The 57671-nt window shown below is 55.2% G+C and carries 49 protein-coding genes (2 of these 49 running past the window's edge); 27 read left to right on the plus strand and 22 right to left on the minus strand.

Going from position 1 to position 57671, the window contains the following annotated elements; all coding sequences use genetic code 11:
- A protein-coding gene (gene dapA, locus CLV58_RS11140) for a 4-hydroxy-tetrahydrodipicolinate synthase (protein ID WP_106137888.1) crosses the window boundary here: on the minus strand, nt 1–95 show its start. It extends 805 nt beyond the left edge of the window; only the first 95 of its 900 coding nucleotides appear in the window; it begins with the start codon at nt 93–95; its stop codon lies beyond the left edge, outside the window.
- A gap of 102 nt (nt 96–197) precedes the next feature.
- Entirely contained in the window at nt 198–2261 is a 2064-nt protein-coding gene (gene ligA, locus CLV58_RS11145; RefSeq protein WP_106137889.1) for an NAD-dependent DNA ligase LigA, read from the minus strand.
- 225 nt (nt 2262–2486) lie between these two features.
- Here ligA and rpe point away from each other — a divergent pair, with 225 nt between their 5' ends.
- The 7 genes from rpe (at nt 2487) to CLV58_RS11180 (ending at nt 14986) form a co-directional block, all read left to right on the plus strand.
- The gene (gene rpe / locus CLV58_RS11150; RefSeq protein WP_106137890.1) at nt 2487–3158 is read left to right on the plus strand and encodes a ribulose-phosphate 3-epimerase; all 672 of its coding nucleotides are present in this window, start codon (nt 2487–2489) and stop codon (nt 3156–3158) included.
- A gap of 34 nt (nt 3159–3192) precedes the next feature.
- The gene (locus tag CLV58_RS11155) at nt 3193–4605 is read left to right on the plus strand and encodes an alpha-amylase family glycosyl hydrolase (RefSeq protein WP_106137891.1); all 1413 of its coding nucleotides are present in this window, start codon (nt 3193–3195) and stop codon (nt 4603–4605) included.
- Nucleotides 4606–4780: 175 nt separating this feature from the next.
- Nucleotides 4781–6817, plus strand: a complete 2037-nt coding sequence (locus CLV58_RS11160) for an OmpA family protein (RefSeq protein WP_245882301.1) — start codon at nt 4781–4783, stop codon at nt 6815–6817.
- Nucleotides 6818–7119: 302 nt separating this feature from the next.
- The gene (locus tag CLV58_RS11165) at nt 7120–8856 is read left to right on the plus strand and encodes a hypothetical protein (RefSeq protein WP_245882302.1); all 1737 of its coding nucleotides are present in this window, start codon (nt 7120–7122) and stop codon (nt 8854–8856) included.
- Between the two features lie 14 nt (nt 8857–8870).
- On the plus strand, nt 8871–10007 hold the full coding sequence (locus CLV58_RS11170) for an acyltransferase family protein (protein ID WP_170108691.1): 1137 nt from the start codon (nt 8871–8873) through the stop codon (nt 10005–10007).
- A 174-nt stretch (nt 10008–10181) separates the two neighbouring features.
- Complete coding sequence (locus CLV58_RS11175; protein WP_106137894.1) at nt 10182–14384, plus strand: hybrid sensor histidine kinase/response regulator; 4203 nt, start codon at nt 10182–10184, stop codon at nt 14382–14384.
- 176 nt (nt 14385–14560) lie between these two features.
- Complete coding sequence (locus CLV58_RS11180; RefSeq protein WP_106137895.1) at nt 14561–14986, plus strand: hypothetical protein; 426 nt, start codon at nt 14561–14563, stop codon at nt 14984–14986.
- 27 nt (nt 14987–15013) lie between these two features.
- On the opposite strand, the gene uxuA is transcribed toward CLV58_RS11180, so the two are convergent.
- From uxuA to CLV58_RS11205, 5 genes are all read right to left on the minus strand, one after another.
- Nucleotides 15014–16219, minus strand: a complete 1206-nt coding sequence (gene uxuA, locus CLV58_RS11185) for a mannonate dehydratase (protein WP_245882303.1) — start codon at nt 16217–16219, stop codon at nt 15014–15016.
- Between the two features lie 57 nt (nt 16220–16276).
- Complete coding sequence (locus CLV58_RS11190) at nt 16277–17674, minus strand: MFS transporter (protein ID WP_281257902.1); 1398 nt, start codon at nt 17672–17674, stop codon at nt 16277–16279.
- 237 nt (nt 17675–17911) lie between these two features.
- The gene (locus tag CLV58_RS11195) at nt 17912–19012 is read right to left on the minus strand and encodes an alkene reductase (protein WP_106137898.1); all 1101 of its coding nucleotides are present in this window, start codon (nt 19010–19012) and stop codon (nt 17912–17914) included.
- Nucleotides 19013–19137: 125 nt separating this feature from the next.
- Nucleotides 19138–21693 carry a TonB-dependent receptor gene (locus CLV58_RS11200; protein WP_106137899.1) on the minus strand — a complete coding sequence of 852 codons (2556 nt, stop codon included), beginning with the start codon at nt 21691–21693 and terminating at the stop codon, nt 19138–19140.
- Between the two features lie 99 nt (nt 21694–21792).
- Nucleotides 21793–22122, minus strand: a complete 330-nt coding sequence (locus CLV58_RS11205) for a winged helix-turn-helix domain-containing protein (RefSeq protein WP_106137900.1) — start codon at nt 22120–22122, stop codon at nt 21793–21795.
- Between the two features lie 282 nt (nt 22123–22404).
- Here CLV58_RS11205 and CLV58_RS11210 point away from each other — a divergent pair, with 282 nt between their 5' ends.
- From CLV58_RS11210 to CLV58_RS11225, 4 genes are all read left to right on the plus strand, one after another.
- Complete coding sequence (locus tag CLV58_RS11210) at nt 22405–23166, plus strand: glycosyltransferase family 2 protein (RefSeq protein ID WP_106137901.1); 762 nt, start codon at nt 22405–22407, stop codon at nt 23164–23166.
- A 63-nt stretch (nt 23167–23229) separates the two neighbouring features.
- Nucleotides 23230–24621, plus strand: coding sequence for a protoporphyrinogen/coproporphyrinogen oxidase (locus CLV58_RS11215; protein WP_106137902.1), 1392 nt, complete (start codon nt 23230–23232; stop codon nt 24619–24621).
- A gap of 109 nt (nt 24622–24730) precedes the next feature.
- Entirely contained in the window at nt 24731–27463 is a 2733-nt protein-coding gene (locus tag CLV58_RS11220; protein WP_106137903.1) for a hypothetical protein, read from the plus strand.
- 100 nt (nt 27464–27563) lie between these two features.
- Complete coding sequence (locus tag CLV58_RS11225; RefSeq protein ID WP_106137904.1) at nt 27564–28556, plus strand: alginate O-acetyltransferase AlgX-related protein; 993 nt, start codon at nt 27564–27566, stop codon at nt 28554–28556.
- Nucleotides 28557–28579: 23 nt separating this feature from the next.
- Here CLV58_RS11225 and bshB1 read toward each other — a convergent pair whose 3' ends face one another.
- Entirely contained in the window at nt 28580–29299 is a 720-nt protein-coding gene (gene bshB1 / locus CLV58_RS11230) for a bacillithiol biosynthesis deacetylase BshB1 (protein ID WP_106137905.1), read from the minus strand.
- A gap of 256 nt (nt 29300–29555) precedes the next feature.
- On the opposite strand from bshB1, the gene CLV58_RS11235 reads away from it, so the two are divergent.
- Together CLV58_RS11235 and CLV58_RS11240 are read left to right on the plus strand one after the other, a co-directional pair.
- Complete coding sequence (locus CLV58_RS11235; protein WP_106137906.1) at nt 29556–29900, plus strand: hypothetical protein; 345 nt, start codon at nt 29556–29558, stop codon at nt 29898–29900.
- Between the two features lie 101 nt (nt 29901–30001).
- Complete coding sequence (locus tag CLV58_RS11240) at nt 30002–31003, plus strand: nitrilase-related carbon-nitrogen hydrolase (RefSeq protein ID WP_106137907.1); 1002 nt, start codon at nt 30002–30004, stop codon at nt 31001–31003.
- Nucleotides 31004–31127: 124 nt separating this feature from the next.
- On the opposite strand, the gene CLV58_RS11245 is transcribed toward CLV58_RS11240, so the two are convergent.
- The 4 genes from CLV58_RS11245 to CLV58_RS11260 form a co-directional block, all read right to left on the minus strand.
- Complete coding sequence (locus CLV58_RS11245) at nt 31128–31739, minus strand: inorganic pyrophosphatase (RefSeq protein WP_106137908.1); 612 nt, start codon at nt 31737–31739, stop codon at nt 31128–31130.
- Nucleotides 31740–31943: 204 nt separating this feature from the next.
- Nucleotides 31944–32936, minus strand: a complete 993-nt coding sequence (locus CLV58_RS11250; RefSeq protein WP_106137909.1) for a glycosyltransferase family 2 protein — start codon at nt 32934–32936, stop codon at nt 31944–31946.
- Nucleotides 32937–33020: 84 nt separating this feature from the next.
- Nucleotides 33021–33731, minus strand: a complete 711-nt coding sequence (locus CLV58_RS11255; protein WP_106137910.1) for a tRNA1(Val) (adenine(37)-N6)-methyltransferase — start codon at nt 33729–33731, stop codon at nt 33021–33023.
- Nucleotides 33731–34369 carry a ribonuclease H1 domain-containing protein gene (locus CLV58_RS11260; RefSeq protein WP_106137911.1) on the minus strand — a complete coding sequence of 213 codons (639 nt, stop codon included), beginning with the start codon at nt 34367–34369 and terminating at the stop codon, nt 33731–33733. Before CLV58_RS11260 ends, CLV58_RS11255 begins: the two co-directional genes overlap by 1 nt.
- A 181-nt stretch (nt 34370–34550) precedes the next feature.
- Between CLV58_RS11260 and CLV58_RS11265 the strand changes: the two genes are divergently transcribed.
- Nucleotides 34551–34796 (plus strand): hypothetical protein, encoded by a 246-nt coding sequence (locus CLV58_RS11265; protein ID WP_106137912.1) that lies wholly within the window; start codon nt 34551–34553, stop codon nt 34794–34796.
- Nucleotides 34797–34929: 133 nt separating this feature from the next.
- Here the strand turns inward: CLV58_RS11265 and CLV58_RS11270 are convergent, their stop codons facing one another.
- Together CLV58_RS11270 and CLV58_RS11275 are read right to left on the minus strand one after the other, a co-directional pair.
- Entirely contained in the window at nt 34930–35373 is a 444-nt protein-coding gene (locus tag CLV58_RS11270; RefSeq protein ID WP_106137913.1) for a DUF3995 domain-containing protein, read from the minus strand.
- Nucleotides 35374–35459: 86 nt separating this feature from the next.
- On the minus strand, nt 35460–36023 hold the full coding sequence (locus CLV58_RS11275; RefSeq protein WP_106137914.1) for a Crp/Fnr family transcriptional regulator: 564 nt from the start codon (nt 36021–36023) through the stop codon (nt 35460–35462).
- A gap of 239 nt (nt 36024–36262) precedes the next feature.
- Here CLV58_RS11275 and CLV58_RS11280 point away from each other — a divergent pair, with 239 nt between their 5' ends.
- Nucleotides 36263–37267 (plus strand): patatin-like phospholipase family protein, encoded by a 1005-nt coding sequence (locus tag CLV58_RS11280; protein WP_106137915.1) that lies wholly within the window; start codon nt 36263–36265, stop codon nt 37265–37267.
- Here the strand turns inward: CLV58_RS11280 and CLV58_RS11285 are convergent.
- Nucleotides 37264–38232 carry an MBL fold metallo-hydrolase gene (locus tag CLV58_RS11285; protein WP_106137916.1) on the minus strand — a complete coding sequence of 323 codons (969 nt, stop codon included), beginning with the start codon at nt 38230–38232 and terminating at the stop codon, nt 37264–37266. The two genes, CLV58_RS11280 and CLV58_RS11285, sit on opposite strands and share 4 nt — an antisense overlap.
- A 156-nt stretch (nt 38233–38388) precedes the next feature.
- Here CLV58_RS11285 and CLV58_RS11290 point away from each other — a divergent pair, with 156 nt between their 5' ends.
- Nucleotides 38389–38769: a VOC family protein gene (locus CLV58_RS11290; protein ID WP_170108683.1), complete on the plus strand. Its 381-nt coding sequence runs from the start codon at nt 38389–38391 to the stop codon at nt 38767–38769.
- Here CLV58_RS11290 and CLV58_RS11295 read toward each other — a convergent pair.
- The 7 genes from CLV58_RS11295 to aroQ form a co-directional block, all read right to left on the minus strand.
- Nucleotides 38735–39508: a helix-turn-helix domain-containing protein gene (locus CLV58_RS11295; protein ID WP_106137918.1), complete on the minus strand. Its 774-nt coding sequence runs from the start codon at nt 39506–39508 to the stop codon at nt 38735–38737. The two genes, CLV58_RS11290 and CLV58_RS11295, sit on opposite strands and share 35 nt — an antisense overlap.
- A 105-nt stretch (nt 39509–39613) precedes the next feature.
- Complete coding sequence (gene pepT / locus CLV58_RS11300) at nt 39614–40864, minus strand: peptidase T (protein ID WP_106137919.1); 1251 nt, start codon at nt 40862–40864, stop codon at nt 39614–39616.
- A gap of 11 nt (nt 40865–40875) precedes the next feature.
- Nucleotides 40876–41349 (minus strand): pyrophosphohydrolase domain-containing protein, encoded by a 474-nt coding sequence (locus CLV58_RS11305; protein ID WP_106137920.1) that lies wholly within the window; start codon nt 41347–41349, stop codon nt 40876–40878.
- Between the two features lie 271 nt (nt 41350–41620).
- Nucleotides 41621–42013 carry a GxxExxY protein gene (locus tag CLV58_RS11310; protein WP_106137921.1) on the minus strand — a complete coding sequence of 131 codons (393 nt, stop codon included), beginning with the start codon at nt 42011–42013 and terminating at the stop codon, nt 41621–41623.
- A 236-nt stretch (nt 42014–42249) separates the two neighbouring features.
- A complete protein-coding gene (locus CLV58_RS11315) occupies nt 42250–42825 on the minus strand; it encodes a MarC family protein (RefSeq protein WP_106137922.1) in 576 nt (191 codons plus the stop codon).
- 36 nt (nt 42826–42861) lie between these two features.
- Nucleotides 42862–43893, minus strand: a complete 1032-nt coding sequence (locus CLV58_RS11320) for an aminotransferase class V-fold PLP-dependent enzyme (RefSeq protein ID WP_106137923.1) — start codon at nt 43891–43893, stop codon at nt 42862–42864.
- Nucleotides 43894–43993: 100 nt separating this feature from the next.
- Nucleotides 43994–44416 carry a type II 3-dehydroquinate dehydratase gene (gene aroQ / locus CLV58_RS11325; RefSeq protein WP_106137924.1) on the minus strand — a complete coding sequence of 141 codons (423 nt, stop codon included), beginning with the start codon at nt 44414–44416 and terminating at the stop codon, nt 43994–43996.
- A 116-nt stretch (nt 44417–44532) separates the two neighbouring features.
- Here aroQ and xerD point away from each other — a divergent pair, with 116 nt between their 5' ends.
- From xerD to CLV58_RS11380, 11 genes are all read left to right on the plus strand, one after another.
- Nucleotides 44533–45438, plus strand: a complete 906-nt coding sequence (gene xerD, locus CLV58_RS11330; protein ID WP_106137925.1) for a site-specific tyrosine recombinase XerD — start codon at nt 44533–44535, stop codon at nt 45436–45438.
- A 330-nt stretch (nt 45439–45768) separates the two neighbouring features.
- Nucleotides 45769–46578, plus strand: coding sequence for a 16S rRNA (adenine(1518)-N(6)/adenine(1519)-N(6))-dimethyltransferase RsmA (gene rsmA / locus CLV58_RS11335; protein ID WP_106137926.1), 810 nt, complete (start codon nt 45769–45771; stop codon nt 46576–46578).
- Nucleotides 46578–47930, plus strand: coding sequence for a magnesium transporter (gene mgtE, locus CLV58_RS11340; RefSeq protein WP_106137927.1), 1353 nt, complete (start codon nt 46578–46580; stop codon nt 47928–47930). The genes rsmA and mgtE overlap by 1 nt, the downstream gene beginning before the upstream one ends.
- A gap of 218 nt (nt 47931–48148) precedes the next feature.
- A complete protein-coding gene (gene dtd / locus CLV58_RS11345; RefSeq protein WP_106137928.1) occupies nt 48149–48601 on the plus strand; it encodes a D-aminoacyl-tRNA deacylase in 453 nt (150 codons plus the stop codon).
- A gap of 455 nt (nt 48602–49056) precedes the next feature.
- Nucleotides 49057–49698, plus strand: a complete 642-nt coding sequence (locus CLV58_RS11350) for an O-methyltransferase (protein WP_106137929.1) — start codon at nt 49057–49059, stop codon at nt 49696–49698.
- Nucleotides 49699–49784: 86 nt separating this feature from the next.
- Nucleotides 49785–52169, plus strand: a complete 2385-nt coding sequence (locus tag CLV58_RS11355) for a LysM peptidoglycan-binding domain-containing protein (protein ID WP_106137930.1) — start codon at nt 49785–49787, stop codon at nt 52167–52169.
- Between the two features lie 526 nt (nt 52170–52695).
- The gene (locus tag CLV58_RS11360; RefSeq protein ID WP_106137931.1) at nt 52696–53079 is read left to right on the plus strand and encodes a response regulator; all 384 of its coding nucleotides are present in this window, start codon (nt 52696–52698) and stop codon (nt 53077–53079) included.
- 3 nt (nt 53080–53082) lie between these two features.
- Nucleotides 53083–54456, plus strand: a complete 1374-nt coding sequence (locus tag CLV58_RS11365) for a sensor histidine kinase (RefSeq protein WP_106137932.1) — start codon at nt 53083–53085, stop codon at nt 54454–54456.
- Nucleotides 54457–54503: 47 nt separating this feature from the next.
- Complete coding sequence (locus CLV58_RS11370; protein ID WP_106137933.1) at nt 54504–56627, plus strand: cellulose biosynthesis cyclic di-GMP-binding regulatory protein BcsB; 2124 nt, start codon at nt 54504–54506, stop codon at nt 56625–56627.
- 2 nt (nt 56628–56629) lie between these two features.
- The gene (locus tag CLV58_RS11375) at nt 56630–57499 is read left to right on the plus strand and encodes a hypothetical protein (RefSeq protein WP_106137934.1); all 870 of its coding nucleotides are present in this window, start codon (nt 56630–56632) and stop codon (nt 57497–57499) included.
- A gap of 3 nt (nt 57500–57502) precedes the next feature.
- On the plus strand, nt 57503–57671 hold the start of the coding sequence (locus CLV58_RS11380; RefSeq protein ID WP_106137935.1) for a glycosyltransferase. The gene runs 1691 nt beyond the window's last position; only the first 169 of its 1860 coding nucleotides appear in the window; the start codon lies at nt 57503–57505; its stop codon lies beyond the right edge, outside the window.

The following is a 57671-nucleotide window of genomic DNA, read 5'->3' on the forward strand; positions in this document are numbered from 1 at the left end:
CGAATGACGCGCCCGAAGCCATCAAAATCGATAGCATGGTCGGCGGTAAACGGCGTTACGATGGCGACGCCGACGCCGTGAAAACGAGTATTCATGTTGCTGCAAACCGAAATGTTAGGACAAAGTTACGCGAATTGATCGGGAAAGCGTTACGGCAGCCGGTGAAGCCATCGGTGTTTTCGCCGACCGGCTTTTCACTACTCACCAAGCATCGCGGTAAACTCATCTTCCCCGATTATGGGTACGTTCAGCTGTTGCGCTTTCGCCACTTTCGACGGTCCCGCATTCTCGCCCACGATCAGGTAATTGAGCTTTTTCGACACCCCGCTCAGCAGTTTACCCCCGTGGGCGGCAATCTGGGTTTCGAGTTCTTCCCGGCTGTAGTTGGCGAACGTACCGCTGTACAGGAACGTCTTGCCCGTCAGCGTATCGCTCACCGCTTCCACCACTTTACGCTCACCGGCCATTTGCAGGCCAGCCGCGCGCAGCCGCTGTACGTACTGCTGATTGTCGGGATCGGCAAACCATTCGGAGACGCTCTGCGCGATGCGGGGGCCGACATCCGGCACACCCGACAAGGTTTTCAGCGAAGCCGACATAAGCGCATCCATCGAGCCGAAATAATCGGTCAGCCGTTCGGCGGTCGTGTTACCGACATAGCGAATCCCCAACGCAAAAACGACATTGGCGAATGGCTGTGCTTTCGAGCGTTCGATGGCCGTCAGAATATTGTCGACGGTTTTCTGCCCGAACTTGACGACCCGCACTTTACCCGTGTCTTCGGCCGGATACGCCTTTTCCAGACCAAGCAGTTGCTCGTTGGTCAGGTCGTAGAGATCGGCGGGTGTTTCTACCAGATTCCGGTCGATGAGCAGTTGAATTTTCCCCTCACCCAGGCTTTCGATGTTCATTGCCCGGCGCTGAATAAAATGCTCGAAGCGGGCCTGCCGCTGCGGAGGACAGCCTTTCTCATTTGGGCAGTAGAAGTGCGCTTCACCCTCCCGACGAATCAGTGGGGTACCACAGGCCGGGCACTGGGTCGGGTACACGATCGGCACCGTTTGTCCGGTACGCTTACTTAGGTCGACACCCGTTACTTTCGGAATAATCTCTCCGCCTTTCTCCACGAACACCGTGTCGTGCAGTTCGACGCCAAGCCGTTGAATTTCGTTGGCATTGTGCAGCGACGCCCGTTTGACAACGGTGCCCGCCAGCAACACCGGCGTCAGCATGGCAACGGGCGTAACGGCCCCCGTCCGGCCAACCTGGTAGCTGATGTCATTGAGCGTGGTGCTGGCAGCCATCGCCTTGTATTTGAACGCAATCGCCCAGCGTGGACTCTTGGCCGTGTAGCCCAGTTCGCGCTGCTGATCGTAGCGATTCACTTTGATCACGATACCATCCGTTCCCAGCGGCAAATCAAACCGCTTGGTTTCCCATTCGTTGACGTACGCCATCACCTCACTGATGGTGGTGCATTTCCGCCAGGTGGGCGACACGTTGAATCCCCAGTGTGCCAGCGCGACCAGACTTTCTTCGTGGGTTCGGAACCGCTCGGTACCGTCGGGATTAGGTTCCGACAGAAACGAATACAGGTAACAGTCGAGCCGACGTTTAGCGACCGCACTGGAATCCTGCTGCTTGAACGTACCCGACGCAGCATTACGTGGATTGGCCAGCAGCGGCTCGCCGATATCCTCCCGCTCTTTGTTGATCCGCTCGAATTCCGCCAACGGCAGAAACCCCTCGCCACGCACTTCAAACAGAGCCGGCAGGTCGTCGCTCGTCCGAACAGTGAGCGGCATGCTGCGGATGGTCCGAATGTTCGCGGTGATGTCGTCGCCCCGAACGCCGTCGCCCCGGGTCGCGCCCTGCACCAGTACACCATTTTCGTAGGTCATACTCAGCGCGACACCATCGAACTTCAGTTCGCAGATGTATTCGTACGGTTCGTCGCGCAGGCCTTTCCGTACCCGATTGTCGAACTCGATCAGCTCGGCTTCGGAATAGGTATTCCCCAGCGACAGCATCGGAAAACGGTGATAGACCGTGGCAAATTCTTTACTGATCGTACCGCCAACGCGCTGTGTGGGGCTGTCGGGACGGCGCAGGTCGGGGTATTGTTTTTCGAGCAGGGTCAGCTCCTGAAGCTGCTGATCGAACGTGAAATCGTCGACTTCCGAGATGCTGTTCTGGTAATACTGGTGGTTGTACCAGATTAGCCTGTCGGTCAGGTCGTTTATGCGCTGTTGAGGATTCATAGTACAAAATAAGCCGGATGCCGGGTAAAAACGCAGTAGTTCACAACGAAAAACAAGTGGCTCCCAAAGCGGTCATTATTGCGTTGGTTTCGGTGGTGGAGCAAAAAAATTAGCTAGTTTTACCGGATAAAAAATTTCGGTCCGATCAGTGACAACCAGACCCGTCTTCTTTTCTGAGCGAGTTCAGGGTGACTCATTCTCCAGATCGATTGGTTTCAACGAGCTATGCCGCTTCCTGCAATTGCCCCTTCCCTCCTCGCTGCCGATTTCGCCCATCTCGACCGGGAACTGGAGATGATTAACCGCAGCGAAGCCGATTACCTGCATTTCGACGTGATGGATGGGGAGTTCGTACCCAACATTTCGTTTGGCTTCCCACTTCTCGACGTGGCGCACAAGCTTTGTAAAAAGCCGCTGGACGTTCACCTGATGATTACCCAGCCCGACCGGTACCTCGATGCGTTCGCAAAGGGAGGAGCGGCCATCATTCACGTTCATTACGAAGCCTGTCAACACCTGCACCGCACGCTGACGCACATCCGCGAACTGGGCTGTCAGGCGGGCGTCGCCCTCAATCCGCATACGCCGATCATCGGGCTGGAGAACGTGCTGGAACAGCTTGACGTCGTGCTGATTATGTCCGTCAACCCCGGTTTCGGCGGACAGTCGTTCATTCCGCATACGCTGACCAAAATCGCCCAGTTGAAACAGATGCTGCGGGCCAACGGCTCGTCGGCCCGGATCGAAGTCGACGGGGGTGTGGCGCTCGATAATGCAGCCGCCCTGCTGCGGGCCGGGGCCGATACGCTGGTAGCGGGCAGTTCGGTGTTTAAGGCGGACAACCCCGAAGCCGCCATTCGGGATCTGAAACACGTCGATCAGACGTGGCTCGCCTGACCTTCTCTTCTTAATTTGTACGCCAATCTCTGGTATGATTCGAACATATCTACTTACCGCTCTTACGGCCTGTCTTTTGCTGACGGGGTGCGGAGAGAAACAGTCAACTGACCAAACAAAGGCTGTTAACGAAACCGCTGATACCACAGCAGTACCTGCCCCCCCCGCGCCGGAATGGGCCAAGAACGCAACGATTTACGAGATCAATACCCGGCAGTTTTCGGCAGAGGGAACGTTCAAAGCGGTCGAAAAACAACTGCCCCGTCTGAAAGAGATGGGCGTGGATATTCTGTGGCTGATGCCGATTTATCCCATCAGCCAGACGAACAAGAAAGGAACGCTCGGCAGTCCCTACGCCGTCGCCGACTATAAAGCGATCAATCCCGATTACGGCACGGCCGCCGATCTGAAAGCCCTCGTCAACCGAGCCCACGCGCTGGGCATGCACGTCATTCTCGACTGGGTGGCCAACCATACGGGCCGTGACCATGTCTGGACACGGGAACACCCCGACTGGTATACACTCGTCAACGGGCGGATGATCGCGCCCATTGATCCAAAGACGGGGAAACCCACCGACTGGACCGACGTGATCGATCTGAACTACGACAATCCGGCCCTGCGCACCGGTATGATCGACGCCATGCAGTACTGGGTGCGCGAGTTCGACGTCGACGGCTATCGCTGCGACGTAGCCGGCTTTGTTCCCGTCGACTTCTGGGCGCAGCTACGGCCCAAACTCGACTCGATCAAAACGGTCTTTATGCTGTCGGAATGGGAAGACGAACCCGAACAGTTCAAAGCCTGCTTCAACATGAACTACGGCTGGAGCATGCATACCGTGATGAAAGCCATTGCTAAGGGAGCCCGCAAAGCCCCCAGTATCGACTCACTGCGGGAAGCCAATCAGAAGCGATTCCCGGCCTGGTACTATCAGATGCTCTTCACGCAAAACCATGACGAAAACAGTTGGAACGGTACGCTGAACGAGTCGTTCGGTCCGGCCGCCGACGCCATGATCGTACTGAGTAGCACGCTGGAAGGCATGCCGCTGGTGTACAACGGCATGGAATCGAAACTGGATAAGCGACTGGCCTTTTTCGAAAAAGACAGCATCAGCTGGGGTACCTACGAGAAGGCCCCGTTTTTCAAAGCACTATTGACGCTGAAGCACCGCAATCGGGCGCTCTGGAATGGCCTGGCCGGTGGTAAGGCCCAGAAAATCACGACCGACCACGATGCTGCGATCTACGCCTTTCACCGGCAGCGCGACAACGACCGGGTAACCGTGGTGCTCAACCTGAGCGATAAGCCGCAAACGTTCCGGCTGCTGGGTGAGGGCTACGAAGGCATGTACACCGACGTCTTCGATCATCAGTCGCTCGAACTTCGTCCGTACAGTTCTATGACACTACAGCCTTGGGGTTATCGGGTTCTGACCAATTAAGCGAGACCGTCACTTTCTGGTGCCTGTCCGATGACAGAGTAATATCAAAATTGTATCTTAGACAATAATACCCACCCACCAACCGTAAACCGGATAGCGAAAACTGACCATTTCATTGCCTTTGCTAATGCGTACTCGACGGGTTCTGCCTGCTTTTCTTCCTTTCTTTTTTGGAATGACCGCCCCCTTCGTCGGTACGTATGCGCAGTCGGCAGCCGAGACACCCGTGCAGTGGGCAAGTAGTGCGCTGGGCGCTTCATCCGAAAAACGGGGTGAGCAGTACGGTGAACAGTACAAGGCATCGCAGGCACTGGGTCGTCCGAGTAAACTGCCGCAGCTGGGCGAAAGCCCGACGGCCTGGGCCCCCCAGCTAGCCGACAATCCGGCCGACGACTGGATTCAGGTTGGCTTTTCAACCCCTACGCCAGCCCGACAGGTCGTAGTCGCCGAGAACGTCAATCCGGGTGCCGTCGTGCGGGTTGTCGTTACCGACGAAGCGGGTACGGACCATACGGTGTATACCAATCCGAAGCCCCAGCCCCGCCCCGATCCGCTACTGTATGTTGCCCTGCCCGACGCAGGACTCACGGTTGCCAAAGTCAAGGTCTTTATCAACAGCGGAGCCATCCGGGGCATCAATCAAATCGACGCCATCGGTCTGACAGCTGATACAAATCCAATTACGGTCGGTGTACGGCTGGCGAAAGACACGCCCAAGGATATTGTCAAAGAGAATTTGGGCAAGGGTGTTAACTCAGCCGGGCAGGAAGTGGCCCCTGTTATCTCACCCGATGGCCGGACCCTCTATTTCACCCGCAATTTCAACAAGGCCAATATCGGCTCGCCCGATCACCAGGATGTCTGGTATTCAACGCTATCGTCGGGCAGCAACGGCACCCCGGCGGGCTGGAGCGACGCGATCAACATGGGCCCGCCGATCAACAACGCCAGCGACAACGCCATTAGCGGTATTTCGGCCGATGGCAAAACGGTTTATCTGCTGAACATCTACCAACCCAACGGCGGCACGACCTACGGCATCTCCAAATCCATCCGGACCAAAGCGGGCTGGTCGTTTCCGGCGGGGCTGACGATCAAGAACAATTACAACCTGCCCGAAAAGGAAAGTGACAATTCGGTCGAAACCGAACTCGCCGTTGCGCCCGATGAGCGTACGCTGATTCTGTCGGTACGCCGGCGCGACACGCGTGGCGACCGGGATCTGTACGCCACGCACCTGCTGCCCGACAAGACCTGGAGCGAGCCGGTACACATGGGCAACACGATCAACACGGCCGATGTCGAGAGCGCACCTTTCCTGGCATCGGACAACCGAACGCTTTATTTCACGTCGCGGGGTCATGCCGGCTACGGAAACGGCGACATCTACGTATCCCGGCGGATCGGTGATTCCTGGACGGAGTGGAGCGAACCCGAAAACCTGGGGCCGGGCATCAACACACCCGAGTGGGATGGCTATTTCACCATTCCGGCAGCGGGTGATTTTGCCTACCTCAGCTCCCGCTCGAACTCGCTGGGTGAAGACGACATTTTTCGGCTGAAACTGTTTCCGGCCATCAAGCCCAACCCGGTGGCAATCATTTCGGGACAAGTCCTCGACGCCAAAACCAAAAAGCCGCTGGCAGCCCAGGTCGTCGCCGAGCTGTTTGGTCAGCGAAAAGACATTACCAAGGTCGATTATGACCCTGAGACGGGCGCATTCAAACTGATTTTGCCCACCCAGAGTCAGTACACGCTCAAGGCAAGCAAAGAAGGGTACTTCGCCCCGACCGACGTCATCGACCTGAGCAAAGACAAGCGTTTCCGCGACATCAAGCGCAACCTGTATCTGCTCAAGATCGAGCCGGGGCAGGTCATCACGATGCGGGAGATCCTGTTCGATCAGGGGCATTACGAACTGATGACCGGGGCCGACGCCGAACTGGACCGGGTTGTCGAGATGCTGAATACGCACCCGACGATGGAAATTATGGTTGAAGGGCACTCCGATAATCAGGGCGAGTGGGACTCCAATATGAAGCTCTCCGCCGACCGAGTGCAGACCGTCCGAAACTACCTGATCGAGAAAGGTATACCCGATTCCCGTATTCAAACCAAGGCCTGGGGACCAAGCCGTCCGGTGGCCAGTAACGAAACCGAAGAGAAACGTAAACTGAACCGGCGGGTAGAATTCACGATCCTGAAAATGTAGCTACGTTGAAATTGCCGTAGTTTTGACCGCATGCTACTCGCTTTTAGTACCCGCCGGACTACACGATGTGGTTTTAAACGTAACCCAGTGCTGGCGAGTAGGCGTCCAGGTTTTTATTAACGAGTTCACGCTATGCGTAATGATTTTACAACCGCTGTCGGGCAAATCGGGCAGAGGAATAACAATGTCGTGTTTCTACTTGCCAACCTAAGCTATAATCAGCAATACCATCCGCAACCAACAGGGCAAGCCCAGGTTAGCCTTGTTCGGCAACTACAGTCACGTATGAATTGAGTCGGGAAATGAGTAAACAGCTACCAACTCAATACGCCCGGCTACTAGCCGGGCTTTTGCTGGCCTTACCGCTCGCTGGTTTTGTGCTACTCTGGCAGCGCTATGCCGTTAATGTCCCGAAATGGGATGACCATGCGCTTCGGCATTTTCTGCTCCTGGCAGATCAGGCCCCTACCCTGTCCAATAAGCTGTATCAGTTTGTCAAGCAGCATAACGAACACCGGATCGCCTACGACCGGATCATAGCCTGGCTCGACTATCAGCTAACGGGCAAACTCAATTTCCGACACCTGATGGTCGTGGGCAACCTGAGTCTGCTGGGGCTGCTGCTGGTATTCGTCAGCGTGTTGCGCCGGGCAGGCCGACCGCTGTTGTACGCCGTTCCCGTCGCGTGCTTGCTGTTCAACCTGTCGCAGTGGGAAAACATGTACTGGGGCATGGCCGCGCTGCAAAATTTCTCGATCATGCTGTGGGTGGTCGGTGCCGTGTATTACCTGTCGTACACCAATCGATTGACTACTGCTATCGGGCTGGCTGTACTGGCTACGCTGACGAGTGGCAATGGGTTGCTGGTATGGCCCATCGGGGCGTTGATTCTCTTTTTGCGGCTGGCGCAGCCGCACAGCACCCGACGGCCGCTGGTAACCTGGCTACTGATCAGCGGGGGTGCTATCGGACTCTATTTTATCGGGTTTACCAAACCGGGCGATATTGCCTACGTGCAGGCAAGCATCGGCACATTACTCGGTGGCTGGTTTGCGTTCATGGGTGCCACAGCACAGATTGTTCCCGTCACGTCGTCCCTACGGCTGTGCACGCTACTGGGCGGTCTCATGGTGCTGGGCGCGCTGGTTGTAATCGGCTGGTCCGGCCTGACACATCGGCAGGCGATTGGTCGCAGTTTTCAATGGTTGGTTGTTCACCCGAAAAAGCGGGCCATAGCCTCGGGAGCTGTACTGCCACCAGCGACGCTCTTCTTCTGGGGCACGGCGTTGTTTCTGCTCATTACCGGACTCGTTGTCGCACGGGCGCGCGTAGGCTTTGGCGCTGACCTGCTGATTACCAGCCGGTACAAGCCTTACTCGCTAACCCTGCTGGCCCTGCTATACACCTATGCCGTCGTCTGGCTTGGTGGGCAGCTCGGGCAATGGACCATGCGGCTGGGCATTCTGGCGGGCCTGCTTGTCGGCGGGTTGTCGTATCTATCGTTTCTGGACGAAACCATCTGGTGGCGGCACTGGCTGCTGACCAACCAATTCAACTGGCGCTATTCGACAAATCGACCCGTTGAACAGGTTGATTCGGTTACCCGACAGTACCTGGAACCGGCACCGGCTTTTTACACCGACGCTTTATCCGTACTTTTCGGGCCGGTTCAGGGATCGGTTGTACCCGTGCAGGTCGATTCGTCGGCAGCGGGCTATCGGATTACCAACGAATCGCTGCTGGCCGATCCGACGCGTAGCCCTGATGCGGGCGCTTACGTGGTTGCCCGGTCGGCGAAACGGACGTACCTGTTTCCGGTGTGGCAAACGGTTGTATCGCCGGTATCGGCACGGTTCATGCCGGGCAGATTGTTTAAGCCCGGTTTCCATGCCGATTTTACCCGGTACGAACTGGCGAAAGACACCTACGCCCTGCACGTGCTAATCGTAGACCCCGGCCAACCGTACCGGCTTTACCCAACGAACAAAACGCTTACGTCGGCAGGCCCACCACCCGACACGACGAGTAAAAACTGGTAATGATAACACAACAAATGACAGCCCGCCCCGTACTGGGCCACCTCCGTCAGCTCGACGGTATTCGGTTTCTGGCCGTAGGGCTGGTACTGTTTGACCACTGGACAATGGAGCATATTGACCTACCAGTGGGCGCACTGGGGGCCTTAGGCGTCACCATTTTTTTTGTACTGAGCGGTTTTCTGATCACGCGCATTCTACTGTCGAGTAAAGACAAACTAAGTAAGCAGCCAAGCGGTGGTCTCGGTAAGTACTTGAAAGTCTTTTACATTCGCCGTACGATTCGTATTTTCCCAGTCTACTACCTAACGTTATTTGTACTTTACCTAGTTAATGAGCCTCCAGTTCGCCGAACGTTTGGCTGGCTATCCTTATACGCAACCAATCTATACATAGCTTACCATGCAACTTGGATGGGCACCGTTGACCATTTATGGTCATTAGCCGTTGAGGAGCAGGTCTATCTATTCTTACCGCTACTGTTATTTTTCATACCTCGCCGGTACATCGTACTCACGTCTCTACTGATGATAGCGGGAAGCGTGATCTTACGCTACGCACTATACCGGGCCAGGCTCCCCTGGTTTATTGGATATGTATCAACGCCAACTTGTTTAGATGCCTTCGGATTGGGTATGCTCATGGCCTATCTGTGGCTTTATAAACGAACCCAGTTCGAGGGTTTATTTCAATCCTCACTCTGGGTATGGCTAGGACTACTTGGATTCATCAGTGTGTGTTTGTTAAACTATTGGATAGCGTTGAATTCATCTAGAGGATACCATAATATTATGTCTGATGTATGGGAGCGTTTAGCAGCCTCTATATTCGGGTTCTTCCTGATCGGCCGGGCGGTGATCGGGTTCGACGGTGCGATGAAATGGGTACTGGAAAACCCGGTCAGTCAGTACATGGGCCGTATCAGTTACGGGCTGTACCTCTACCACAACTTTGTGTTCAACGTGTACCATACCCAGCCAACGCATTTTACGGTTCGGGCCTGGCGACGGATTACCGATGTGCTGCCCTTTTTGAACAGCTCGTATAGTTTTCAATTCAGTTTTTATCTGGCGTTGACGGTTGCCATCGCTACGCTGTCCTGGTACCTGATCGAAAAACCGATCAACAACCTGAAAGACAGGTTTACAATATAACGTCGATTGATTGTACGCGCGCGGGCAGTACCGTATCTTAGATATCAGGTAACTTGTTGACACCTGAATTCTTCTCCCTAAAACTTAATTAGTACTTTTCGATTGGCAAACTAATTGCCCGTGCAGTCTAAACACTACACTTTGTACGCATCAGGTACAGCTCGTAAGTTCTCTATGGGCGGCTATCCATCCATCCTCTATCGACTTCGCCCGTATCAGTTCGTTCCCTATCGGCGATGGCCCCTTATATTGCTTTTCTGGGCAAGTGCATCCCTTGCCCAGCCTGTCAACCAGCGATTCTCATACCTGACAACGGATCAGGGCCTGTCCCAGAACAATGTAACCAGCATTCTTCAGGACCGGCAGGGGTTTATGTGGTTCGGTACCCGCGACGGGCTCAACAGATTCGACGGCTATACCTGCACGGTGTACCGGCATACCGCGCTAAACCCGGCCAGTATCGGCGATAACTTCGTGCAGGCCCTGTTTATGGACCGGCAGGGGCGGCTTTGGGCGGGTACCGAAAATGGAGGCCTGAGCCAATTTGACAGCCGCACGGAACGCTTCACCAACTATCAGCATAATATCGGTGACGCGACCAGTTTACCCAGCAACCAGATACGGGCCATCGTCCAGGATAAGCAAGGGTATCTGTGGCTTGGTACGGGGCGGGGCGGCTTGTGCCGATTTCACCCCGATAAGCACACCATTACCACGTATAAACGAGACTTTACCGACTCGACCACACTAAGCGATCACTCGGTCAATGCGCTGTGCATCGATCAGCAGGGCACGCTGTGGGTCGGTACGTCCAAAGGGCTGGATCGGTTCAATCCGAAAACCGGTCGGTTCACGCATTACAGACATAATCCCGGTAATCCGCTCTCGCTCAGCACCGACAACATCAACGTGCTCTATGCGGATAGTCAGGGTCAGTTGTGGGTCGGGCTCGAAGGGGGTGGTCTCGATCGGTTGCTACCCGACAAGACGGGCTTCGCCCACTACCGAAAAACAAACGGAACGACAAAACAGCTGAGCCATCTGGATGTCATTTCGCTGCTCGAAGATCAACACCATAACTTGTGGGTCGGTACCCGCAATGGCGGCATTACAGTTCGCCATCCCGACGACACGTTCACCTACTATTCGGTCAACGAGAGCCTGTCGGGTAGCCTGAACAACGGCGCGATCTATTCCCTGTATCAGGATAAAACGAGTACGATGTGGGTCGGCACGTACTCAGGTGGGGTAAATCGGCTGTCGACCAATCCGCCCCAGTTTACGCTCTACCAGAACCGACCCAGCGAGTCCAACCAACTCAGTAACAACAACGTAATCAGTATTCTGGTCGACAAAGCCGAAACCGTGTGGGTTGGCACCGACGGTGGTGGCATCAATAAATTACCCAAAGGGGCATCGACCTTCACCGCGTATCATCACCAACCGGACGACTACCAGAGTCTGGGTAGTGAGTATGTGATGGCGGTAACAGAGGACTCGAAAGGGCGCATCTGGACCGGTAATTACAAAGGGGGACTCAGTCTGTACAACCCCGGCACTGACCGGTTCAGCACCGACCCCGCCCTAGCTCAGCTCAGTATCTGCTCGATTCTGGAAACCCGGGATAAACTGCTCTGGATCGGTACGCTCAACAACTTATTACTTCGCTACAATCCGGCGACTAAAACCGCAAAATGGTATCCGTTCGAGGCTGAAACCATTACCGACCTGCACGAAGACCCGCAGGGACAGTTGTGGATCGGTACGGAAGGCTACGGCGTGTATGTCTTTACGCCAGACAAGGGCTTTGTGGCCCGGTACGTCAACGACAAGCGCAAGCCCGGCAGCCTGAGCAGCAACCTCGTCAACGTTTTTTACCGGGATTCAAAAAGCCGGCTTTGGGTCGGTACGAGCAGCGGGCTTAGCCGCTTCAACCCGGCCGACCAGACATTCACCACCTACGGTTTGCGGGATGGATTACCCAACGAAGTCATCCAAAGTATTCAGGAAGACAAGCGGGGTCGCCTGTGGCTGAGTACAAACAAGGGGCTTAGCGTCTTCGATCCATCAACCAAAGCAATTCGTAGTTTCGACCGTAATGATGGGCTGCAAAGCTCGTCATTCAACCGGCTCTCGTCTGCCCGCACCACCAGTGGACGGCTTTATTTCGGTGGGCTTCGGGGTATGAACAGTTTTTACCCCGACAGTATTCGGTATAACCGGCTTATCCCCCCGGTGTACATAACCAGCCTGCAAATTCTCAACAAGCCCGTCGACGTGCGGGATACCAACTCCGTTCTGCAACAGGCCATCACCCAGACCCACGACCTGACACTACCGTACAATCAGTCGGTATTAACGTTTGGCTTTTCGGCCCTGAACTACATCCAGTCGGCCAAAAACCAGTATGCGTACAAACTTGAGGGATTCGACGCCAATTGGGTTCAGGCCGGTAGCAACCGTACGGCAACGTATACCAACCTGAATCCGGGCGACTACGTCTTTCGGGTGAAAGCATCGAACAACGACGGAATCTGGAATCAACAAGGCACCTACATCGCTATTCACATCGTCCCTCCGTTCTGGAAAGCGTGGTGGTTTCGACTGCTCATCCTGATTGGTTTATTGCTGCTGCTATATGGTATCTACCGCTTGCGGATTCAGTCGATCCGGCGGCAGCAGGACATCCTTCGACGGCAGGTTGGTGAGCGAACGCGGGAGGTGACCGATCAGAAGCACGCCTTGGTCGAGCAGGCGAACCGACTGAAATCGCTCAACGAACAACTTGAGCAGCAGGCACGCCAGGAGCAGCAGGCGCGGCAGGAAGCCGATCAGGCCAACCGGGCGAAAAGCGCGTTTCTGGCCACCATGAGCCACGAAATCCGGACGCCTATGAACGGTGTTATCGGTATGACAGCTTTACTGAACGACACGCCCCTTTCCGACGAACAGCGCGACTACACCAGCACGATCCGTAGTTGCAGCGAGAGTCTGATGGGCATCATCAACGATATCCTCGACTTCTCCAAAATTGAATCAGGGCATATGGAGCTGGAATCGCGGGAGATCGACCTACAGGACTGCATTGAAGAAGTGCTCGACGTTTGCGCCGGCAAAACAAGTCAACCGTACCTGAATCTGCTGTACCAGATCGACCCGCAGGTGCCCCGCTATCTGATCGGCGACGGGCTACGATTGAAGCAGATTCTGATGAATCTGGTCGGTAATGCCGTTAAGTTTACACAGCAGGGCGAAGTCCTGGTGCGTGTCAGCCTGGCTAGTCATCCCGATGACCGGCCGATGCGCCTGGCGTTCTCCGTCCGCGACACAGGTATCGGTATCCCAGCCAATAAACTCGACCGCCTGTTTAAAGCCTTCTCGCAGGTCGATTCATCGCATACGCGTCAGTACGGTGGTACGGGCCTTGGGCTAATCATCAGCCAGCGACTGGTCGAGTTGATGGGGGGCCAAATCCGCGTAGAGAGTCAGGTCGACGTAGGTACGACGTTCTCCTTGACGATCAATACCCAACCCAGTACGGTAGCACACCCACCGGGCGAACCGTTCGTCTTTCCGTCGCAACCAGGGCGGGGCCTCCTATACGTGGACGACAATACCACTGGCCGACTGATTGCCGGGCAGTGTCTCAATACATTCAAGGTACCCGCCGAACTGGCCGACTCCGGCGAGCAGGCACTTACTATCCTGGCGCAGGGGAAACCGTTTTCGCTCATTATTATCGACCGACACATGCCCGGTATGGACGGGATCGAACTAGCCCGCCGAATTCGATCCCAGCATGGCCTTGTTCCAACCATACTACTCACGGCCAAGGGCGACGATCGTAGTCAGATTCCTTCCGATCTGTTCGATGCTATACTAACCCGCCCTGTCCGCCGACATCTGCTGGAGAAGGCGGTGATGAAATTACTGTACCCCTCTGTCCCCCCCCCGCCACCACCAGCCCCCCTACCGCTATTTACAAAACAGTTTGCCCTCGATTACCCCCTACGTATCCTGATTGCGGAAGACAATCCGATCAACGAAAAAATGCTGGTGCTGGCGCTGGGCAAGTTAGGCTACACGCCTTCCGTCGTACACAATGGCCGGGAAGCCGTCGATAGCTCACCGGAGCAGTACGACCTGATTCTGATGGATATGCAAATGCCGGAAATGGATGGCCTGGAAGCCACGCGGCTCATCCGGCAACAGCCTGTTCGGCAACCCTGGATTGTGGCCCTGACGGCTAACGCGCTCCAGGAAAATCAGCAACAGTGTCTTGATGCGGGAATGGATGCGTACCTGACAAAACCACCCCGTTTCGAAGAATTAAAAAATGTGCTTCAGCGCGCCTGCTTTGTCATGACAAGCCACTAACCGGTCAGTAGCAACAGCAGCCGGTTCCCTGACACTGCCCCCCTACAACCTCCCTCACTATGAGTAGTTTACGACTGGGCACAAGTAGCATGTCGCTGACTTAGCCCCCAAACTTTTGTGGAAACGGCGAGTTACGTTAGCGAGTATCGACACTGACACTCGTAACAAATCGACGTATGAAAACTGTATTAGTAGCGACGGCCCTGCTCATCGGTGCGGCTGCCGTAAGTGCGCAGGCACAAACAACTAACTCGACACCAAATTCGACGCAGACCCGCACGGGCGCTGGTGTTGACCCTACTGGCACCTCCGGCATGGGTAGCGGCACTACCACAGACTCGCGTGCCACCCGCGCTTACCCCGCCAATGGTGCCACCAACAATACCAAAACGATGAACCGTCGCCGGTCGTCGGCGCAATCGACTGAACGTACAGGTGCCGGTATCGATCCGCAGGGAACGTCCGGCATGGGCAGCGGAACGACTACCGATTCACGCGCTACCCGCGCATACCCCGCCGATGCCGCCACGACAAACTCGATGTCGACACAAAGCAGCATGAGCAAAAAGACGACGACAAAAACGAAAAAGAGCAGCAACTAATTTGTAGTCCAGACCTAAATATCTGGGCTATAGACTCATTCGAATGCCCATCTCCAGACCCCGGAGTTCAGCCAGACCGCGCAACCGTCCGATGGCTGAATAGCCGGGGTAGGTTGTTTTGGTCAAATCGTCGAGCATCTGATGGCCGTGGTCAGGGCGCATCGGTATGTCGGTTAGTTCTTCGCCAGTCTCAGCCCGGCGTAACTCTTCGCGAACCAGCGCCCGTACAACCGCGTACATATCGACGTCGCCCGTCAGATGGTCAGCTTCGTGGAAGGTCAGGGCACCAGGCAGATTGACCGGTTCACGCTTGGTTGCGCGAAGGTGGACGAAATGGATGCGCGACCCGAAACGTTCCGCCATGCCCGCCAGGTCATTGTCAGCCCTAACCCCCAGCGAACCAGTACAGAACGTAAGGCCGTTGGCAGGTACGTCACAGGCAGCAAACAACTGGGCAATATCGGCTTCGGTACTCACCACGCGTGGCAATCCCAGCAACGGCATCGGTGGATCGTCGGGATGGATGCAAAGCCGGACACCAAGTGCCTGGGCGAGCGGAGCTACCTCCCGAATGAAATGATACAGGTGTTCGCGTAGTTGCGCGTCGCCGATCGCGTTGTATTCGTCCAGTCGTGCCTGAAACGAGTCGAACGAGAAGGCTTCTCCCGAACCGGGCAACCCCAGCAACACCGTATTCGTTAGTCCCGTAATCGCTTCCTCGGTCATCGTCGCGTATTGCCGATGGGCCGCTTCAGCGACCGCTGGGTCATAATCCGCTTCGGCACCGGGCCGGCGCAGCAGGCACAAATCGAAAACGGCGAAGTCTTCCCAGACAAAACGCAACCCCCGCGAACCGTCCGGCATTTCGTACGACAGATTGGTACGCGACCAGTCGAGCACGGGCATGAAGTTGTAACAGACCGTCTTGATACCGCACTGCGCCAGATTGCGCAGCGACGTCCGGTAGTTGTCGATGTACAGATCGCGCTCGGGCAGTCCTTTTTTGATGGCTTCGTGCACCGGCAGACTTTCGACCACGGACCAGTGCAGCGGGCAGTACCGATCATTATCGGTTTCAATCAGCGCGATCCGTTCCTGAATGGCGTCGACCGACCACACATCGCCGACCGGAATTTGGTGTAAAGCCGTGACGACGCCCGTGCAGCCTGCCTGCCGGAGGGTCATCAGCGGAACCGGATCGGCCGGGCCGAACCAGCGCATAGTATGTTGCATAAAGGTAACCGCCGGCTCAGTGGCCCGGCGCAAGTGTAGGTGAAAAGGAGATTCGTATTAGCCGGGTATGTTCGTTTGTTTGGCGTGGCGGAACACGAACAGGTAAAGCAATGCCCAGGCGATCAGGTAAGCAGCTCCGGCGATGTAAAAGAGCTGATAATAGCCTTCCGACAACTGCCCCAGCTGCTTGTAATGGTCCAGCAATCGACCGACCAGCAGCGGAAACACGACCCCACCCAGCGTACCAGCCATCGTACCCAGTCCAACGACCCGGCTCAGCACCTGCTTTGGAAACTGATCGGCGGCAACGGTGAAAATATTCGCCGACCACGCCTGGTGCGCAGCCACGGCCAGTGACAGAATCGCTATAACGACACCCATGCTGTTTACCTGACTGATTGCAGTAACCGGTACTACGCAAACCGCAAACAGCAGCATGGCGTATTGCCGGGCACGGGTTGGGTGCCAGCCTTTTTGGATCAATTTAGAGGATAGTAAGCCGCCCCCAACGCTACCGATCGTAGCCGCCAGGTAGATGATAATCAGTGGCGCACCCAGCTTTTTCAGGTCGAGGTGATATACATCGGAGAGATATGCCGGCAGCCAGAACAGGAAGAACCACCAGATGGGGTCGGTCAGGAGTTTACCAGCCATGAAACCCCAGATGGCGCGGTTACCGAATATGTTATACCGCCCCAGCGTAGGTGTGTCGGCTCCCAGATCAGTAGCGCTGGCATCGCCGATCATGGCCGGTTCTTCAGCAATGTGCGCCAATTCCGCCGGACTCACGCGTGGATGTCGGGTGGGGACGTCATACATCAGCCACCAGGCCACAATCCAGACGAAGCCCAGTGCCCCGGTCGCAATAAACGCGGCCTGCCAGCCTGCCGCCAGTGCAATGGCCGGTACAACAGCGGGGGCAATGACGGCCCCAACGTTAGCGCCAGAATTGAAAATGCCGACGGCCAGCGCCCGTTCTTTCTTGGGAAACCATTCGGCCACGGTTTTGATCGATGCCGGGAAGTTACCCGCTTCACCGATACCCAGCAAGGCACGGGCGACCATAAACCCAGCCGTACTGCCCGCCAGCGCATGAACCATAGCCGCCAGACTCCACACCAGAATGGAGCCGACGTAGCCCAGCTTTGTACCGATCTTGTCGATGATATACCCCACCAGCAGCGTACTCAAGCCGTAAGCCGCCGTAAACGCCATAACGATACCGGCATAGTCGGACTCGGTCCAGCTAAATTCCTCCGCCAGAATTGGTTTCAGCAGACTGATTACCTGCCGGTCCAGGTAGTTTATGGTCGTGGCAATAAACAGCAACGCCACGATAAACCAGCGGTACTGACTCATGTCCCGGTCAGTCAGCGGGTTGGATGAGAGGGTTGACGAGGAAATAGTTGAGGGCATAAAAAAGGCGTTGTATTCGGATAGATTCGTACTACCCAAATACAACGCCCGCCCGTAGCTACTGCTTTCGTGGAAAACTTGTAACCTGAACCGGTCCGCTACACGGTGTAGCCCAGACCTCCAGGTCTGGTAGCCGTCAGGCTAATTTGCGGATGACGGTAACCTTCTTGGCCGCTAGCGCGTCCACCAGACCGGGAGGTCTGGGCTACACATCTGGTATCCGCCAACGCTGCTACGTAAGGAAAACACGTTTTCTACCGCTACACCGACGACAGCCTAGTTTGACCCGTTCAGAAACGGATAGTCCGTGTATCCTTTCGGGCCGCTGCCGTAGTATGTGGCGGGATCACCTTCGTTAAGCGGAGCCTTTGCCGCAAACCGCTCGACCAGATCGGGGTTAGCGATGTACAGCTTACCGAATGCAACCAAATCGGCGTAACCGGCTTCGATGGCCTGATTGCCCCGTTCGCGCGTGTAGGCGCTGTTGGTCATCAGCGTTCCCGAATACATAGGGCGGAAATGCTTCGCTACGTGTTTGATGGCAAACGGTACGTCATCGACCGGGGTAAACGGCTCCGACAGGTGGATATACGCCAGTCCGTAGTCGTTCAGTTTCTGCACGATATATTCGAACGTCGGCCGGGTCTGCTCGTCAATCTCCATGCCGAACAGACCATGTGAATCAGGGTTCATCCGTACCCCAACGCGTTCGAAATCAACGACAGCCCCGATCGCATCGAGTACCTCGAACAGAATCCGCGCGCGGTTTTCGATCGACCCGCCGTACTCATCCGTCCGCTGATTGGACGAGCCAACAAAGAACTGGTGCAGCAGATAGCCGTTCGACGCGTGTACTTCGACGCCGTCGAAACCAGCAGCAATGGCGTTGGCAGCCGCTTTCTGGTAATCCTGCACAGTTTGTTTGATCTCGTCGACGGTCAGGGCGCGGGGCGTCACGGTATCGACCGACCCGCTACTGATTCTGATTTTCACGTTCGGGTTGATGGCCGACGGTGCCACCGGCAAGTCCCCACCGTGAAACTCCGGATGCGATAGCCTGCCCTCGTGCCAAAGCTGACAGTAGATGTGTCCCCCCGCTACGTGAACTGCGTCGGTCACTTTTTTCCAGGCTTCAACCTGCGCATCCGTGTAAATACCGGGCGTATTGTGCACCCCCACGCCCTGTGGGTTTACCTGCGTTCCCTCGCTGATAATCAGGCCCGCCGAACTCCGTTGCCGGTAGTATTCGACGTGCAGTTCGGTGGGTACGTTTTCGTCATTATCGGCTCGGGTGCGCGTCAGAGGGGCCATCACAACCCGACTTGTCAATTTGATTGGACCCAGTTGGTACGGCTCCAGTAAGGCTTGTTTTTCCATAATCGTTTGTACGACTACCGCAGTAGAATCGATATGTGCGATAGTATTTGATGTACTAACAGGAAAATAGGTGACTTTGTCGCGCTATGGCTGCTGAAATTTAGAAGTACGCCCAGTGCCTGCGCTTATCGCCCTGGATCGAACGTGATGGTCGTGTAATAGAACCCGCCCACCGAAGGCCCACCGATAAACGTATAGTAGTATCGGTTCAGCAGATTGGTACCGCCCAGCTTGATCGATATTCCCGTCTTCGGAAGCCGGTAGTTGACCTGTGCATCGACATTGTTGATTGCCGGCACGAGACCCGTTGCCAGCGCCGATTGCCACAGAAATTCGCTCTGGTATTTAAAGCTGATCGTGGCTCCCACTCCGTTCCATAGGTTTGCGTTCGCCAGGCTGATGTTTGTGATCCATTTGGGTGTATTGAACGCTTCCTCCAGCCCGTCGCTATTGGCTGTCCGGTCGAGTTTAGCCAGCGAGGCATTTCCCGCCACCGACCACGCTCCGCCGATACTGTAGCGCAGGCCCAGGCTAGCCCCGTAATTATACACCCTCGTCTGCGCGTTGGTCCACAGTCGATAGCGGCCCTGCGTCGCCCGATTGTTGAGGTAATACGGGATTGAATCGGGCCGATTACCCAGCGGTACGTAGGCTTCTACCTGCGCGATGAAATTGCGGTAGATGGTGTAGTACGCATCGGCATCGACGTACAGCCGCTTTTTCAGCATCAGTCCCCGATAACCCAATTCAATACTGTTCACCTGCTCCGGCTTGATATACGTGTACGGATTCGCTTTAAGCAACCCTTTGTTCTTCTCGATTGCCTGCGCGGTCGTCAGTCGATTGCTGTTGACGTCGGTATTGATCGCCGTCTGAAAAGCATCGATCGAGCTGCGCAGGTACGACCGCTCGAAGATACCTTCCGACATAATCCGTAGCCCGCCGACCCGCTTCACGCCACCCGAATTGACGTTGGAGAAGGCTTCGAACAGCGACGGAAACCGGTAGCCGTTCTGGTACGACAGCCGCACCGTCTGCTCCGGACTGATCGAATAGACGGCAGCCACACGCGGATTCAGTCGGGGTTCGAAATACGTATTTTTGTCGATGCGCAGTGATGCAATCAGCTTCAACTGGTCGCCGACGAACGAGCGGGTGGCCTGCACGAAGGCCCCCATCTTTCCATACACCAGATTCTGCCCCGGCTCAGTGGGGTTGATGAAATAATTACCGTCGGGGTAAACAATGTAGCGCCGGAAGTCGAAACCAGCCAGCAGGTCGATACCGGTGCGTTGCCGAAATTGCCGCAACGCCACTTTCGTTGGTTCATACTGCCCTTCGGCATGATAGAGCCACGATTTCACTTGCAACGCAGCGCCAACATCCCAGTTGTTGATTGACCGGAGCCGCTCGATCTCCGCGTCGAAGGCAGGGGTGTGCGGTACCGGCCGGCCAGCATCGGCGAACGTACGTGCGTCGCGCAGGGCAGCAACTACCGATCGATCAGCGCGCGTGCTGGCAGCGAACTGGTTCGTGAAATCGGCAAACCACTTGTCGTCAGTCTTATACGCTTTGTCGATGTTCTCCGCCATCGACCGCAGATTATAGGAGTTGCCCGTGTTTTCGCTGGTGCGGTACGCCCGAAGCTGTACCGACGGTGAATGTAGCGTCAGACTATGCTGATCGAGTCGGTAGTTAGCGAGCCGGAACCGGTTGGTGCGCTGGTAGACATTGTCGAGCGTTGCGCCCTGATAGGTATACGCGATTTCGGTTGTCGGCGTCAGCCGATAGTGTATGGAAATGTCACCGCGCAGATTTCGTAGTCGGTAGTCGGTCACGTCGGCTTCGTAGTAGCCGGTTCGCGCTACGCTGTACCGTTTGCCACCCAGCGTCAACGTCCGCCGGTTCGCCGATTCATTCCCGTACGAGCTAACGGGGTCCTGCGCCGGATTGTCAGTACCCAACAGACCCAGCGACACGTTACCGTTGGGGTTCAGGTCCATGGTATTATTAGCGATCCAGTCGTACCCACGCTGATACACCAGATTTATTTTGACCGCGAACCGCCGGTCGACCACATGGGCGTAGCGCAGGCTTGTCTCCGAATACAGTTGCGCCGATTGCTGGCTATCGCCCAGGTGATTGACACCCGTCTTCTGGCTGATACTAAGCCCCGGCGAGTCGAATGGATTGCGGGTAATCAGGTTGGCCAGCCCGTTCAGTGCGTTCATTCCGTAGAGCGCCGATGCGACGCCCGGCACCACTTCAACACGCTGAATATCCAGATCCGAGGGTGCCAGCGCACTGGCAATGGGCGCGCCGATATGTGGTGCCTGGTTGTCGCGTCCGTCGACAAGCTGCGTAAATCGGACATTGGTCGTGTTGGCGAAACCGCGCGTATTGTAAACTTTAAAACCCAGACTTGACGTCAGGATCTGTACGCCTTTCAGATTCTCGATCGCATCGAAATACGACGGCTGCGCCGACTGGCGAATCTGCCGGGCATTAAGCGTTTCGATACTAACCGCTGACGTCAGCACCTGCTCGGGCACCCGCGAGGCCGACACAACGATCTCCGTGAGCTGCACCGATCGCAGCGAGTCGGCTTTCGACTGCGGTACGGAATCGGCCGGTGTTTGGGTTGATAGTACCTGCGTAGCGCACAGGAAAAGGTGGAGCATAGAGCGATCGTTATTTCCAGACAAAAATAACGATCGCTATCTTCTAGAAAACATAACGCTAGTTAATGGTCCAGGCTACGCAGCTACGTCCGGGCTACATCACGGCAACTGCGCCATTTCCTGCGTGATGAACTGGCGGAAGCGATCCTGCAGGCCCTGAAAGTAAGCGATGTATTTCAGGCCTTCTTCCGTAACGACGGCCCCGCCCCCCTTCTCACCGCCCGTCTGCGTAGCGACAAGGGGCGCATCGGCCTGTCCGTTCATCGACTGTACCAGTTCCCAGGCTCGCTTGTACGACATATTCATGGCTTTGGCTGCCTGGTTGATCGACCCGGTTCGCTGAATGTGTGTCAGCAGTTCGAGCCGGCCGATGCCGAAAAAACGGTCGCTGCCTTCCAGCCAGATGCGTCCATTTATCTGTATCTGCATGTCTCGTATCGTTTTCGTACTGTACCGGCAAAGGTACGTGCTTGTGATATACAGCGTCATGATCAGTACGACCGCATAGGCTGGCAGGTTTTTCGCTAGTAAATCCCACTAAATAAGCAATACGCCGGTAATACCAGTCACGCCTAACATTTGCCTATATTTGCCCTTGTTTTACGCTTTGTAAGTCAAGTACCCTACGTGTGTTGTGGCCCAGCGCCCAACCGGCATATAGGTGGACTGGCAAACGGCCCACCCACTCATTGAATCACACAAATACGCTGCATGAGCCTCCTGCTGTCAATTGTAATGCCAGCTTACAACGAAGAAGAAGTTATCGAAGTCGTTGTCAAGCAATGGACAGATTTGTTAGCCCGCCAATTTCCAGCCGACGATACTCGCCTGATCGTCGTTAACGACGGCTCCCGCGACAAGACCGGCGCTATTCTCGACGCCATCAAACCCCGTTATCCCAAACTGATGGTCGTTCACCAGCCTAACGGTGGCCACGGTAATGCCGTTGTCAATGGGTATCGGCAGGCGGTAGCGCTCGATTCGCAGTACGTGTTTCAGACCGATAGCGACGATCAGTTTATTGCTGAAGACTTCGCCAAGCTCTGGAACCTACGCGATACGTCGCCCTTCATTCTGGGGTACCGTGAAGAGCGGTACGACGCCCCTGCCCGGCTGGTCATCACCCGTATTCTGCGGTTCAGCATTGCCGCCATCTACGGCACGTACATCATGGACAGCAACATTCCCTTCCGACTGATTCGGGGTTCGTTCCTGAAGAAGCTGCTGGCCCAGCTGCCCACCCCAACCCCGTTTGCACCCAATATTTTTCTGGCGGTCATGGCCAAGAAAGCCGGTTTCAACACCTTCGATATCCCCATCACCCACAAGGAACGTCAGACCGGTACCGTCTCCATCCTGAAATGGAAGCTGCTGAAAGTCTGTTTCCAAAGTTTTCGGGAACTCGCCCAGTTCCGCTTTGACCTGGGCAGCAAGGTGAAAGCCCTGCGCAAACCCGAACCCGTTGCCGCCTAAACACCTGGCTTCTACAGCCAATTCAATCACTAATCCAAGAAAAGACAATCAACGTTTTCCTTCATGAAGTACAAGTATGTTATCATTGGCTCCGGCCCAACGGGGCTGGGTGCAGCGCACCGCCTGAAAGAACTTGGCATCACGGATTTTATCGTGCTGGAAAAGGAAAATCGCATCGGTGGGTTGTCGAAAAGTTTCGTTGACGAAAAAGGGTTTACCTGGGACGTAGGCGGCCACGTTCAGTTTTCCCACTACAAGTACTTCGATGACCTGATGGTAGCCGCCCTCGGCGAAGACGGCTGGTACAGTCATCAGCGTGAATCATGGGTCTGGATCGAAAACCGGTTTGTGCCGTATCCGTTCCAGAACAACATCAAGTACCTCACGCCCGAAACGATGTGGAAATGCCTTGAAGGCATTATTCACAACTACAAGCACCCGACGACGGTGAAACCCGCCAACTTCCGCGAATGGATTCTGGCGACGTTCGGACCGGGCCTGGCCGAGACGTTCATGTTCCCGTATAACTTTAAGGTGTGGGCTTACCCTACCGAGGAGATGAACGCAGCCTGGGTTGGTGAGCGCGTTGCCGTAACGGACCTGAGCCGGGTGACGAAAAACATCATTTTCAACAACGACGATTTTTCGTGGGGTCCCAACAGCACGTTCAAATTCCCCAAGCATGGCGGAACGGGTGGTATCTGGGAAGCCGTGGGTAACCTGGTTGGTCGCGAGTACATCAAACTCAACGCTACCGTCGAGAAAGTAATCGGTCCCGAAAAGAAAATCATCCTCGCCGGTGGCGAAGAAATCGAGTACGAACACCTGATGAGCACGGTACCGCTCGATTTGTTTGTGCAGAAAGTGGAAGGGCTGGACGCCGATACCGTTCAGCGAGCACAGGGGCTGAAGCACTCGTCGACAAACGTGGTCGGTATCGGTCTGAAAGGCAAGCCGAAGCCAAGCCTGGAAACGATGTGCTGGATGTACTTCCCGGAATACAACAGCCCGTACTACCGCGTGACGGTGTTCTCGAACTACAGCCCGCACAACGTACCGGACATCAACCAAAACTGGTCACTGATGACCGAAACGAGCGAATCGTCGGCGAAACCCGTCAACCGCGAAACCCTGATCGCCGACACGATCCGGGCGCTGATTGAAGATCAGCTGATCGAATCGGCGGACGATGTCGTATCGACTTTCCACATGGCCTTCGATTACGGGTATCCAACGCCTTCGGTTGAGCGCGACGGTATCCTGAAAGACGTACTGCCGAAACTGGAGCCGTTCGGCATCTACTCACGTGGTCGCTTCGGTGCCTGGAAATACGAGGTTAGCAACCAGGATCACTCGCTGATGCAGGGTGTTGAATGGGCCAACCGCGTGGCAGCCGGCGTTCCCGAACTGACCCTCCCCTTCCCCGACACCGCCAACGCGATGTGGGGTAAGTAAAAAATAGGTTTACAGTATACGGTTTACAGTTTTCAGTGTTCGGCAGGTAACTTTACCTGGGTCCGGCTGACGACTGTAAACCGTATACGTTAAACCGGAAACCTCTTCTATGAACCGACGTATCCTGATTGGTATTGGCGTAGTAATCGTAGCGATAGCGGGTTGGCTGGGCTATCGACAGATGCACCCACCCGGCCGCACGGTCGGGTCGCTGATGCCGTCGGGATCGCTGCTGGTGCTGGCCAGCAACCGACTTCAGGATACTGTATCGGCACAGGAGCTGCGCACGCAGATTTCGCTGCAACAACTACCGGTGTTTGCAGAAGCCCGCCAGCGGCTCGACCGATTTCTGTACGCAACCGCCGATACCGCGACCGCGCTTACATTCATCCGAAACAAGAACGTTCGGTATTCGCTGCACCCGATTACCAAAACGACACTTGACTTCATTGTTTACATCCCAATCACCGATGGGGCTGCCGACCGGTCGTATCTGGATAAGCTGACCAATCCCGACCCGCGCTATCACCGGGTTCTGAACCACGTCTTCAGAAACGAGAAAATCTTTGACCTCGTCGCCCGCTCGGGTGAGCAACTGGGATCGTTTATCTTGACCGACGACTTTCTGGTTGTCAGCACGTCCGGTATCCTGATCGAGAACGTAGCCGAACGGCTTCATCAGTCGCTTTCCCTTCCCCGATCCGAGCCTGCCTTCCGCGTCGACGCCGACCACTGGGCCGGACTGACCATGCGGCCCGAAGTGCTGCAATCGCTGTTCGAAAATACGGGGTCGCTGGTACGGCTGTTTCTGCCCGAATCGATCGATTTGCAATTCCGACCGTCTGGTTCGCATACGCACCTGATTGGCTACGCATCCGATGAGATTGGCAACCGGCAGGATGTCGCCGACCTCTTTGCCGGGCAGACACCCCGCCGGATTCAGAGCGCCGACCTGATTCCACAAACGACCGCCACCATTTATTACATCGGCCTGACCGATCCGACGCGCTTCGGCCGGTCGATGAGTCGACTGCTTAGCTCGGCATCGGGTGATTTTCTCCGCGACCGGTTTTCGCAGATCAAATCAGCGGCACCAGCTGTCTACGCAGCCTTGGGCTCTGACGTACTCTTGTGCCGACTGGAATCATCCGGCGACCGCGATGCGCGGGTGCTGGTACTGAATACGGCGAATTCACAACAGTTGAAAGCCTTGTCGACGGCCTGGCAACAGGTAGCCATTCAGGCAGGAGCCCGCCGTATTCCCCCCCCCGTCGATTTTCTGGGTCATAAGCTACTCCGACTGGATGTACCCGAGTTGCCCGCGTCATTGTTCAGCAGTTTATTTTCGGGTTTTCGACAAAGCTGGATCACGCAGCATGGCAACGCACTCATCATAGCCAATGGTGAAGACGTCATGCAGGATTATCTGCAACAGGTTCAGCGCAAGCTGGTCTGGGCCACCGACGAACGACAAAGTGACTTACTGAACAATACCCTGCGTCCGGCCAATTTTACGGCGTTGCTGCGGCTGAACCGGCAGGCGAATGGTCAAATGGCGGTGATGGCCAACTGGCCGCTGGGCTGGCAAAACCTGTTCGACAGTCAGGGCGACGGCGTAAGTTCGTCGTTCGACAACCTCGAAACAATGGCGTACCAGGCAAGCTACGGCAACGAGAATATTCTCTCGACGGTTGTACTGGGCCGAACGACGCGCCGGGCCAGTCAGGCCGTGCAGAACCGCGTGCTGCTGCAAAAGCGAATCGAACTGGAGGAACCGCTGGTAGCCACGCCCATCGTAACGGGTAGTTTCAGCCGGGGCTCGGCGCAGTTCTTTGCCCAGACTGGCACCGGCCAACTTACGTTCATTTCGCCCTACGGCGACAAGATCGGTCCCGTGTCAACCGACGGGCCAATTCGTAGTAATGCCTTGTCCGTCGATTTTCTGAATAATGGCCGGCTGCAATACCTGTTCATGACGGATCGGTCGCTGTACATCGTCGACCCGGCTCCGCGTAAGATTCAGCTCAAACGGATTGCTTTACCAGCCGGTATCGACCCCACCTACCTGACCCGTCCCCGTGGCGCTACGCACCGGAACTGGATCGCACTGGCTACGCACGCCAACGGTTCGGTGTATGCCCTCGACCGGCAGCAACAGGCCTTTGTTCGCATTGCATCCCCGAATCAAAAGCTACCACTGCTGCATCCGATTCAGGTACAGGCAACGCCAAAGGGTATGACGATGCTGGCGGCCCAGGCAGACGGTACCGTTCAGTACTGGCAGGAAAACGGTGCCGCCTTCCCCAATTTCCCGGTTCGCATTCAACGTAAAAGTGCCGAGTCCGCGCTGGTACAACTGGCAAGCCCGGCTCTACTGCCGTTCGGTCAGGCGACTATTCAGGTGATTACCGAAGAGGGCGAACTGATGCAGCTCAGCACGACAGGACAGGTTCAGAAGCGTATTCAGCTTTACCGGCCGGTACGTAGAGGGGTGTTCAAACTCTTTCCCGACGAGTCCCAGACGACCTGGCTGCTGCTGCGCGAAACAGACACGGAAGTCGCGATACTGAATCAGAAAGGCGAACAACAGTTCGACGTGCGGGCCCTGCAACCGGGTACCACGATTGTACGTTATCACCGGCTGGGAGCGGGCGTTACTATCGTCAGCATTAAGTCGGGGGCGTTTACGACGCTGTATGATCTCAACGGACGTACCATTGGTGACCGGCCGATTCCCAGCGATTTCCCGGTTGCCTTGCAATTTGACGCCCAGACCAACGAACTTTACATCCTCAGCGGGTCGCAAAAGACAGTACAACTGTTCAGCATCCGCATGCGATAAGGTGGTATTCGGTATACAGTTTTCTGTTTACGGTTGGCGACAACTCCGAAAACCGTAAACAGAAAACCGAATACCGTAAACTGTATACCGTAAACTGACAATGCGTTTTTTAAAATACACGGTACTGGCCCTGGTGGTCCTGTTTTGGGCGGGGGGGCTTTCTTCGACGGTAGGTCACTGGTTGTATGATCTGGGCCTGGTAGTCGACGATTACCGCTACGGCGATTTATACCGCGTATCGGCGCTACCGCATTTCAAAACCCCGACAACGCCCTGCCCCACGGCTAATCTCGCCAGCGATACCGCCACGACAGATCTTTACCTGATCGGCGACAGTTTTTCGGAAGCCGAACGCATCGGCCGCAGCGATTTCCCGGTCGACTATTATCAGCGAATCAAGTGGGAGTTTCCACAGCAGGCCAAACTTAACCCGGCACATCGGAACGTGCTACTTATCGAAACCGTCGAGCGGCACCTGCGCGACCATTTCAGCCAACCCATTCGGGAACTATCGGTGGTACAGGATACCGGCCGGACCGTCCTGGTTCCCTGGTATAAGCGCACGTATCAGGATTTACACCGCGAAGACGTCGAAGAACGGCTGGAGTCGCTGCTATTCAGTCAGGACTGGGCGTTCTGGTTTAAAGAGTTGAAGGCGCGCATTACCCTCGACTGGTTCGATCGAATCAGCACGGGAGCCAGTCTGTCGCTCGACAAGCAGCATATTTTCCTCAACACCGATACCGATAGCACGAAGCGGCAGTCCTCCTTTTCCAGCCTGACCGACGGGCAGGTCAACGCCCTGGTCGACAGCATCAATGCCACGGCTGACCGGTTCAAACGGCAGGGTTTTGACGACGTTTATCTGGCGGTTGTACCCAACAAGGCAACGATTCTGGAGCCGAACCGCGCTGTTTACAATCACCTGATCGAACGGGTTCAACGGCATCCCGGCCTGCGCGTATCAACCGTCGACGTGTACTCCCGGTACACCCGCGCCAGCCAGCCCGTCTACCAGCCCGGTGATACGCACTGGACCTGCTACGGGCGAGAACTATGGCTGAGCGAGGTCCGGCGGGTGTTACAGCTATAACTGTGCGCGATCGGCACAGCAGACTAGATCAGACTGAACAGATCGCTGACCCCCAGCATACGGCGGCTAATGAAGCCTTCACCAAAATCGACACCGATCATGTGCCCGTGTTCGCGGGTGCGTGATTCCAGAAAATCCATAAACGATTTTCCCGAAATATAGCTGGCCGGTTCGTCGCTGTCTGGGTTGAAAAACTGGCTTTTATAGGCCTTTATGGCTGCAATTTTTCCATCCCAATATGGAGTTATGTCAACGACGAAGTCGGGTTGTAGCGACCGATCCTGGATGTAGTGATACACGTAAATAGGCCGGTGCGCTTCCTGGTCATTACCCTGCTCATCGACCGTTTTGATCTGCCGTAAGCCGGCGTAAAAGCAAGCTTCGACAACCAGTTCAGCAGCCCGGCCGTGGTCGGGATGGCGGTCGTCGGGGGTATTGGCCAGTACAATCTGTGGGCGGTATTTGCGAATCTTGGCGATTAACGCCCGTTGATGTTCCTCGTCATTCCGGAAAAACCCGTCGCGGAAACCCATATTTTCCCGTGCCGACAGCTTCATAATACGCGCGCCCTCGGCTGCTTCCTGCGCCCGAATCTCAGGCGTGCCGCGCGTACCCAGTTCCCCCCGGGTCAGGTCGACGGCGGCAACGGTTTTACCCTGTGCAATCAGTGATAGAATTGTGCCGGAGCAGGTCATCTCAATATCATCAGGGTGGGCACCAATGGCCAGTACATCGACAGTCATATTCGTTCAGACAGGGAAAAAATGTATGCACAACTCGTGTATCCACAGCTATGCTTTATCAGTGAAGCGTAGGGTTAATGAGTTTGTTCCTGAATCATCAGCCGTACCGGCAAAAATATGCGTAGCAAACAGCACAAAAGTCTAGCTATCAGCCCTATAAACAGGTGTATTCTTTATTGATCGGTAAGAAAGCGGCAAATCACCTGTCTTGTTAAATAAGTATAGAAAACAACGCCGACCGGGGGACAGTGCGTTTATGCCACTGATCGACATGGCTACTCGGAGCGATCTGCCACCAATGACGAGTACCGGTACCGAAACCGATCCGCTACAAATGAAGATCATCCACCTGGGCGACAAAGTCCAGTCGGCTGGCGTACCCGTTATCTACCGGTTATCCCGCGCGAGTTTTCTGGGTGTATTCCCCTTGTCCCGAAGTCGCTCAGGCGTTGGTCGCACACCAATCGATAGCAGTCTTGAAGCAGGCAACAACACTCTTTTTTCCAGGTTAGTCCCGCGATTTGTCGTTCCCGGCATCTTTTCAACCGGCAGACTGGCTGATGGTGTGACTTTTGCGCGTCAGTCAGGTGGTGTCAGCTAGTCAGCGCGTACGCAGGCCAGTACCAGAAAGTGCCAATAAGCCGTAGTTTTGGTCGTTTTCTGCCGGCTACGACCAGCTAAACCCACCTAGTCAAACTTGATATGGCTTACAAAGCACTTTCCTTGCAGATCAATGCGCCTACCGTAACCGTTTTGTCTTCCCGTGATGATGCCGAAGCACAAATGCTGGCAGCCATCAACCGGCTCGACCATCAGCTCACCGCTACACTGAATCAGGCTGGTCGGGATTTGTTACTTGTCGTGACGCCCGAAGCGTTCCTAACCGGTGCGCCCGGTACGGAAAGCATCGATGAATGGCGTGACAAAGCCTGTCTGGAAATTGACGGCCGTATTTACGAGGCCCTGTCAGCGATGGTTCAGCGGCACCAACTATATTTCTGCGGTAATGCCTATGAGCAGGACCCGTATTTCCCCGAATTATTTTTCCAGACCAGCTTCCTCATCGGCCCTACTGGTGATGTGTTGCTACGCTACCGGCGGCTAAACGCAGTAGGTATACCCACCCCCCACGACGTTTGGGGTCTCTATCTGGATGCGTATGGCTACGACGCACTTTTTCCAGTAGCAAGAACAAACATTGGCAATCTGGCCTGTCTGGCGGGCGACGACCTGCTTTATCCGGAAGTAGCCCGCTGCCTGACGATGCGTGGGGCAGAGGTGCTGCTACATGCAGCCGCCGAGTCGTACAGTCCAGTTCCGCCTTACCGCTCGCTGGTTCGTCAGGTACGGGCCGCCGAAACCATGTCGTACCTCGTATCAGCCAATCTGGCGGGGCTTACCGAGGGGCCGGTACCGCTTGCCGGGGGTGGTTCGAAAATCGTGGACCCTCGGGGATTGGTACTGGCCGAAGCAGGCTATGGCGAAAGCATTGCTGTCGTGGCCGATGTTGATCTGGCGGTCCTGCGAGAACTTCGGCAACGCCCGGCCGCTACAAACTGGCCGGCGCAGCTTCGTACTGAACTGTACGCCGAGAGCTATACGCAGCATGCCGTTTACCCACCGGGGACACTCCTCAGCCAAACTCCCGATCGACAGCATAACCTGCGCACGCAGCAGGAAGTCGTTCGCAAGCTATACGCATAAAAAAAGGGCCAGGTGGCCCTTTTTTTATGCGTATAGCTTGCAGCTTACGGTACTTAGTTTTCGGTTTACGATTGGCGCGTATTGTGGCAACCGTAAACTGTACAGCGAAAACCGTATACCACTTTTACAATTCCAGCTGCTTGTAGTCTTCCATCGACGTGCGGATCACCTCGCAGGCTTCCTCACGACCGTAGATTGTTGCCAGTTCCATGATGGTTGGCTCACCGGGCAGATTTTTGTAGGTCAGGAAGTAGTGACGCAGGCGTTTCACAACACCTTCGGGCAGCTCAGCCAACTCACGGAAATGACCATACATCGCGTCGCCTTTCAGTACGGCAATGATTTTATCGTCAGCTTCACCCTTGTCGATCAGGCGGAACCCACCGATGGGGATTGCTTTCAGGAGGATGTCGCCGTGGGTGATTTCGCGCTCGGTCAGTACGCAGATGTCGAGCGGATCGCCGTCGCCTTCGGTGATTTCCCGACCCGACCGTTCCGATGCCAGTTGAGCGATACCATCGCCACAATAGGTACGGGGTACGAAGCCGTACAGCGCCGGAATGATGTTGGAATACTGCTGTGGCCGGTCGATGGTCAGGTAGCCAGACTCTTTGTCGATTTCATATTTCACCGTATCGGTTGGTACGATTTCGATAAAGGCGGTAATTACGTCCGGAGCATCTTCGCCCGGTGAAATGCCATGCCAGGGGTGCGCTTTAGAGGGGGTTTTTGACATTGTGTCTGGTGAGGTTGTGTCGAGATATGTCTGCATACGATTTAAAGAAAAAACTGCACTATACAAAGCTTAGGCCAACAGATAAAACAGACATTCCGCCCGCCTTTGTCCATACTGCGCCGGGGTGGCGCGACAAAAGCGGGCGGAATATGCTTTAGAACAGCCAAATATACATCGGAGAAACGGCTCGTCGGTCTTTTCTGTTTAAACGGGTCGCTTCTCGATAAATCCAACGCGTTCAGCAACGGCTGACTCACCCGATTTGTCGAGCGTTTGTCGGACGAGCATTTCGCCCAAAAAACCAGCCAAAAATAACTGTACGCCGAGGATAATCGCGACAAGGCCAACGAAAAATAGGGGGTTGTCGGTCACGTTGCGGTAGCGCTCCCCGTTGGCAATGTTGATTAGCTTTTCGGCGATCAGCCAGATCGCCATTACCGACCCGACGAAGAACGACAGCGTACCCATCGTCCCGAAAAAGTGCATGGGTCGCTTGCTGAACCGGTGCACAAAGGCAATGACCAGCACATCGAGAAAGCCGTTGACGAAGCGTTCCAGCCCGAATTTGGTCGATCCGTATTTACGCGCCCGGTGCTGCACCACTTTTTCGCCGATTCGGGTAAAGCCATTCCAGTTGGCCACGATGGGCAGGTTCCGGTGCATATCGCCGTACAGTGTCGGGGCAATTACTTTCACCACGCGCTGCCGGTAGGCTTTGAGCCCGCAGTTGAAGTCGTGCAGGTTTACCCCCGAAATCCAGCGCGATACAGCATTGAACAGCTTGGTCGGCAGTGTTTTCGTAATCGGGTCGTACCGCTTCTGTTTCCAGCCCGACACCAGGTCGTAGCCTTCCTGCGTAATCAGACGATAGAGTTCAGGAATCTCGTCGGGACTGTCCTGCAAGTCAGCATCCATCGTGATTACGACTTGCCCGCGTACGGCCTGAAAACCCGTTTGCAGCCCCGCCGTTTTGCCGTAATTACGATTGAACCGAATACCCCGCACATGCGGATTCCGGTCGGCCAGCTGTTCGATCACCGCCCAGGAATTGTCGGTGCTGCCGTCATCGACGAAGAGAATTTCGTAGGTCAACTGGTTTTCCGTCACGACCCGTACAATCCAGTCGTGCAGTTCGGGCAGCGACTCGTCTTCGTTGTACAAGGGAATCAGAACGGATAACTGAAGCGGTTCGGTCATGGATTATGGTAAGTACCGAGGTGGTGTCAGGCGTAAAACACCATTTTGCCCCGATCAATTCGTCCGCAAAGGTCGGAAACAGATTCAGAAAATGAGATAGTAGTTGCGGAGTAGGTTTCGAAAGGCATCGGTATAGGTTCGGCCATCGGTTTCATACACCGCTAGTTCGTGCAACTCAATGGGTTTCTCCGCAAACGAAAAGCCCGTCACCTGTCGAAAAACGGGTTTCTGAGCGTGGTGTCGCAGGTCGAGTTGATGAAATGGATACAGTTCGTACGATTGCGCCAGCGTGGTCACTACCTTCATTTCGTAGGGCGGCAGCAAGATCCACCACTGCCCATCCGGCCGCAGCAACTGCCGAACAGCCGATAGCAGGTCGTCGAACGGCAGATCACCGGTATGCAGCGCCCGGTTTACAGCTGCATCGGGGGAACGCAACTGGTTGGTGTAGAATGGCGGATTTGTCAGAATACGACCGTACTGTTGCTGGTGTTCGGAAAGGGCGGCAAACGCCTGAATGGCTTGATGGTGCACCCGCACCCGACCGGCAAACGGACTATCGGCCACATTGTCGACGGCTTGCGCGTAGGCGTCAGCGTCGATCTCTACCGCGTCGATTTGGGCCGATGTATTACGCTGGGCGGCCATGAGCGCCAGTAACCCCGTGCCGGTTCCGATGTCGAGCAGCCGTCCGCCATCACCCACGTCGGCCCAGGCCCCCAGTACACAGGCATCGGTACAGACTTTCATAGCCGCCCGCTCCTGCCGAATCGTGAATTGCTTGAACCGAAACATTATTTACGCCCGAAGTCGGCCGGATTTTCGCCCCAGACCGTCGTTTCCCATTTGAGTACCGGATTGGCAAACCGGTGTGTCTTCAGCCAGGTTTCGGCCCGGTCGATTAGTTCGAAGAGTTCGGCGTTGCGGCCCGTTTCCTCCAGTTTGGTGTTTGCTTTTTTCTTCTGCACCCAGCCGATCGCCGTTCTGGAATCGGAATAAACGGGGATGTTGCTGTTTTTCTGGTGCAGGAACGCCAGCGCGTGCACGATCGCCAGGAATTCGCCGATGTTGTTGGTCCCGTCGCGGTAGGGGCCCATCAGGAACAGCCGCTGCCGGGTCGCCAGGTAGATACCCTGGTACTCCATATCGCCGGTAGCCGTGTTCCAGGCCGCATCGACCACCAGACTGTCTTCGTTGGGATCGCCCACCAGACCCGGTAGCTTACCCTGCTTCCCCGCCGGTTTGGGGCCCTGCCCAATGTGCTGATGGGGTTTGTCTTTATAGGCACTCAGCGCAGCCGCTTTCGAATCGAACGATTTAAACAGCGGGCCGTCGAACCCGTCGGTCTGAGCTTTGGCTTCGTCCCAGCTATCGTAGACGCCCGGCTTCCGTCCTTTCCAGACTACATAAAATTTAGGCTTCTTCGCAGCCATCTCTCCCTAATTCGTGAAACAAAACAAGGATCAGCCGCAGCAACGGGACGCCTGGCGCGCACCGGTACTGCGATTGACCACGCAATATTAAGCGGAAAGGCTATGTGCCCATGCAGGCCCGACAAACAAAGGTCGGCAACGAGCGGTTCTTTGACCGACCAACTTAATCACAGGAGTAGCTATGCGAACTGAAACAGCATCGTATCTGACAAGCCCAAGTCCCGTTGTGCTCATCGTCTACAAGAAAGAGCCTTACCAGTATTGCGCCGTTTTTGTCAACCAGACACGCGAACAGGCGGAAGAGTTGTTCAAGCAGAAATACACGGTCGAGCCGGGCAGCGACTACGAGGTGAAGGAATACGAGAATGTTGAAAGCTACTCGGTAGCCGAAAACGGCGAACTACTCGTCAACGGTAGTTATAAATAGATGATATAGACAGGATTACGGGATTTTCAGGATTCATATTTTTTATAATACTGAAAGTTCCATAATCCTGTTCATTAACGCTAACTGAGTGCCGGTTATGACAGATTACGTGTATCGTATACCCAACCCAATATCAGCACTGTAGTACAAAACAGGCCAGGTGGCTCATTGCCAACGCTCCGCACAAGGGCGTATACAGCGCGGTGTCATACCTGGCGAAGACTGTGTTCCGCACTCGTTTGGTCAAGCCTACGTATTTGAAATCGCCGAGCGTTCGCAAGACGAACAGCAGACCAATGAGCAGCAGGCCGTACCGATGAATGGTGCTGGGCAGCAGCCAGTTACTTGGCAACCAGCGATATACGTTCAGTAGCAAACCTACCAGCAATGCACCGGCAACCAGTAGTGTCATCAGCCGGCCCGGTATAAAAACGGGCTTGTCATCAGCGGCAAGTTGTGGTAAAGCGTTTGCTGCGGCCCAGCTACCGCCGAAGGCCCAGTATACATGCAGTAAGGCAATTAGGCCGAAAATCAGCGCGTTAAACAGAAACAGACTGGTTGTGAGACTAGTATACATCGGATAAAGCCATCGCCGTAGCGCGGCTAGTTGTTCGGCAGCAAATATCCGGTTGAGCAACGCGACGAGTCGTTCACTTAAGGTAATTAATGCGGCACGATGCGCTTGCGAATCCGGCTCAGCGATTGCGGTGTAACACCCAGATAGGTCGCGATGTATTTCTGCGGAATTTTCTGAAACACGGTTGGCTGCTGACTCAGTAAAGCCAGGTACCGTTCTTCCGGGCTCAGAAACAGTAAATCATTAATTCGCTGGCGAGCAGTGAGAAAGATCTGATCAGCCATGATCCGGCCGAAGCGCTGCCAGTACATCGACGTCTCGTATAGCGCAAACAGATCGTCCCGATGAATCAGTTGAACCGTCGTTGGTTCCAGCGCCTGAATGGCCAGCGTCGATGGTTGCCGGGTCAGCACGCTTTCGTAGTTGGTAAACAGTTGCCCTGTCCAGTGAAACAGAAAGCTAACGTCATTCCCGGCTGAGTCGACGTAAAAAGTCCGCAGCGTTCCGTTTACAACAAAGCCGAGATGCTGGCAAATCGCACCGGGCTGAAGCAGAAAGTCGTGTTTCGCCAGCGTTACCGATGTCAGCTTCGGCGCTAATTCGTCCCAGTGCAGCGAGTCTAGTTGAAGAAGCGTGGCGTAATCGTGCATAAGTCGGTCGTATAGCCGTTAGTGAGCGTGTGGTGTCAGCGAAGTAACGTACGAAATTGGTACGTCAATCGACACGACCAATTCGCCACAGTACATACGCTACGGGGCAACGTAACGTTCTATGGCTATCTGGTGAATACTGCTGAAATCAGCTTAGTCAGCATGTCCAGTTCCTGTCGCCAGCAACGTGTTTTACGCTGTTGATTCCCGTTTTGCCCTACCGCATCTATCCGTCTGCCATGAAACTGGTTAGTACCATCTGTCTGCTTTTTCTCCTGCATATCACGGCGGTAGCCCGGCCTGATTCGCTGCGTTACCGAAACCTGGTTTTCGAAGGTGGCGGGGTACGCGGCATTGCCTACGCCGGCGCATTGAACGTGCTGGAACAGCGGGGTGTACTGGCATCGGTCGAGCGGGTGGGCGGCTCGTCGGTCGGGGCGGTCACAGCCCTGCTGCTATCATTGGGGTACAACGCCACTGAAATTCGGGACTTGTTGAGCGACTTGAAAATTCAGCAGTTCAACGATGGCCGCTGGTTTTTTCTGGGTGGGTTTCATCGGCTTACCCAACGCTACGGCTGGTACCGGGGTGAGCGCTTTGAACGCTGGGTAGAATCGGTTATCGCCCGCAAAACGAATCAGCCGAACCTTACCTTTGCCGAATTACACCAGCAGCATCTGACCAACGTCACCTTTAAAGATTTGTACGTAACGGGTACCAACCTGACAACCCAGCAGGTGGTCGTGTTTTCGCACGAGAAGACACCCGACATGCCACTGAAGACAGCCATTCGTGTCAGCATTTCCGTACCAATGTATTTCGGCGCGGTCCTGCTCGACAAAGATAATCAGGTCGTTACCAAGCCGAAGAAAGGACAGGATTACCAGGTGCTGATCGACGGGGGTGTATTAGCTAACTACCCGCTCGATCTGTTCGACGTCAACCACCAGCCCAACCCGGAAACGCTGGTCCTGAAACTGGTCAGGCCCGAACAGGCAACATATGCCCGCACGGCCGACGGTCCCGCTCCCTACCCGATCCGCAACATCAAACAATATGTGGGGGCGCTCTACACCTTTGTGCTCGATGGGTTTAACAGCCGTCAGTCCGGCGCATCGGAGCGCGACCGGACGCTGTACATCAGTACGGAAGGTATATCGCCCCGCGTTCGGCGCGTCCCTCGTCGGCAGATTCAGCAGTTGTACGAGAGTGGCGAACGCGGGGCGCTGTATTTTCTGCGTTAGTCGTCGTCGCGCTTGGGCCAGAACGAATAGAGTAATATACCCAGCACCACCCCTACGCCGACCGTCCGGGCGACATGGAACGAAATGGGCGTTGGCATCGACACGATTCCCGACTCGTCCGTTACAGCCGCCTGCTTGACATAGCGACCATCCTTCGACGGAATCGACAGCTCGTCGAACTTATCCGTCAGTTTGTTCAGGCCGATGGTCAGGTCGGACCCACGCACGACAACGCCGTGACCGGAGCCAACGGCAAGTGGCTTCAGTTCTTTCAGCTTCTTAACCGACTGCCGGGCAGCGTCCCAATCGCAGGTGAAGTAAGCCGGCGGGCCGTGAAACTCCTGTCGCTGCGTCGCCACGGCCGACACTTCGTTCTGATTGGTGGTTACGAAGGCGTCGCCCGCCAGCAGTGTCCGGTCCGACTCCCGGAACAGGGAAATATGGCCGGGGGCGTGACCGGGCGTAAACACAACTTTCCAGCCAGGCAGTTCGGGAATGGTATCGCCATCGTCAACGGGTTTTATTTTATCGCCAAAATCCGTTGGGCCGATGGGAAACACCCACGACATATACGACATGCCTCCCCCACCGATAGCCGGGTCAGGTGGCGGATAGCCGGATTTCCCCTGCAAGTATGGCAGTTCAAGCCGGTGGGCGTAAACCGGGACATCCCAGTCTTTCAGTAGCGACTCCAGGTTACCAACGTGGTCAGCGTGGCCGTGTGTCAGCACGATTGCCTGCGGCTTTGTGCCTTCGCCAAACAGTTCGGCGGCTTTATCTTTGACCGAACTGCTAAAGCCCATAAAGCCCGTGTCGACCAGTACCCACGGGTTACCGGGGCCGGGTTCTCCCACAAAAAACAGGTTGACGAACAAGGTTTTGATACCGGCAACGTCGTCGGTTACCTTGTACGGTGCGTCGGCTGACTTGACCTTCGACGGCTCGGATTTGATTATGCTTTCCATACCTGACTGAGTTGTTTGTTCTTTCAACCGCAGCCGGAAATGATTGTTTGCGATCCAGGAAGCCACTGCATTGACAGCTTGTCAAAATGTCCGATTTATACAATCGGTCATACGCGTCGCTATCGAATTTTGCGGCATCATTCAACCTGTACAAGGATGCAACTGAACCATATCAATTTAGTCGTCACCGACGTTCCGGCGGCCATACGACTGTTCGAACATCACCTGGGCTTTACCTGCATCGACAACAGAAGAGACGTTATCGCGGTACTGACGGGGAGTAACAACTTTGTCGTTGTGCTGTGGTCATCGGCGCTCAACAAAACAGATCACGTAGCGTACCCGGAAAATTTCCACATAGGGTTTTACCAGGACAATAAAGAGTCGGTACTTGCGCTGTATGAAAAACTCAAAAGCGACCAGCTGACGTTTGACAGCGAGCCCAGAAAAATGAGAAATACGTTTGGCTTCTATTTTCGCTTCGACAGTCTACTTATCGAGATTAGCGTTCTTCCGCAGAGCCCACTTCCGGATTAGCGGTCTGGTCACCCAGCTGCAAAAAGCGATCATTTCTACGCTGATAAAGTTGCCGGGGTGTAGCACCCGTGTAGCGCTTGACCTGGCGGATAAAATGTGGCTGATCGTAGTAGTAATTTTGCGGAACGAACCGCCCTTCCCGGAGCTGCTTCATCGATGCGAAGAAGGCCACTTGTTCCAGGTATTGTTTCAGCGGTAAGCCAAACGTTTTCGTGAAGTAGCGATTAATCTGTCGTTCGCCCCAGCCCGTTTCCAGCGAGAATTGTTTAACTGACAGCGTTTCGTTCGCAGCATGGACTGTTGCCAGCAGTTTCTTTTTTCTGGAATCGACCGCGACTGCATCAACTCGTTTTTCAAGTTGGGCACTAGCGGCATGGGCGAATTCTTCCAGCGAAGTCGATGCGCACACATCAATACCCCAAAAGCCTTCTGGCATTACCTCACCAGCATTGAGGGGTAGTTTCCGCTGCAAAATGTAGTCAGCAGCCAGTAATGTAAACCGAATACCAAACAGCACTCCCCGGCCCGGCACTGTTACGTCGACTGACTGAGTCGACAGGCCAAATAAGTGTATGCAGACTGGCCTGTCAGGATAGACGTATATAATCAACTCGATACCGGCATCAGGAAACACGGTGTACTGATAATCGGAAACGCCCGTATTTTCCGTTTTCCAAAAGCTGAAAACATAGTCACTGAGCGATTCGTCCGGGTATTGTTTTGAATAGCTGACAGTCATTGGCGCAGACACAACGATATACGCGAAGCTACGCTATTTGTAGCTACTGTTGTGTCTACGCTCCTTGTCTGCTCTGCCAAAAAACACAATAGCCATTGGGCAGCATTACGAACTCCGCTCTTCCCAAACCTGCGCGACGTTGACGATCACATCGACGGCATGCTGCATGTCCTGCACGGAGACCCACTCCTGCCGTGAGTGAAACGCATGTTCACCCGCGAAAATATTCGGGCAGGGCAAGCCCATAAACGACAGGCGCGACCCATCGGTACCACCCCGAATGCTGCGCTGCCGGGCCGACAAGCCTGACCGGCGCAGGGCTTCGAGCGCATTTTCCACGACGGCCGGATGCGCATCGAGGACTTGCTTCATGTTGCGATACTGCTGGTGGACAGTCAGCGTAGCCGACGAGTTCGGATACTGCTTCAGCACCTCGTTCAACTGATTTTGCAGGTACGTTTCTTTCTCCAGCAAGCCAACTTCCGTAAAGTCGCGAATGATGAATTCGACCGTCGCCTGATCCTGATTACCGTCCATACGTGTTGGATGAACGAACCCCTGCCGGTCTTCGGTGGTCTCGGGCGACAGGTGGTCTTTGGGCAGCGACGACAATAGATCAGCCGCAATTTTCAGCGCATTTTCCAGCTTACCTTTCGCGAAGCCGGGATGCGTGCTTACCCCATGAATCTGAATCGACACGGCGTCGGCAGAGAAGGTTTCGTCTTCAAGTGTCCCCAACGATTCACCGTCGATGGTATAGCCGTACTGCGCGTCGAGCTTCGCCATGTCGACTTTCTCGGTGCCGCGACCAACCTCTTCGTCGGGTGTAAACAGCAATCGGATACGGCCGTGTTTGATGTCTGGATGAGTCAGCAGGTAATTGGCCGCGTCCATAATTTCGGCTACACCCGCTTTGTTATCAGCACCAAGTAAAGTCGTTCCGCTCGCGGTGATGATGTCGTTGCCGATCTGCTCCGCCAGATCAGGGTGATCGACCACACGGATAACCTGCGCCGTATCGTCGGGGAGTACCAGATCGGTTCCGTCGTAGTGCGCGTGAATGATCGGTTTTACCCCCGCCCCCGTCACGTCGGGCGACGTGTCGACATGCGAGCAGAAGCAAATCGTTGGCACATCGGCTTTGTCGGTATTGGCGGGAATCGTCGCATAGACATACCCCCATTCGTCCAGTTCAGCATCGGCAATACCCATTGCGTGCAGTTCGGCAACCAACACTCGGCTCAGGTCTTTCTGCTTCTCCGTACTGGGATTCGTGGGCGATTGCGGATCAGATTGCGTGTCGATCTGCACGTAACGCAGAAATCGGTCGACAACGGTGTATTGATAATCAGTCATTGGCTAGCAGATCAGGCAGGAACGTTGAGAATAGTAGCTAAATCGGCAGGCGAATAGTTCACGCTTTTAAGCGTCTTTCGATCGGCATCGCGGAAGACCAGATACGTCCCGGCCGACTCCGTGTAATGGCAGTCGACCCCTTTGCTACGGTACTGCGCTACAGTGGCTTCTGCCTCTTCGACCGTCTGACAGGCCTTACTCATATTCGACCGCTGTACTTCATCGAACAGGGCTTTGAACTGGTCGCCCAACCCAAACTCAAGCACCGCTCCCGAAAGTACGTATTGCAAATCGCAAAGGGCATCGGCGACGGCCACAATATCCTGTGCGTCGATAGCCTCGCGCAGTTCATCGAGTTCTTCGGCCAGCAACGCCACCCGCAGTTGACTCCGGCTGGCAGCGGGAATTTGTGGACTATCGAGCACGGGGGCCTGGAACGTATGGTGAAACTCAGCCACCTGATTAAGTGAGTCGGGAGATTGCATACTCTTGAACTGTGATTGTCTTGAACTGTGATTTATTTGATTGAGATGATTGCGTTGATTTTTTTGCTTGAATCATAGTTCAGACAATCTTGAACTATGATTCTTGTGATTGAGATGATTGCATTGATTTTTCTTAATCAAAGTCTATCAGTGTCATCACAAGAATCAAAGTTCAGACAATCTTGAACTGTGATTCGTCTGATTGAGATGATTGTACTGATTTTTTGAATCATAGTCCATCAAAGCAATCACGAGAATCAGTGGTCAGGAATCAGCGGTTCGCTTTTCGATTAACGACACGTTTGTATTGTAAGCTTCGGGCTCCGAAGTTGATCAGTAGACCGACCTCCAAGCTGTACGCTTCAAGGTAATTGATGGCCTGCGCCAGATGAACGTCCTCCAGTTGACTAACGGCTTTCAACTCGACGGATACACAGTCGTCGATAAAAAAGTCGACGCGTCGGGAGCCGATCGGTTGCTCACGATAAAAAATAGGCATTTCCAGTTCGCGCTTGAAGGCGATGCTGGCTTCCGTCAGCTCGATAGCCAGCGCGCGTTGGTAGATTACCTCCTGAAACCCGTTCCCCAGCCGCCTGTGTACTTCCATCGCGCAGCCGATGATGTGCCCCGTTAATGCCGAATACTTGTAGCGCTCATTGACCATTTGTTACGGTGTTTGGTGTGGATGTGTTGACCTGTGATTGTCCGTTGTCTGAACTTTGATTCTTGTGATTGAGATGATTACGTTGATTTCAAAAAGAAAATCACAGTCTATCATCTCAATCAGACAAATCACAGTTCAAGATTATCTGAACTTTGATTCTTGTGATGACACTGATAGACTTTGATTAAGAAAAATCAACGCAATCAATCCAATCAAATAAATCACAGTTCAGACCATCAGAAACCGGGAATGAGATTGGTTTTAATCAGCTTGATGGAGATGGCCAGCAGGATGATGCCGAATATTTTGCGCAATACCGCTAACCCACCGGGGCCCATGCGCGCTTCGAGCCACTCCGACGATTTGAGGACGATGTAAATCAACAGCAGGTTGATGACGATGCCGATGATAATGTTCAGCGTCTGATACTCAGCCCGTAGCGAGATAATCGTCGTCAACGTACCGGCACCGGCGATAAGCGGAAACGCGATCGGGACAATGTGCGTCGCCCCGCCCGCTTCGACCTCCGATTTGAAAATGGTGCGACCCAGAATCATTTCCAGGCCGATCAGGAAGATGATAAGTCCCCCGGCCACGGCAAACGAAGCGACGTCGACACCGAACAGTTTAAGAATGCGTTCCCCTACAAACAGAAACGACACCATCAGCGCCCCCGACGCGAACGTTGCCTGCTCCGACTCGATCTTGCCTACTTTCTTGCGCAGATCGATAATCACCGGCAACGATCCTACGATGTCGATAACCGAAAAAAGAATAAGCGTTACGGAGACGATCTCCCGGAAGTTGAACATGGCAACAGGATTGATCAGGTGGGTTGGACGAACGGCTTAGGGACGATACTGTCGCAGAAAATCGCGAAGCTGCTGGCGCTCGGCTTCGGTGATAGCGGGGAAGTTAGCAATGCGGAATGTCGTGTTTTTCCAGTTGCCGTAGCCATTCCCCAACATAATCCCGGCCTGCTGAGCGGCTTTTTTCACCGCCTGAATAGCTACTTCGTCTCCCGTGACGGCAATGACGGTGTCGGAACGCACAGCAGGGCGTTCGGGCGTTGTGGGCGGAATAAGCAGGCGGAACGGTGAATCGGCCATCTCGCGCTCGAAAAACGTGTACCACTCGGCCGCGTGCTGCCGTGTCATCGCGTCGACTTCGGCGATCGGTGGTACCTGCTCCAGCACCCGCATCAGGCAGTAAATACCCAGCCCGTTCGGTGTGTACGGCGTCTGGAACTTGCTGAAATTTTCGTGGATGAACAGCAGGCTATTGTAGTGGTCGTTTTCGCCGATCGCCTGCGCCCGTTTGAGCGCAGCGGGCGAGTAAATCAATACAGCCAACCCAGCGGGCAGGCCAAAGCACTTTTGTACGGACGCAAACCAGACGTCGGCCAGTGTCCAGTCGAACGCGATACCCGCCATCGACGACACGGCATCGACCGCAATCAGCGCCGAAAAGTCGCGCCGGAACTGCCCCAGCGTTTCCACGCTGACCTGCGTCCCGTTGGACGTTTCGTTTTGCACAACGCACAGCGTATCGGCCAGATTGGGCGCAATCATCGGCCTGATTTTATGGGCATACTCACGCCATTTATCGCCAAACGCCCCCCCCGACGGGTGCAGACTTGTCGACGCCGTCAGCGACTGCGCCACAATCTCCCAGCACTCCGTCGCCGACGATACCAGTGCTACGTGATAATCAGCCGGTATGGCGAGTTTTTCGTGCAGCAGCGCAACCGTTCGTTCGACAATGGCCATAAACCCCGGACTGCGGTGGTTCATACTGACAATACCGTCGCGAACAGCCTGTGCAGCATAGTCGGCAACCTGCGGGTATACTTTCGACGGACCGGGGTAAAAGGTTATCATGAGTGCTTTATTTTAACACAGAGTTACAGAGGATTGCACGGAGCCAAAGAGACTTGTTCATTTCGCCGTGTACTCTGTGATACACTTCGTACCTCTGTGTTTACAAACTAACTAAGTACCGAATTCCCAACTCATAACCCATCAGCCCCATGCCCACGATGACGCCTTTGCACTTGGCCGACAGGTAGCTGTGATGGCGGAATGCTTCACGGGCGTGTACGTTGGAAATATGCACCTCGACGGCGGGTGCCGGAACCGCCGACAAGGCATCGCCCAGCGCAACAGACGTATGCGTATAGGCACCCGCATTGATGACGATGCCGTCGCCTACGAAGCCAAATTCGTGAATTTTGTCGAGCAGCGCACCCTCGTGGTTCGACTGAAAATAAGTAAGGTGCACGTCGGGAAAAGTAGCCTGCAACGTCTCGAAATAAGCCTCGAACGACTGACTGCCGTAGATACCCGGCTCCCGTTTGCCCAGCAGGTTCAGGTTCGGACCGTTAATAACCAAAATCTGTTTCACACGCGTAATTTGTAGTTAGTGGTTTGTCGTTCGTAGTTTGTGCCGGGCGGTTGGCTAACGCATGCGTTGCCGGCCGCACATCAGACAACGACCAACCACAAACAACGAACTACCCAGTGTGGCAAAGTTATATAAACACCTTCAAGAACTACCTTCGGCTTGAGCGGTCACTGGCCGGTAACTCGGTCGAAGCCTACCTGCACGACGCCGAAAAGCTGTACCAATACATCCTGCTGACCGACCCCGCCCGTACACCCATGGACGTGACTGAGCGGGAGTTAATGGGCTTTCTGGCGTACCTCGGCGAGCTGGGCCTGACGGCGCACAGTCAGGCGCGGATACTGTCGGGATTGAAATCGTTTTTCAAATACCTGCTGCTCGAAGGCCTGATTCAGCACGACCCGACGCAATTGCTCGAAGCGCCCAAACTCGGCCGGAAACTGCCCGACACGCTGAGTTTCCCCGAGATAGAAGCGATTCTCGACGTCGTCGATCTGTCGACACCCGGCGGCACCCGCGACCGGGCCATGCTTGAAGTGCTGTACAGCTCGGGCCTGCGTGTATCGGAACTGCTCGGTCTTCGGCTGACCAACTGTTATTTCGATGAAGGCTTTGTACGGGTGTTGGGCAAAGGCGATAAGGTCAGGCTGGTGCCGATCGGGCAGGATGCCATGCACTACACGCGCATCTATGTCAACCACGTACGTAGCCAGCTTGACGTACAGAAAGGCGACGAGGACACCATTTTTCTGAATCTGCGCGGGAAGCAACTCTCCCGGATTTCGGTCTTCACGACAATTAAGAAACTGGCGGATCAGGCGGGCATCCAGAAAAACATCAGCCCCCACACCTTCCGACATTCCTTCGCGACACACCTGATTGAGGGCGGTGCCGACCTGCGCGCTATTCAACAAATGCTGGGTCACGAATCCATTACAACAACAGAAATCTATACGCACCTCGACCGTGATTATTTACGGCAAACCTTGCACGATTATCATCCGAGAGCGCGAAAAAAATAGCTGTAAAAACAAAGTCCCCGCCGTCGAAACCGACAGCGGGGAGCCCCCAACCTAACTAACCCAAAACTACATGAATATCAATATATTGGCGATGCGGGCAGAGCCGCGTTTCTGGCTAACTCGTGTGTTAATTCGATTAACTCATTTGCTTGTTTACGGAACAAATGGTGTGCCACATTAAGATACTGATTCCTAAAAAATGTAAATAAATTTTTAAACTATAGTTCTACCCGTTCCATCTATTTCAATGGTCATTCGTTCATATAGAAATTCCTTAATCGGGTTAGCAGCCGAATATGGCTACCTTTGCGGCCGAAATTGTAGCCGCGTATGTCTGTTAAGCCCAAAAAAGAACTTGGTCAGCATTTTCTGACCGACCTCAGCATTGCCGAACGCATTGCCCAGTTGCTATCGGGGCACAGCGCGTCGGGCCAGCCGCCCTATCGGCAGATTCTGGAAATCGGGCCGGGCATGGGTGTACTGACGCAGTTTCTCCTACAGGATACCCGCTTCGACACCTACGTTATTGAGATCGACCGCGAATCAGTCGATTACTTAAACAAGCATTTCCCGGCGCTGGAAGGCAAAATCCTGCCGTCCGACTTCCTGAACATCCGGCCCGATCTGCTGCCCACCAAGCAGCCCGATTCGACACAGCCTTTCGCCGTAGTCGGTAACTTTCCGTACAACATCTCGACGCAGATTCTTTTCAAGGTCCTCGACATGCGCGACCGGGTACCCGAAGTAGTCGGTATGTTCCAGCGCGAGGTGGCGCAGCGCGTGGCCTCGGGGCCGGGCAATAAAGATTACGGTATCCTGAGCGTGCTACTACAGGCCTGGTACGACATCACCTATGAATTCACCGTACCACCGGACGTGTTCAACCCGCCACCAAACGTCTTTTCGGGGGTGATTTCACTCCGGCGCAACGACAAAACCGAACTGGGCTGTAGCGAGCGGAAATTCACCCAGGTGGTTAAGCACGGGTTCAGTCAGCGCCGGAAAACGCTGCGGAATGCACTCAAACCCCTTAATCCGACCGAGGCTGCGCTAGCCAGTCCGTTTATGGCAAAACGGGCGGAGCAGCTGAGCGTCGCCGATTTTGTCCAATTGACCAACCTGATGGAACAGGCCGACTGATGACTTTTGAACTGACGCAGGATTACCTCGACCAGCTAATTGCCTATATCGAAGCGGGTGACGATGAACGGCTCCGGGCTGAGATGGAGGAGCTGTACCCTGCCGATATTTCCAGCATACTGAATGAACTCGACGCCGAACCGGCGCACTACCTGCTAAGTCTGCTCGATGAAAGCGTGGGGGCCGAAATTCTGGCCAATCTCGACACCGCTGACCGAACCGATTTTCTGAAGACGTTTACGTCGGAGCAATTGGCCCCGCTGGTCAACGAAATGGACTCCGACGATGCGGTCGACGTGCTGAACGAGCAGCCGATTCAGGTGCGGGAAGAAGTGATCGGCCTGCTCGAAGACCGCGAACAGGCTCGCTTCATCATCGACCTGCTCCACTACGAAGATGGCGTGGCGGGTAGCCTGATGCAGAAGGAGTTGATCAAAATCAACGTTAACCTGACGGTCAACGCCTGTATCGAGGAAATCCGGCAGCAGGCCGAAGACGTGGAGAATGTCTACGCTATTTACGTTGTCGACGATGTCGGTAAGCTGCTGGGGCTAGTTTCGCTGAAAAAGATCGTGCTTTCCCAGAAGTACGTCAAAATCGCCGACATCTACGACGATGACATCGTCTTCGTCGAAACCTACCGCCCGGTCGATGAAGTGGCCGAGCTGATGCAGAAGTACGACCTCGACGCCATTCCGGTTGTCAACGTACAGCAGCGTTTGCTGGGCCGGATCACGATCGATGACGTGGTCGACGTCATTACCGAACAGGCCGAAGAAGACCGGCAGGTGATCTCGGGGCTGGCGGGTGAAGTTGAGGAAGACGACAGCGTATGGCTTCGCTCGAAAGTGCAGTTACCATGGCTGGTAGCTGGAGCCGTGGGTAGTCTGCTGGCGGCAACGGTTATCAACGGCTTTCAGGCCGAACTGGGCAAAATCGCGGCACTCGCGGCCTTTATCCCGATCATCGGTTCGACGGGTGGTAACGTAGGCATCCAAACGTCGTCGCTGATTCTGCAAAGCCTGGCTGACACGTCGGGGCTGACGACAACGCTGGGCAGTCGACTCCTGCGCACCTTGCTGGTGGCACTCATCAACGGGATGGTCGTCGGACTGATTGCGGGAACCTACACCTTCCTGATCGGCGAACCCCGGCTATTCTTCGTCGTCGCGACCTCGCTGCTGTCGGTGGTACTCTTAGCCTCGTTCATGGGTACGGTGACACCCTTGCTGCTCAATCGGATCGGCATCAATCCCGCCGTAGCCTCCGGCCCGTTCATCACCACCGCCAACGACCTCATCGGCATTGGCGTTTACTTCATGATCGCGCAGTGGCTGCTGTCTGAACTGTAGTCTTTACCACAGATTCTTGTGATTGTCTTGAACTGTGATTCTTATGATGAAGATGATTTCACTGATTTTTTTCAATCATAGTCCATCAAAGCAATCACAAGAATCACAGTTCAGACGACGGACAATCACAGTCCATCAAAGTAATCACAAGAATTACAGTTCAGACAACGGACAATCACAGCCCATCAAAGTAATCACAAGAATCACAGTTCAAGACAATGATAGCCGTTATTCAGCGCGTTAGTCGGGCATCCGTCACCATCGATACACAAATTAAAGGGCAGATCGGAACGGGTTTTCTGGTGTTGCTCGGTATTACGCATGCCGATACGCAGGAAGACGTCGAGTGGTTGAGCCGGAAGATCGTCGGGATGCGCGTGTTCAACGACGCCGACGACAAGATGAACCTTGACCTGGCCAGCGTTAGGGGTAGTATTCTGCTAATCAGTCAGTTTACGCTACACGCCAGCACGAAGAAAGGCAACCGACCCAGCTTCATCGAAGCCGCCCGGCCGGAGGTTGCCATTCCGCTGTACGAAGCCATGATCCGGCAGTTGTCGACCGATCTGGGCCATGCCATCCAAACCGGCGAGTTCGGTGCCGATATGAAAGTCGACCTGCTCAACGATGGTCCGGTAACCATCATCATCGATACCAAAAACCGTAGCTGATTTAACGCAGCAACAATTGATTACCCTGTCGGCGTACAATCGTGTACGTCTGTGTGCCTGATCCGCTCCAGTTTTCGGACCGAATCATCAGCTGGCTGCTTTGTACCTACCCTGTTCCTGAATAGTCGGTGGTGGTGATCGGGGGTGTACCGCAGCAGCCCGAATTGGTCCGCTGTACCATTTTCCCACCCGGATTGAACACGTAGCCGTACTGAATTATCCGCGAGTCGGTTGCGCAACACGCAGGCGGCAAAAAGCGTGAGTAGCACTGGTTTTTCCATGGAATTGACCGTTTAGCCAGCAGATCCGTTCGCTAAAATCTGCATTGGAACCGGGCATAATCTTTCCCAACGACACGTGGGCTATCGGTGCGTTTCCCACGCTTATCCATTACTTTTACCAAAATCACCCGCTACGGTTACCGACTTTCTCCGTAAAAAGCGACCCGCTGCACAATGGATTTTTTACCTGCCGAACTGGCAACCTACGCCGAAGCCCATACCTCACCCGAACCGGAGTTGCTACAGCGGCTCAACCGCAACACGCGGGCGCAGGTGATGGCCCCCCGTATGCTGTCGGGGCACTTGCAGGGACGACTGCTGAGTATGATCGCCCACATGATCCGGCCCCGGCGCGTGCTCGAAATTGGCACGTATACGGGTTATTCGGCCCTTTGCCTGGCCGAAGGCCTGACCGACGACGGCCTGCTGATAACCCTCGAACAGAACGAAGAACTCGAAGAGTTTGCCCGCTCCTACTGGCAGCAATCACCCCTGGGGGCCAAAATCGACCTGCGGATTGGGGTAGCCGCCGACGTCATCCCAACGCTTACCGACACCTTCGATCTGGTATTTATCGATGCCGACAAGCGTAATAATCAATTGTATTACGAGTTAATAATTGACAAACTGCGTCCCGGTGGCTTTATCCTGGCCGATAATGTGCTGTGGAGTGGTAAAGTAATCGCGCCCGTCAAACCAAACGACCTCGACACACAGACCGTACGGGCATTCAACCAATTGATTCAGGACGATCCACGCGTCGAGAATGTGCTGTTGCCCATCCGAGACGGTATTACGCTGATTCGAAAACGGTGATCGGTCTTCGGTTTTACGGTTTTCCGTGAATCGAAATACCGACGCCCGAAACCACCAACAACAAACCACAAACCCGCAAACCAACTATGCTCAAACGAACGCCTTTTCTTTTCTTCCTGCTATGGCTGGTAGCTGGCGGTGCGTCGGCACAGCTGTCGCCCCCAATCGTACCCGACCGGCTGACATTCGCCGACATTTCGGTACGACTTGACGACAATGCCCGGCGTATCGTGCAACAGGATGTCAACGCGCTGTTGGCCAATCGGCAGTACTGGACGGCCAAACTCGACCGGGTGGTACTGTATTTCCCCGTCATCGAAGCCATTCTGATTCAGGAAGGCGTGCCGACCGATTTTAAATACTTAGCCGTTCAGGAAAGCTCGCTGACGCCCGACGCGGTGTCGTCGTCGGCGGCAGTGGGGTACTGGCAGTTCAAGCGGGAGACCGCTACCGGCCTGGGTATGCGGGTCGATGATGGTATCGACGAGCGGAAAAGCATCACGGCATCGACACACGGCGCTGCGCAGTACATGAAACGCAGCAATGCGCAGTTCAACAACTGGGTCGCATCCCTATACTCCTACTACTTGGGGGCGGGCGGCATTGCCAAGCTGATTCCGCCCGACTGGGCCTACGCCCGCGAGATTGCCCTCGACGGCCGCACCGATCGCTACATCCTGCGCTTCTTTGCCCACAAACTGGCGATTGAAAACGCGCTGAAATCGCACCAGACCAGCAACCGGTTTGCGCTGCTCGAATACCCCGGTGGCAGCAACAAAACCTTCCCCGAAATTGCCGGCGAGCTGAGCGTCGACGAGTTCGAGCTGCGGAAATATAACCGCTGGTTGATTAACGATACCGTACCGACCGATAAGACGTACGTTATGATCGTACCGGTACCAACCGATCAGATCAACGATGTACGGCAGAAAATTGTCAGCGTTGGATCACGTAAAGCCGCCGATGCCGGGCAGGCCGACGTTGGCTTTCCTGTCCTGCGTCGGGTAACAGCGGGTCTGGGTGGGAAGGATGATCCGGCACTCTACGAAATCAACGGGCTGCCCGGTATTCAGGCGCAGGCGGGCGACAATGCCGCTACGCTGGCCCGGACGTCTAAAATCAGCCTGTCGAGTTTCCTCCGCTATAATGACCTGGACGAATCCGACCCGATTATCGTTGGCGACGTGTATTACCTGGCCAAAAAGCGCAAGAAAGCGCTGGTTCCTTTCCATACGGTACGGGTTGGTGAGACGGCCCGCAGCATTTCGCAACGGTACGGACTGCGCCTGAAACGGTTGCTGCGCTACAACCGCGTCGACCGGACTCAGAAACTGACGACGGGCCGGGTCATGTGGCTGCGGGAGCGCCGGCCGGCCAGCAAACCCGTCGAAATCATCAACGGACCGACGCCACCCGTCTACGATCAGACACCGACGCCACCGACCCGCACCGACGTGGCGGATGGATCACAGCCAACCCGCACGGTCGCTGGCGCCAATGACATTCCCCGCACCATGGCAGACCGGAAGAAATACCAGCCTAAACTGGTTGGTGGGGGTGTAACACCGAACGACGGTACCGCTCAACCGGCTGCCCCACAACCCGCTACCGACGTTCAGTCGCTGGGTGGCGATGGCTGGTCGACGGGCAACAACGGTAGCGGCATGAACAAGGCCAAGAAAACGCCCCGCACGACCACCAGCAGCCCAACGGTAAGTCAGCCCGCCAATGCCGACGGTAGCCAGCGCATCGTGATCGTTCGTTCCCCAACGGGCGACGCCGGTCAGACCGAAACCCGCGCCGTACCCGTCGCGACAACACCCGAACGCGCACAGCCTGCCAACGCCCCCGCTGCCGATCCACAGCCAGCCAGCAAGCCCGTTGCGTCGTCGGAAACATACGCACCAAGCCGTCCCAGCAAACCAGCGCCGGTTCGCGACGACGACCTGCAACCAACCGAACCCCGCACCGTACCAACCCCGACAACGCGCTCCACTACGCCCAAAGCGGAACCCCGGCCGGCCGAACCGGTAGCCGCGAAGCCAGTTGCCGCCGAGCCAGCACCGATCAGCCGTCCGACTGCGCCTGTCGATCGTACGGCCACAACGCACACGGTCGAAGCAGGACAAACATATTACAGCGTTGCCAGGATGTACGGTCTGACAGTCGACGAACTGCTGACACTAAACAACCTGACGGCCAGCGAGCCACTGGCGACAGGCAAAAAACTGATGGTAAAGCCAACGGCTAGTGGTAGCACTACCGCAACGACCAAAGCACAGCCGACGACGAAACCTACAGCCAGCGGTTCAACAGCCAAAGCCGTATACCACACCGTTGGTAAGGGCGAAACGATGTACCGGATTTCGAAAGAGTACGGTGTTACGGTTCAGCAGATTCAGGAATGGAATAAGCTGACGGACACGAACGTCAAGGAAGGTCAGAAGCTAAAAATCGAGAAATCGGAATAGCCCGGTAGCCTTTCCCGCCAACAAAACAGCCCCCGCTTCAAACGGGGGCTGTTTTGCGTTAGGCCAGTTTACGCACGAGCTAACCGGCCATTTACTCGGTCGATTGTCCGACGATCGGCCGCTCTGTTTTCCGATCGTAACCTGAGTGACCCTTATCGACTCTAGCCCTTATCAGAGCGCGACCCTACCTTCTATGTTTCCAAAATAGCAACCATTGCCTTACAAATAGGCTACAACCACACACTTTTTCCTATTTAGAACACTTAAACGTTAAAATTTTCTAACCTACGTAAAAAGTTGGCCTGTTCTTTGGTCGTGAAACCGTACCTGATTTCTCATTAATTGTCTTCCCCAGCTATGGCATAACCTGTATGCTACTCCGTGCTGTGAAGATACCAATAAGTCGTCATGTGTCAACGAGTTAGCGACGGTTCGGCAGAACGCATCGAGCCGCATTGCCTGACCCGATTCGTACGGACGAGCTTCTTGAGAAGTACTGGATTGGCATACCCAGACTAACCATCGTATGAAAGAAAACCTGACGAACACACGCATCCTGCTTGTCGACGACAACCCGCTCAATTTACTCCTGATCCGTAAACTGATTATAAAATGGGGAGGCCAGGTCGATACTGCCGACAATGGCGAAAAAGCCGTTGAATTGAGCCGAATCAGCGCAGCCAATCAGCTTCCGTATCAGGCGATCATCATGGATTTACAGATGCCGGTCATGGACGGTGCAACGGCCTGCCAGCTTATCCGCCAGTTCGACCCGACCGTCGCCATTCTGGCATCGTCGGCAACTGCGCTGCCGCAGGAAGAACTCGACGCCAGTGGCTTCACGGGTTCAGTGGTCAAGCCGTTCGAGTCGGCGCAGCTACACAACCAGCTTCTCTCACTCCTATCCTAGCTTATGAATGCCGTAGCGTCATCTGTCAGACCACCGGTTATTTCGTCCGCTGAACTAAGTCGGGAGGTCAGCCATCAGGCGTCCTACGGTACAACGACGATCGTATGGGTGTTTCTGTCGGTCTACCCGTTCTTCTCTATTTTCGATTATGTTTTTGCCGAGACGCTGTGGCAGCCCTTTTTGCTGATCCGTCTTATAATAGTCCTGCTGGTGTACATGACGTACCGCGTGGGGCGGGCGTATAACTGGTCGTACCGATGGCCCCTGCACCTGATTCTGGCCAGTGTATCACTGACGTACGCGCTGCTTTGTAACCTGGTCGATTTCGGCGCGATCAGCACTTATTTCCTGACACTATCGGCCATTTTTCTGCTTATCAATGCCACCGTGTACTGGAAGGCGTTCAACTCGTATCTGCACGCAGCCTTCGCCATTGTCGTCCAGTTACTCTGCTTTTATCTGGTGAATCAGCGCTACCCGATCCTGACGTTTTTTCAGGAAGGCGGCATCGTATTTATGGTTATCGCGATCTGTTCGGCTTACATTCCACGGGCACGCTTTCTATCGCTCGGACGGGAAATCCGGCTACAACTGACCGCCCAGCATACCAACGACAAACTACAGGATCTCAACGAGGAACTGATTGGCAAAAACCAATTGATCCTGGATAAAAACGCGCAGCTCAAACGGCTCAACGATCAGAAAAACGACTTTATCTCCATTGCCGGTCACGACCTGAAAAACCTGGTCGGCACGATTCGCCTGTCGGTGGGTGAACTACAGGCCGAAGGCGCTGCGATGAGTCCGGATCAGCAGGAGTATATCGGCTTTATTTCGGATGCGTCGGGGCGTATTCAGTACCTGCTCAACAAGCTGCTCGACGTCAAAGAAATCGAAGGCACCGAAATCGCCTTTACCTACGAACAGGTCGATCTGAACCGAATCATCAACCGCATTGCCAACGACCTGACAGATGCGGCCACTCGAAAAGATATTCAGCTGCTGCTGAACATGCTGCCCACCAGCATCATCGTGCAGGTCGATCAGGTATTTGCCCGGCAGATTTTCGAGAACCTGATTGCCAATGCCATTCGGTTCTCGCAGCCCGCCAATACGCTTACGCTGCATACCGATGCCACCGACACCCGCTTCGTCTTTGAGTTGATCGACCAGGGACAGACCATCGGACAGGCGCAGATGGATCGGTTATTCAACAAGCTCGATGAGTTATCGCACACGACCGTCAGTTCACCCGACCGCGCCGGTCTGGGTCTGTCGATTGCCCTCCGACTGACGGAAGCCATGCACGGAACACTGACCTACGCCAGCAATCCACGCATCGGCAACCGCTACCGGGTCGAGTTTCCATTGGCCTAGCCATCAGCCCATACGCTCCTGCTTATTCAACTAGTTACCCCTTACCTATGTCGCTCGTTACTCCTTCCTGGCACCGAATCTGGCTATTCCCCCTGCTGGGTGCTATACTGCAACCGGCCATCGGCAAGCCCGTACCCGCCCGCCGACCCGTTCAACTGATTCGTTCGAACTGGACAATAGCCAAACCGGCCAATCTAACGGCGGTGGCAGCACGCCCGACGCCCGCACCGGCCGTTTCACCCGCGCGGGTGACGTTTGCCGAAGCCGGCTACGCCGATCAGTCGTTGCAGGGGTTGAGCAGTACGGCTACCTACTATCTGCGGATTCCACCCACGGGCACGCTGCAAAACGGACAGCTCACGCTGCTCCTGACGCCGTCGCAGGCGCTGCTGCTCAACAAATCGTCGGTTACGATACAGGTGAATGGTCAGCCGGCACTCAGCCTGAACCTGAATCAGTTGACACCCAATAGCCCGATCTCCGTACCGCTGTCGTCCGCCAGTCAGCAGGCGGGTTCTCCGTTCGTGCAGGTCGACGTAAAGACGCAACTGGCCATCAGCGATGATCGCTGCAAAGACCTCGAAAATCCGGCGTTATGGCTCAAGGTCGGGCAAGCGTCGTCGGTTACCTACCAGGTCGCAGCCAACGCGGGTAAGCGCCTGAACCTGTCGAACTGCCTGCCGACCAAAACGGCCATCGTTTATCCGGCCACGGCCAGCCCTGTCGACATTCGGCTGGTCAGTGCCTTATACAGCCGCCTGAGTGAGCTACGGCCCGGCACCGTCGGTCTGTTTCCGGCCAGCCAGGCCCCCGACTCCCTGCGCAACCTGATCGTCGTCGGTGAACTGACCAACTTACCCGCCCGCTACCGTTCCCTGTTGACCCGGCAACCGCAACCCCACCAGGGTTTGTTTGTCCTGAAAGCCGCTACGCCCCAGCAGCCGGAAGTGCTGTTTGTGACGGGCAGCGGACAGGACGGCTACGCCAAAACGGTCGACGCCGTGAGCAACTCGACTATTCTGGCGTCGGCATTCGGTGACTTCCTGACAATCAACGAAGCCCGGCAGGAACAACTGGATCGTCCGCAGTCGGACCGGCTGACGCTGGCGCAGCTGGGTGGGCAACCGACGATGATGCAGGGAATCGGCTCGCTGCGGCAGTTATACAGCTTCCGGCTCAGCGACTTCAGTAAACAGCCCAATGAAATCGAAACGCACCTTGAAGCCCGCTACAGCGGTTTACAGGCCGGCGACCGGGGTTACCTGAATCTGTACATCAACGACGTACTGTTCAGCAGTACCGCCCTCGACAAATCAGGGCTGATTTCGGTGTCGCCGAACGTAAAACGATACCTGCTCAAGCCGTTCAACACGGTGCAGGCGGAGTTTCGCTTCTTCCCCGGCACGAATGTTTGCCAGAACAGCTTCACCAGCTTCTTCGCCCAGGTCGACGTGCAGCGGTCGTATGTCTACAGTGCCTCGGCGTACTCGTCCGAAACGCTTAGCTTCCTGCAATATCCCGGCGCGTTCCAGAGCAAACCGCTGGCGGTCGTCGTGAGCAAATCACAGCTGACACAGGCGGTTCCGGGCGTCTGCGAACTGGTACGGCAACTGAACCAGCGCCCGGCGAAGACGCTCACGATTCCATCGGTCTACGCATCGGACAGCTACAAAGCCTCGACCGACGAAAACCTGCTCGCCATTCTCGACCGCAATGATCCGCTATGGGCTCGGCTGTCGAAAGCCCCGGTGCAGTTCGACCGCGATTTCCGGCTGTACGGCGACGACCGCAGTAAGCCGCTCTTTGCCGTTTCCGACTCGGTCTCGTGTGGCGTAGCCCAGATTTTCCGGGAAGGCGATCAGTCGGTACTGCTGCTGTCGCTGAACGGAACCGCAGCCGCCGGAACGCTGCAAAACACCGCCCGCCACCTGACCGATCAGTTGTCGAATCAGGCCAGTAACGTACTGATTGCCGCCGGCCCGAACCGGTACGTCTTCAACCTGACCGAAGATAATGCCAGCATCGACTACTACGACCGGACCGACTACGCCCGCGACTGGTGGGGTCGGTACAACCTCTACATCCTCGGTGGCCTGCTGGTGCTGATTCTGCTGGCTTTCCTGTATGTGCGCTCGAAAGTAAACGTATCACGGGCCCTTTTCGAGAACTAACCATGCGTCATCTGCTCAGTTTGCTACTGCTGGTCAGCAGCGTCGCGGGATATGCCGGGCCACGGTCGGCCGGGCCACGATCGGCCGGGCCGCGCTCGGCATGGCCGCAACAGAAACACCGGTTTATGTTCGTGCCGGGCGTCTACTACTACCGGGCGACGAGCTACTGGGGGCCCGACCGCGCGGTGCAAGCCTTCGGCGACAATGGTCGATTTCAGTCGGTCAACGTCCGGTTGTATGGGGAGTATGGCCTGTCGGATCGGCTGACGCTGGTGGGTACGTTGCCCTTCGCCACGAATCAGTACAAAAGCGAGCAACAGACCATCCATAACAGCGGCCTGACGGACCTCGAAGTCGGGCTGCGGTATAACCTGCTCAATGTCGATAACCGGCGCTATCTGTCGGTGCAGGCGCAGGCGATTGCCCCGTTGTACCAGAATGCCAGCCGGATACCGTATCTGGGCTACGCGAGTAGCGGGGCCGAGCTGAAACTGCTGTACGCGGGTAGTCTGAAGCTGAACAACCGGGACGCGTATTTCAACACCGAAGCCGGGTTTCGACGCTTTTTCCGTGTTGGTCCCCGCCCGGTCGATCAGGTATCGCTGCTGGCGACGATGGGCTGGTACGTGTCTCCCAAGAACGTGCTGATCGGCGAACTGAGCGGACTGATTTCGTACAGCAGTCTGTTCCGCGAACTCAACCCGGTCAACCCGACGGTCAACACGGATTTTCGCTTTGCCAAAGCGACGCTGGGCTATGGTCGTCAACTCGGCACGGGCACCTGGTTGTATGCCAATGCGTATGGCGATGTCTACGGGCAGAACGTGGGCATCGGACGCGGCTTCTCACTCACTTCCGTTATCCGCTTCTAAGGCATGCAGGCAACCCGCACAACGCCATACACCAGTATCGACTGGCTGTTTACGGCCGGACTGCTGAAGCAGGAACAGGTGTTCAGACTCCGTCGGTTTCAATGCGAAACCGGCTTCGCGCCGGTCAAGATTCTGCTCAACTTCGGCTACCTCTCGCGCAAGCAGTACGAAC

This window comes from Spirosoma oryzae (assembly GCF_003002825.1).
GTDB classification, from domain to species: Bacteria; Bacteroidota; Bacteroidia; order Cytophagales; family Spirosomataceae; genus Spirosoma; species Spirosoma oryzae.

Bases quoted from the DNA above. Each gene is read 5' to 3' on its own strand.
- ligA (WP_106137889.1), bottom strand. From the start codon at position 2,261: ATGAATCCTCAACAGCGCATAAACGACCTGACCGACAGGCTAATCTGG.
- rpe (WP_106137890.1), top strand. From the start codon at position 2,487: ATGCCGCTTCCTGCAATTGCCCCTTCCCTCCTCGCTGCCGATTTCGCC.
- CLV58_RS11155 (WP_106137891.1), top strand. From the start codon at position 3,193: ATGATTCGAACATATCTACTTACCGCTCTTACGGCCTGTCTTTTGCTG.
- CLV58_RS11160 (WP_245882301.1), top strand. From the start codon at position 4,781: ATGACCGCCCCCTTCGTCGGTACGTATGCGCAGTCGGCAGCCGAGACA.
- CLV58_RS11165 (WP_245882302.1), top strand. From the start codon at position 7,120: ATGAGTAAACAGCTACCAACTCAATACGCCCGGCTACTAGCCGGGCTT.
- CLV58_RS11170 (WP_170108691.1), top strand. From the start codon at position 8,871: ATGACAGCCCGCCCCGTACTGGGCCACCTCCGTCAGCTCGACGGTATT.
- CLV58_RS11175 (WP_106137894.1), top strand. From the start codon at position 10,182: ATGGGCGGCTATCCATCCATCCTCTATCGACTTCGCCCGTATCAGTTC.
- CLV58_RS11180 (WP_106137895.1), top strand. From the start codon at position 14,561: ATGAAAACTGTATTAGTAGCGACGGCCCTGCTCATCGGTGCGGCTGCC.
- uxuA (WP_245882303.1), bottom strand. From the start codon at position 16,219: ATGCAACATACTATGCGCTGGTTCGGCCCGGCCGATCCGGTTCCGCTG.
- CLV58_RS11195 (WP_106137898.1), bottom strand. From the start codon at position 19,012: ATGGAAAAACAAGCCTTACTGGAGCCGTACCAACTGGGTCCAATCAAA.
- CLV58_RS11200 (WP_106137899.1), bottom strand. From the start codon at position 21,693: ATGCTCCACCTTTTCCTGTGCGCTACGCAGGTACTATCAACCCAAACA.
- CLV58_RS11205 (WP_106137900.1), bottom strand. From the start codon at position 22,122: ATGCAGATACAGATAAATGGACGCATCTGGCTGGAAGGCAGCGACCGT.
- CLV58_RS11210 (WP_106137901.1), top strand. From the start codon at position 22,405: ATGAGCCTCCTGCTGTCAATTGTAATGCCAGCTTACAACGAAGAAGAA.
- CLV58_RS11215 (WP_106137902.1), top strand. From the start codon at position 23,230: ATGAAGTACAAGTATGTTATCATTGGCTCCGGCCCAACGGGGCTGGGT.
- CLV58_RS11220 (WP_106137903.1), top strand. From the start codon at position 24,731: ATGAACCGACGTATCCTGATTGGTATTGGCGTAGTAATCGTAGCGATA.
- CLV58_RS11225 (WP_106137904.1), top strand. From the start codon at position 27,564: ATGCGTTTTTTAAAATACACGGTACTGGCCCTGGTGGTCCTGTTTTGG.
- bshB1 (WP_106137905.1), bottom strand. From the start codon at position 29,299: ATGACTGTCGATGTACTGGCCATTGGTGCCCACCCTGATGATATTGAG.
- CLV58_RS11235 (WP_106137906.1), top strand. From the start codon at position 29,556: ATGCCACTGATCGACATGGCTACTCGGAGCGATCTGCCACCAATGACG.
- CLV58_RS11240 (WP_106137907.1), top strand. From the start codon at position 30,002: ATGGCTTACAAAGCACTTTCCTTGCAGATCAATGCGCCTACCGTAACC.
- CLV58_RS11245 (WP_106137908.1), bottom strand. From the start codon at position 31,739: ATGTCAAAAACCCCCTCTAAAGCGCACCCCTGGCATGGCATTTCACCG.
- CLV58_RS11250 (WP_106137909.1), bottom strand. From the start codon at position 32,936: ATGACCGAACCGCTTCAGTTATCCGTTCTGATTCCCTTGTACAACGAA.
- CLV58_RS11255 (WP_106137910.1), bottom strand. From the start codon at position 33,731: ATGTTTCGGTTCAAGCAATTCACGATTCGGCAGGAGCGGGCGGCTATG.
- CLV58_RS11260 (WP_106137911.1), bottom strand. From the start codon at position 34,369: ATGGCTGCGAAGAAGCCTAAATTTTATGTAGTCTGGAAAGGACGGAAG.
- CLV58_RS11265 (WP_106137912.1), top strand. From the start codon at position 34,551: ATGCGAACTGAAACAGCATCGTATCTGACAAGCCCAAGTCCCGTTGTG.
- CLV58_RS11270 (WP_106137913.1), bottom strand. From the start codon at position 35,373: ATGTATACTAGTCTCACAACCAGTCTGTTTCTGTTTAACGCGCTGATT.
- CLV58_RS11275 (WP_106137914.1), bottom strand. From the start codon at position 36,023: ATGCACGATTACGCCACGCTTCTTCAACTAGACTCGCTGCACTGGGAC.
- CLV58_RS11280 (WP_106137915.1), top strand. From the start codon at position 36,263: ATGAAACTGGTTAGTACCATCTGTCTGCTTTTTCTCCTGCATATCACG.
- CLV58_RS11285 (WP_106137916.1), bottom strand. From the start codon at position 38,232: ATGGAAAGCATAATCAAATCCGAGCCGTCGAAGGTCAAGTCAGCCGAC.
- CLV58_RS11290 (WP_170108683.1), top strand. From the start codon at position 38,389: ATGCAACTGAACCATATCAATTTAGTCGTCACCGACGTTCCGGCGGCC.
- CLV58_RS11295 (WP_106137918.1), bottom strand. From the start codon at position 39,508: ATGACTGTCAGCTATTCAAAACAATACCCGGACGAATCGCTCAGTGAC.
- pepT (WP_106137919.1), bottom strand. From the start codon at position 40,864: ATGACTGATTATCAATACACCGTTGTCGACCGATTTCTGCGTTACGTG.
- CLV58_RS11305 (WP_106137920.1), bottom strand. From the start codon at position 41,349: ATGCAATCTCCCGACTCACTTAATCAGGTGGCTGAGTTTCACCATACG.
- CLV58_RS11310 (WP_106137921.1), bottom strand. From the start codon at position 42,013: ATGGTCAATGAGCGCTACAAGTATTCGGCATTAACGGGGCACATCATC.
- CLV58_RS11315 (WP_106137922.1), bottom strand. From the start codon at position 42,825: ATGTTCAACTTCCGGGAGATCGTCTCCGTAACGCTTATTCTTTTTTCG.
- CLV58_RS11320 (WP_106137923.1), bottom strand. From the start codon at position 43,893: ATGATAACCTTTTACCCCGGTCCGTCGAAAGTATACCCGCAGGTTGCC.
- rsmA (WP_106137926.1), top strand. From the start codon at position 45,769: ATGTCTGTTAAGCCCAAAAAAGAACTTGGTCAGCATTTTCTGACCGAC.
- mgtE (WP_106137927.1), top strand. From the start codon at position 46,578: ATGACTTTTGAACTGACGCAGGATTACCTCGACCAGCTAATTGCCTAT.
- dtd (WP_106137928.1), top strand. From the start codon at position 48,149: ATGATAGCCGTTATTCAGCGCGTTAGTCGGGCATCCGTCACCATCGAT.
- CLV58_RS11350 (WP_106137929.1), top strand. From the start codon at position 49,057: ATGGATTTTTTACCTGCCGAACTGGCAACCTACGCCGAAGCCCATACC.
- CLV58_RS11355 (WP_106137930.1), top strand. From the start codon at position 49,785: ATGCTCAAACGAACGCCTTTTCTTTTCTTCCTGCTATGGCTGGTAGCT.
- CLV58_RS11360 (WP_106137931.1), top strand. From the start codon at position 52,696: ATGAAAGAAAACCTGACGAACACACGCATCCTGCTTGTCGACGACAAC.
- CLV58_RS11365 (WP_106137932.1), top strand. From the start codon at position 53,083: ATGAATGCCGTAGCGTCATCTGTCAGACCACCGGTTATTTCGTCCGCT.
- CLV58_RS11370 (WP_106137933.1), top strand. From the start codon at position 54,504: ATGTCGCTCGTTACTCCTTCCTGGCACCGAATCTGGCTATTCCCCCTG.
- CLV58_RS11375 (WP_106137934.1), top strand. From the start codon at position 56,630: ATGCGTCATCTGCTCAGTTTGCTACTGCTGGTCAGCAGCGTCGCGGGA.